Origin of the sequence: Kitasatospora sp. NPDC001309 (assembly GCF_042896295.1) — a bacterium.
GTDB lineage: Bacteria > Actinomycetota > Actinomycetes > Streptomycetales > Streptomycetaceae > Kitasatospora.
In genome coordinates, this window is the sequence record NZ_JBIAXC010000028.1 from 53,770 (window position 1) to 107,633 (window position 53,864).

65 protein-coding genes, 1 tRNA gene and 3 pseudogenes (2 of these 69 only partly in view) are annotated in these 53,864 nt (G+C 61.5%); 39 read left to right on the forward strand and 30 right to left on the reverse strand.

Annotation, left to right across the window (positions count from 1 at the left end; all coding sequences use genetic code 11):
- On the reverse strand, positions 1–2,333 hold the 5' portion of the coding sequence (locus ACFY2K_RS26065) for an HAD-IC family P-type ATPase (protein ID WP_380526268.1). Its footprint begins 127 nt before the window's first position; the window shows 2,333 of its 2,460 coding nt (coding positions 1–2,333); its start codon is at positions 2,331–2,333; the stop codon falls past the left edge of the window.
- A 52-nt stretch (positions 2,334–2,385) separates the two neighbouring features.
- Positions 2,386–2,709, reverse strand: a complete 324-nt coding sequence (locus ACFY2K_RS26070) for a DUF2530 domain-containing protein (protein WP_375888574.1) — start codon at positions 2,707–2,709, stop codon at positions 2,386–2,388.
- A gap of 204 nt (positions 2,710–2,913) precedes the next feature.
- Between ACFY2K_RS26070 and ACFY2K_RS26075 the strand changes: the two are divergent.
- From ACFY2K_RS26075 to ACFY2K_RS26115, 9 genes and pseudogenes are all read left to right on the forward strand, one after another.
- Positions 2,914–3,087, forward strand: a pseudogene (locus ACFY2K_RS26075) (NCS2 family permease); the annotation flags it as partial.
- A gap of 382 nt (positions 3,088–3,469) precedes the next feature.
- Entirely contained in the window at positions 3,470–3,709 is a 240-nt protein-coding gene (locus ACFY2K_RS26080) for a helix-turn-helix domain-containing protein (protein ID WP_387714369.1), read from the forward strand.
- Positions 3,710–3,711: 2 nt separating this feature from the next.
- A complete protein-coding gene (locus ACFY2K_RS26085) occupies positions 3,712–4,095 on the forward strand; it encodes a hypothetical protein (RefSeq protein WP_387714372.1) in 384 nt (127 codons plus the stop codon).
- A gap of 4 nt (positions 4,096–4,099) precedes the next feature.
- Entirely contained in the window at positions 4,100–4,276 is a 177-nt protein-coding gene (locus ACFY2K_RS26090; RefSeq protein WP_387714375.1) for a hypothetical protein, read from the forward strand.
- Between the two features lie 111 nt (positions 4,277–4,387).
- Positions 4,388–4,582, forward strand: a complete 195-nt coding sequence (locus ACFY2K_RS26095) for a hypothetical protein (RefSeq protein WP_387714378.1) — start codon at positions 4,388–4,390, stop codon at positions 4,580–4,582.
- A gap of 4 nt (positions 4,583–4,586) precedes the next feature.
- Positions 4,587–4,835, forward strand: coding sequence for a hypothetical protein (locus ACFY2K_RS26100; protein WP_387714381.1), 249 nt, complete (start codon positions 4,587–4,589; stop codon positions 4,833–4,835).
- Between the two features lie 350 nt (positions 4,836–5,185).
- Positions 5,186–5,608 carry a hypothetical protein gene (locus ACFY2K_RS26105; protein ID WP_387714384.1) on the forward strand — a complete coding sequence of 141 codons (423 nt, stop codon included), beginning with the start codon at positions 5,186–5,188 and terminating at the stop codon, positions 5,606–5,608.
- A gap of 212 nt (positions 5,609–5,820) precedes the next feature.
- Entirely contained in the window at positions 5,821–6,135 is a 315-nt protein-coding gene (locus ACFY2K_RS26110; protein ID WP_387714561.1) for a hypothetical protein, read from the forward strand.
- Positions 6,069–6,884: a RecB family exonuclease gene (locus ACFY2K_RS26115; protein WP_387714387.1), complete on the forward strand. Its 816-nt coding sequence runs from the start codon at positions 6,069–6,071 to the stop codon at positions 6,882–6,884. Before ACFY2K_RS26110 ends, ACFY2K_RS26115 begins: the two co-directional genes overlap by 67 nt.
- 108 nt (positions 6,885–6,992) lie before the next feature.
- Here ACFY2K_RS26115 and ACFY2K_RS26120 read toward each other — a convergent pair whose 3' ends face one another.
- A complete protein-coding gene (locus tag ACFY2K_RS26120) occupies positions 6,993–7,253 on the reverse strand; it encodes a hypothetical protein (RefSeq protein ID WP_387714390.1) in 261 nt (86 codons plus the stop codon).
- A 156-nt stretch (positions 7,254–7,409) separates the two neighbouring features.
- Here ACFY2K_RS26120 and ACFY2K_RS26125 point away from each other — a divergent pair, with 156 nt between their 5' ends.
- The 10 genes and pseudogenes from ACFY2K_RS26125 to ACFY2K_RS26170 all read left to right on the forward strand — a co-directional run bounded on the left by ACFY2K_RS26125 (position 7,410) and on the right by ACFY2K_RS26170 (position 12,286).
- Positions 7,410–8,171: a DnaB-like helicase C-terminal domain-containing protein gene (locus ACFY2K_RS26125; protein WP_387714552.1), complete on the forward strand. Its 762-nt coding sequence runs from the start codon at positions 7,410–7,412 to the stop codon at positions 8,169–8,171.
- Entirely contained in the window at positions 8,164–8,367 is a 204-nt protein-coding gene (locus tag ACFY2K_RS26130; RefSeq protein WP_387714392.1) for a hypothetical protein, read from the forward strand. The genes ACFY2K_RS26125 and ACFY2K_RS26130 overlap by 8 nt, the downstream gene beginning before the upstream one ends.
- A gap of 50 nt (positions 8,368–8,417) precedes the next feature.
- Entirely contained in the window at positions 8,418–8,735 is a 318-nt protein-coding gene (locus ACFY2K_RS26135) for a hypothetical protein (RefSeq protein WP_387714394.1), read from the forward strand.
- Entirely contained in the window at positions 8,710–8,886 is a 177-nt protein-coding gene (locus ACFY2K_RS26140; RefSeq protein WP_387714397.1) for a hypothetical protein, read from the forward strand. The genes ACFY2K_RS26135 and ACFY2K_RS26140 overlap by 26 nt, the downstream gene beginning before the upstream one ends.
- Before the next feature lie 194 nt (positions 8,887–9,080).
- Positions 9,081–9,305 (forward strand): annotated as a pseudogene (locus tag ACFY2K_RS26145) (CHC2 zinc finger domain-containing protein); the annotation flags it as partial.
- Between the two features lie 19 nt (positions 9,306–9,324).
- Positions 9,325–10,014, forward strand: coding sequence for a hypothetical protein (locus ACFY2K_RS26150; protein ID WP_387714564.1), 690 nt, complete (start codon positions 9,325–9,327; stop codon positions 10,012–10,014).
- Positions 10,015–10,204: 190 nt separating this feature from the next.
- The gene (locus tag ACFY2K_RS26155) at positions 10,205–10,381 is read left to right on the forward strand and encodes a hypothetical protein (RefSeq protein ID WP_387714400.1); all 177 of its coding nucleotides are present in this window, start codon (positions 10,205–10,207) and stop codon (positions 10,379–10,381) included.
- A gap of 186 nt (positions 10,382–10,567) precedes the next feature.
- The gene (locus ACFY2K_RS26160; protein ID WP_387714403.1) at positions 10,568–11,377 is read left to right on the forward strand and encodes a metallophosphoesterase; all 810 of its coding nucleotides are present in this window, start codon (positions 10,568–10,570) and stop codon (positions 11,375–11,377) included.
- The gene (locus ACFY2K_RS26165) at positions 11,374–12,045 is read left to right on the forward strand and encodes a hypothetical protein (RefSeq protein ID WP_387714406.1); all 672 of its coding nucleotides are present in this window, start codon (positions 11,374–11,376) and stop codon (positions 12,043–12,045) included. Before ACFY2K_RS26160 ends, ACFY2K_RS26165 begins: the two co-directional genes overlap by 4 nt.
- A gap of 4 nt (positions 12,046–12,049) precedes the next feature.
- Positions 12,050–12,286, forward strand: a complete 237-nt coding sequence (locus ACFY2K_RS26170; protein ID WP_387714408.1) for a hypothetical protein — start codon at positions 12,050–12,052, stop codon at positions 12,284–12,286.
- Between the two features lie 201 nt (positions 12,287–12,487).
- Here ACFY2K_RS26170 and ACFY2K_RS26175 read toward each other — a convergent pair whose 3' ends face one another.
- From ACFY2K_RS26175 to ACFY2K_RS26185, 3 genes are all read right to left on the reverse strand, one after another.
- On the reverse strand, positions 12,488–12,817 hold the full coding sequence (locus ACFY2K_RS26175) for a hypothetical protein (protein WP_387714411.1): 330 nt from the start codon (positions 12,815–12,817) through the stop codon (positions 12,488–12,490).
- 130 nt (positions 12,818–12,947) lie between these two features.
- Positions 12,948–13,202, reverse strand: coding sequence for a hypothetical protein (locus tag ACFY2K_RS26180; protein ID WP_387714414.1), 255 nt, complete (start codon positions 13,200–13,202; stop codon positions 12,948–12,950).
- Positions 13,203–13,304: 102 nt separating this feature from the next.
- Positions 13,305–13,664 (reverse strand): hypothetical protein, encoded by a 360-nt coding sequence (locus ACFY2K_RS26185; RefSeq protein ID WP_387714417.1) that lies wholly within the window; start codon positions 13,662–13,664, stop codon positions 13,305–13,307.
- A 230-nt stretch (positions 13,665–13,894) separates the two neighbouring features.
- Here ACFY2K_RS26185 and ACFY2K_RS26190 point away from each other — a divergent pair, with 230 nt between their 5' ends.
- The 3 genes from ACFY2K_RS26190 to ACFY2K_RS26200 all read left to right on the forward strand — a co-directional run bounded on the left by ACFY2K_RS26190 (position 13,895) and on the right by ACFY2K_RS26200 (position 17,005).
- The gene (locus ACFY2K_RS26190) at positions 13,895–15,202 is read left to right on the forward strand and encodes a DUF3987 domain-containing protein (RefSeq protein WP_387714420.1); all 1,308 of its coding nucleotides are present in this window, start codon (positions 13,895–13,897) and stop codon (positions 15,200–15,202) included.
- 412 nt (positions 15,203–15,614) lie between these two features.
- Entirely contained in the window at positions 15,615–16,496 is an 882-nt protein-coding gene (locus ACFY2K_RS26195) for a hypothetical protein (RefSeq protein ID WP_387714423.1), read from the forward strand.
- Between the two features lie 110 nt (positions 16,497–16,606).
- Positions 16,607–17,005, forward strand: a complete 399-nt coding sequence (locus ACFY2K_RS26200) for an Lsr2 family protein (protein WP_387714426.1) — start codon at positions 16,607–16,609, stop codon at positions 17,003–17,005.
- A gap of 53 nt (positions 17,006–17,058) precedes the next feature.
- Here ACFY2K_RS26200 and ACFY2K_RS26205 read toward each other — a convergent pair whose 3' ends face one another.
- The 16 genes from ACFY2K_RS26205 to ACFY2K_RS26280 all read right to left on the reverse strand — a co-directional run bounded on the left by ACFY2K_RS26205 (position 17,059) and on the right by ACFY2K_RS26280 (position 33,414).
- Positions 17,059–17,280 carry a hypothetical protein gene (locus tag ACFY2K_RS26205; RefSeq protein ID WP_387714429.1) on the reverse strand — a complete coding sequence of 74 codons (222 nt, stop codon included), beginning with the start codon at positions 17,278–17,280 and terminating at the stop codon, positions 17,059–17,061.
- 247 nt (positions 17,281–17,527) lie between these two features.
- Entirely contained in the window at positions 17,528–18,253 is a 726-nt protein-coding gene (locus ACFY2K_RS26210; protein ID WP_387714431.1) for a peptidoglycan-binding protein, read from the reverse strand.
- Positions 18,254–18,339: 86 nt separating this feature from the next.
- The gene (locus tag ACFY2K_RS26215) at positions 18,340–18,717 is read right to left on the reverse strand and encodes a hypothetical protein (protein ID WP_387714434.1); all 378 of its coding nucleotides are present in this window, start codon (positions 18,715–18,717) and stop codon (positions 18,340–18,342) included.
- A 14-nt stretch (positions 18,718–18,731) separates the two neighbouring features.
- Positions 18,732–21,851: a hypothetical protein gene (locus tag ACFY2K_RS26220; protein ID WP_387714437.1), complete on the reverse strand. Its 3,120-nt coding sequence runs from the start codon at positions 21,849–21,851 to the stop codon at positions 18,732–18,734.
- Between the two features lie 102 nt (positions 21,852–21,953).
- Complete coding sequence (locus ACFY2K_RS26225) at positions 21,954–24,122, reverse strand: phage tail tape measure protein (RefSeq protein ID WP_387714440.1); 2,169 nt, start codon at positions 24,120–24,122, stop codon at positions 21,954–21,956.
- Positions 24,123–24,346: 224 nt separating this feature from the next.
- Positions 24,347–24,649: a hypothetical protein gene (locus ACFY2K_RS26230; protein WP_387714443.1), complete on the reverse strand. Its 303-nt coding sequence runs from the start codon at positions 24,647–24,649 to the stop codon at positions 24,347–24,349.
- Entirely contained in the window at positions 24,649–25,110 is a 462-nt protein-coding gene (locus ACFY2K_RS26235) for a hypothetical protein (RefSeq protein WP_387714446.1), read from the reverse strand. The genes ACFY2K_RS26230 and ACFY2K_RS26235 overlap by 1 nt, the downstream gene beginning before the upstream one ends.
- Complete coding sequence (locus tag ACFY2K_RS26240) at positions 25,110–26,096, reverse strand: phage tail tube protein (protein WP_387714449.1); 987 nt, start codon at positions 26,094–26,096, stop codon at positions 25,110–25,112. Before ACFY2K_RS26240 ends, ACFY2K_RS26235 begins: the two co-directional genes overlap by 1 nt.
- Positions 26,097–26,720: 624 nt before the next feature.
- Entirely contained in the window at positions 26,721–27,410 is a 690-nt protein-coding gene (locus tag ACFY2K_RS26245) for a hypothetical protein (RefSeq protein ID WP_387714452.1), read from the reverse strand.
- Between the two features lie 299 nt (positions 27,411–27,709).
- The gene (locus ACFY2K_RS26250; protein ID WP_387714455.1) at positions 27,710–28,972 is read right to left on the reverse strand and encodes a phage major capsid protein; all 1,263 of its coding nucleotides are present in this window, start codon (positions 28,970–28,972) and stop codon (positions 27,710–27,712) included.
- Entirely contained in the window at positions 28,941–29,567 is a 627-nt protein-coding gene (locus ACFY2K_RS26255; RefSeq protein ID WP_387714458.1) for an HK97 family phage prohead protease, read from the reverse strand. Before ACFY2K_RS26255 ends, ACFY2K_RS26250 begins: the two co-directional genes overlap by 32 nt.
- The gene (locus ACFY2K_RS26260; protein WP_387714461.1) at positions 29,524–30,771 is read right to left on the reverse strand and encodes a phage portal protein; all 1,248 of its coding nucleotides are present in this window, start codon (positions 30,769–30,771) and stop codon (positions 29,524–29,526) included. The genes ACFY2K_RS26255 and ACFY2K_RS26260 overlap by 44 nt, the downstream gene beginning before the upstream one ends.
- A gap of 47 nt (positions 30,772–30,818) precedes the next feature.
- Positions 30,819–30,944 (reverse strand): hypothetical protein, encoded by a 126-nt coding sequence (locus ACFY2K_RS26265; RefSeq protein WP_387714464.1) that lies wholly within the window; start codon positions 30,942–30,944, stop codon positions 30,819–30,821.
- 58 nt (positions 30,945–31,002) lie between these two features.
- Positions 31,003–32,658, reverse strand: coding sequence for a terminase large subunit (locus tag ACFY2K_RS26270; RefSeq protein ID WP_387714467.1), 1,656 nt, complete (start codon positions 32,656–32,658; stop codon positions 31,003–31,005).
- A 279-nt stretch (positions 32,659–32,937) separates the two neighbouring features.
- Positions 32,938–33,012 (reverse strand) — tRNA-Leu (locus ACFY2K_RS26275).
- Complete coding sequence (locus ACFY2K_RS26280; protein ID WP_387714469.1) at positions 33,013–33,414, reverse strand: hypothetical protein; 402 nt, start codon at positions 33,412–33,414, stop codon at positions 33,013–33,015.
- Positions 33,415–33,614: 200 nt separating this feature from the next.
- Here ACFY2K_RS26280 and ACFY2K_RS26285 point away from each other — a divergent pair, with 200 nt between their 5' ends.
- The gene (locus ACFY2K_RS26285; protein WP_387714472.1) at positions 33,615–33,860 is read left to right on the forward strand and encodes a hypothetical protein; all 246 of its coding nucleotides are present in this window, start codon (positions 33,615–33,617) and stop codon (positions 33,858–33,860) included.
- A gap of 95 nt (positions 33,861–33,955) precedes the next feature.
- Here the strand turns inward: ACFY2K_RS26285 and ACFY2K_RS26290 are convergent, their stop codons facing one another.
- Entirely contained in the window at positions 33,956–34,468 is a 513-nt protein-coding gene (locus ACFY2K_RS26290; protein ID WP_387714474.1) for a hypothetical protein, read from the reverse strand.
- Between the two features lie 203 nt (positions 34,469–34,671).
- Here ACFY2K_RS26290 and ACFY2K_RS26295 point away from each other — a divergent pair, with 203 nt between their 5' ends.
- On the forward strand, positions 34,672–35,550 hold the full coding sequence (locus ACFY2K_RS26295) for a helix-turn-helix domain-containing protein (protein WP_387714477.1): 879 nt from the start codon (positions 34,672–34,674) through the stop codon (positions 35,548–35,550).
- Between the two features lie 10 nt (positions 35,551–35,560).
- Positions 35,561–35,779, forward strand: a complete 219-nt coding sequence (locus ACFY2K_RS26300) for a DUF397 domain-containing protein (RefSeq protein ID WP_387714480.1) — start codon at positions 35,561–35,563, stop codon at positions 35,777–35,779.
- A 102-nt stretch (positions 35,780–35,881) separates the two neighbouring features.
- Here the strand turns inward: ACFY2K_RS26300 and ACFY2K_RS26305 are convergent, their stop codons facing one another.
- From ACFY2K_RS26305 to ACFY2K_RS26320, 4 genes are all read right to left on the reverse strand, one after another.
- Positions 35,882–36,364, reverse strand: a complete 483-nt coding sequence (locus tag ACFY2K_RS26305) for a phage terminase small subunit P27 family (protein WP_387714483.1) — start codon at positions 36,362–36,364, stop codon at positions 35,882–35,884.
- A 312-nt stretch (positions 36,365–36,676) separates the two neighbouring features.
- Positions 36,677–37,000: an HNH endonuclease gene (locus ACFY2K_RS26310; RefSeq protein WP_387714555.1), complete on the reverse strand. Its 324-nt coding sequence runs from the start codon at positions 36,998–37,000 to the stop codon at positions 36,677–36,679.
- Between the two features lie 297 nt (positions 37,001–37,297).
- The gene (locus ACFY2K_RS26315) at positions 37,298–37,633 is read right to left on the reverse strand and encodes a hypothetical protein (protein ID WP_387714486.1); all 336 of its coding nucleotides are present in this window, start codon (positions 37,631–37,633) and stop codon (positions 37,298–37,300) included.
- Between the two features lie 149 nt (positions 37,634–37,782).
- Positions 37,783–38,043: a hypothetical protein gene (locus ACFY2K_RS26320; protein ID WP_387714489.1), complete on the reverse strand. Its 261-nt coding sequence runs from the start codon at positions 38,041–38,043 to the stop codon at positions 37,783–37,785.
- A 482-nt stretch (positions 38,044–38,525) separates the two neighbouring features.
- On the opposite strand from ACFY2K_RS26320, the gene ACFY2K_RS26325 reads away from it, so the two are divergent.
- The 10 genes and pseudogenes from ACFY2K_RS26325 to ACFY2K_RS26370 form a co-directional block, all read left to right on the forward strand.
- Positions 38,526–38,717: a hypothetical protein gene (locus ACFY2K_RS26325; RefSeq protein ID WP_387714492.1), complete on the forward strand. Its 192-nt coding sequence runs from the start codon at positions 38,526–38,528 to the stop codon at positions 38,715–38,717.
- A 788-nt stretch (positions 38,718–39,505) separates the two neighbouring features.
- Positions 39,506–39,835 (forward strand): hypothetical protein, encoded by a 330-nt coding sequence (locus tag ACFY2K_RS26330; RefSeq protein ID WP_387714495.1) that lies wholly within the window; start codon positions 39,506–39,508, stop codon positions 39,833–39,835.
- Between the two features lie 15 nt (positions 39,836–39,850).
- Positions 39,851–40,021 (forward strand): hypothetical protein, encoded by a 171-nt coding sequence (locus tag ACFY2K_RS26335; RefSeq protein WP_387714497.1) that lies wholly within the window; start codon positions 39,851–39,853, stop codon positions 40,019–40,021.
- Positions 40,022–40,131: 110 nt separating this feature from the next.
- Positions 40,132–40,491 (forward strand): hypothetical protein, encoded by a 360-nt coding sequence (locus tag ACFY2K_RS26340; RefSeq protein ID WP_387714499.1) that lies wholly within the window; start codon positions 40,132–40,134, stop codon positions 40,489–40,491.
- Between the two features lie 649 nt (positions 40,492–41,140).
- Positions 41,141–41,398, forward strand: a complete 258-nt coding sequence (locus tag ACFY2K_RS26345) for a hypothetical protein (RefSeq protein WP_387714502.1) — start codon at positions 41,141–41,143, stop codon at positions 41,396–41,398.
- 82 nt (positions 41,399–41,480) lie between these two features.
- Positions 41,481–41,747 carry a hypothetical protein gene (locus tag ACFY2K_RS26350; protein ID WP_387714504.1) on the forward strand — a complete coding sequence of 89 codons (267 nt, stop codon included), beginning with the start codon at positions 41,481–41,483 and terminating at the stop codon, positions 41,745–41,747.
- Positions 41,748–42,107 carry a hypothetical protein gene (locus tag ACFY2K_RS26355; protein ID WP_387714507.1) on the forward strand — a complete coding sequence of 120 codons (360 nt, stop codon included), beginning with the start codon at positions 41,748–41,750 and terminating at the stop codon, positions 42,105–42,107.
- 738 nt (positions 42,108–42,845) lie between these two features.
- Positions 42,846–43,073, forward strand: coding sequence for a hypothetical protein (locus ACFY2K_RS26360; RefSeq protein ID WP_387714510.1), 228 nt, complete (start codon positions 42,846–42,848; stop codon positions 43,071–43,073).
- Positions 43,074–43,856: 783 nt separating this feature from the next.
- Positions 43,857–45,848 (forward strand): recombinase family protein, encoded by a 1,992-nt coding sequence (locus ACFY2K_RS26365; protein WP_387714558.1) that lies wholly within the window; start codon positions 43,857–43,859, stop codon positions 45,846–45,848.
- A pseudogene (locus ACFY2K_RS26370) lies at positions 45,809–47,101 on the forward strand (NCS2 family permease); the annotation flags it as partial. The gene ACFY2K_RS26365 and the pseudogene ACFY2K_RS26370, both read left to right, overlap by 40 nt.
- A gap of 58 nt (positions 47,102–47,159) precedes the next feature.
- On the opposite strand, the gene ACFY2K_RS26375 reads toward ACFY2K_RS26370, so the two are convergent.
- The gene (locus tag ACFY2K_RS26375; RefSeq protein WP_387714513.1) at positions 47,160–47,609 is read right to left on the reverse strand and encodes a VOC family protein; all 450 of its coding nucleotides are present in this window, start codon (positions 47,607–47,609) and stop codon (positions 47,160–47,162) included.
- A 131-nt stretch (positions 47,610–47,740) separates the two neighbouring features.
- Between ACFY2K_RS26375 and ACFY2K_RS26380 the strand changes: the two genes are divergently transcribed.
- Entirely contained in the window at positions 47,741–48,664 is a 924-nt protein-coding gene (locus ACFY2K_RS26380; RefSeq protein ID WP_375888566.1) for a DUF4231 domain-containing protein, read from the forward strand.
- Between the two features lie 194 nt (positions 48,665–48,858).
- A complete protein-coding gene (locus tag ACFY2K_RS26385) occupies positions 48,859–50,568 on the forward strand; it encodes a hydrogenase maturation protein (RefSeq protein WP_380526262.1) in 1,710 nt (569 codons plus the stop codon).
- A gap of 148 nt (positions 50,569–50,716) precedes the next feature.
- Here the strand turns inward: ACFY2K_RS26385 and ACFY2K_RS26390 are convergent, their stop codons facing one another.
- Both ACFY2K_RS26390 and ACFY2K_RS26395 read right to left on the reverse strand, forming a co-directional pair.
- A complete protein-coding gene (locus ACFY2K_RS26390) occupies positions 50,717–51,547 on the reverse strand; it encodes an MHYT domain-containing protein (protein ID WP_380533109.1) in 831 nt (276 codons plus the stop codon).
- 293 nt (positions 51,548–51,840) lie between these two features.
- Positions 51,841–52,308: a VOC family protein gene (locus ACFY2K_RS26395; RefSeq protein WP_375888559.1), complete on the reverse strand. Its 468-nt coding sequence runs from the start codon at positions 52,306–52,308 to the stop codon at positions 51,841–51,843.
- 122 nt (positions 52,309–52,430) lie between these two features.
- Between ACFY2K_RS26395 and ACFY2K_RS26400 the strand changes: the two genes are divergently transcribed.
- Together ACFY2K_RS26400 and ACFY2K_RS26405 are read left to right on the forward strand one after the other, a co-directional pair.
- Positions 52,431–52,865, forward strand: a complete 435-nt coding sequence (locus ACFY2K_RS26400; protein ID WP_375888556.1) for a MarR family winged helix-turn-helix transcriptional regulator — start codon at positions 52,431–52,433, stop codon at positions 52,863–52,865.
- 364 nt (positions 52,866–53,229) lie between these two features.
- Positions 53,230–53,864, forward strand: partial view of an MFS transporter gene (locus ACFY2K_RS26405; protein WP_380638951.1) — the beginning only. The gene runs 655 nt beyond the window's last position; only the first 635 of its 1,290 coding nucleotides appear in the window; it begins with the start codon at positions 53,230–53,232; its stop codon lies off the right edge, out of view.

The window sequence follows — 53,864 nt, forward strand, 5'->3', positions numbered from 1 at the left end:
AGGAACGGCACCAGCAGCACCAGCGCGAAGGCGAGGCCCATGGTGCCGATCAGCAGCAGGCGCCACCAGTTGTACGGGCGGGCGACGATGGCGAGCACCCAGATGGCGATCAGGAAGAGCGTCAGGGTGGCCACGCTGGTGTCGGCCCTGAGGTCGGTGGCGTGGTCGGAGCGGGCCAGCGCGTAGGCGACGAAGGTGCCGGTGCCGGCGATCGCGCCGCCCGGGATCGCCAGCCGCAGCACCCGCTTCACGAAGCCGGTGCGGGCCCGCTCGTTGTTGGGGGCGAGGGCGAGGAAGAAGGCCGGCACGCCGATGGTGAGGGTGGACAGCACGGTGGAGTGCCGGGGCAGGAACGGGTACGGCGAGTGGGTGAAGATCACCAGCAGCGCCAGCAGCACCGAGTAGACCGTCTTCACCAGGAACAGGCCCGCGACCCGCTCGATGTTGCCGATCACCCGGCGGCCCTCGGCGACCACCGAGGGCAGGGTCGCGAAGGAGTCGTTCAGCAGCACGATCTGGGCGACCGCCTTGGTGGCGTCCGAGCCGGTGCCCATCGCCACGCCGATGTCGGCGTCCTTGAGCGCCAGCACGTCGTTGACGCCGTCGCCGGTCATCGCCACGGTGTGGCCGCGGGACTGCAGCGCCCCGACCAGCTCGCGCTTCTGCTGCGGGGTGACCCGGCCGAAGACGCTGGTCCGGTCGGCGGTCTCGGCGAGCTGCTCCGGGTCCTTCGGCAGGGTGCGGGCGTCCACTGGGCGGTCCGCGCCGGGCAGCCCGAGGTGGCCGGCCACCGCGCCGACCGAGACCGCCGCGTCGCCGGAGATCACCTTGGCCCGGACGTTCTGGCCCTCGAAGTAGCGCAGGGTCTCGGCGGCGTCCGCGCGCAGCCGCTGCTGGAGCACCACCAGGGCCAGCGGGGTGAGCCCGGCGGCCGGGTCGGGGGAGTCCAGCGGGACGGGCGTGCGGCCCAGCAGCAGCACCCGCAGGCCCTTGGCGCCCAGCTCGTCCACCTCGGCGAGCGCCGGGTGCCCGGCGGGCAGCAGCACGTCCGGGGCGCCGAGCAGCCAGCTGGCCTCGCCGCCCTGGGGCTCCAGCAGCTGCACGCCGCTCCACTTGCGGGCCGAGGAGAAGGGCATCGCCTCGATCACCCGCCAGCCGTGGCCGCCCGGGCCGGCGCCGTCGCCGCGCCCGTACGCGTCGATCACGGCCTGCATGGACGGGTTGGGGCGCGCGTCGGCCCCGGCCATCACGGCGAGCGCGTGCTGGACGGTGTCCCGCTCGGGCGGGGCGGAGCCGCCGTCGGCGATCAGCCGCAGGTCGACGACGTCCATGCCGCCCTCGGTGAGGGTGCCGGTCTTGTCCAGGCAGACGGTGTCCACCCGGGCCAGGCCCTCGATCGCCGGGAGCTCCTGGACCAGGCACTGCTGGCGGCCCAGCCGGATCACGCCGATCGCGAAGGCCACCGAGGTCAGCAGCACCAGGCCCTCGGGGACCATCGGCACGATGCCCGCCACCATCCGGCGCACCGCCTCGCGCCAGTCGCGGCCCTCCACGGCCAGCTGGCTGATGATCAGACCGATCGCGGTGGGGATCAGCAGGTAGGTGATGAACCGCAGGATGCTGTTGATGCCGCTGCGCAGCTCCGACTTCACCAGGGTGAACTTGCTGGCCTCCTCGGCCAGCTGGGCCGCGTAGGCCTCCCGGCCGACCCTGGTGGCGGTGAACGCGCCCGCGCCGGCCACCACGAAGCTGCCGGACATCACCTGGTCGCCGGGCTGCTTGAGGACGGGGTCGGGCTCGCCGGTGAGCAGCGACTCGTCGATCTCCAGGCCGTCCGCCTCGGTCACCTCGCCGTCGACGATCACCTTGTCGCCGATGCCGAGCAGCACGGTGTCGTCCAGGACGATCCCGGAGACGGTGATCTGCTGGACGGCGCCGTCCCGGCGGACCTGCGGTCTGGCCTCGCCGATCAGGGCCAGGCTGTCCAGGGTCTTCTTGGCGCGCAGCTCCTGGAAGATGCCGATCGCCGTGTTGGCGACGATGACCAGCCCGAACAGGCCGTCCTGGATCGGTCCGACGACCAGGATGATCCCGAACATGATGCCGATGATGGCGTTGAAGCGGGTGAAGACGTTGGCCCGGACGATCTCCTCGGTCGACCGGCTGGACCGTACCGGGACGTCGTTGACCTGCCCTTTCGCCACCCGTTCGGCCACCTCGGCGGCCGTCAGGCCGCCGCGCCGGCCGGGCAGCAGCCCGAGCGGGTGCGCTCCGTCGGGATGGTCTCCGCCGGTCGGCTGCTGCTCTTCCGCGGGCTGGGCAGGCTGCGTCATGGCACCGACTCTACGGGCGCCTTATGTCCGGTGCGTGCTACTAAAGGACTATTCAGTCCGACTGGGTGGCAGGGCCGGTGCCGTCCCCGGTGCTGCCACCGGCGCCGCCGTCCGCCTGCGGTGCGGCGGCCTCGGCGGCGCGGCTGCGGGCGATCGCGTCCCGGCGGGCGCGGCAGTACCAGAGGCCGATCAGGCCGAGCAGGCCGCCGGAGAGGCAGATCCACGGCCAGGTGCCGTGGCCGTGGTCGGAGAGGGTGCCCTGGAAGGGGAGCAGGGCGACGAAGGCGACGAACCACAGCACCGTGCCCGCGCCGACGATGGCGACGTCATTGGCCTCCAGCGGAGGGGGCGAGGGGTGCAGCGGCGTCTTGGGCATGGGGCCTAGCGTACGGTGCGCGGGGGCTCCCGGGGCGGTGGGGGCTCCGAGGGGTGCGGCGGGGCGCCAGGTCGGCCAGGGGCGGGCTCTACGCGCGAAGATAGCGCGTGTGCGACCGGGAAACCATACTTGAGGGTCCACGCCCGGCCGCCGTCGCCACGGGCGTTCCCCCCCCTCCTCAGCTCCCCCACAGAGGACGCACGCATGCCTGTGGTCCAGCCGACCACCGAGTCGCCCGAACCCGCGGAACCCGCGCCCCCCACCAGCGCCCTGGACCGCTACTTCAAGATCAGCGAGCGCGGCTCCAGCCTGCCGCGCGAGATCCGCGGCGGTGTCGCCACCTTCTTCACCATGGCGTACATCCTGGTGCTGAACCCGACAGCTCACTAGCAGCGGGCAGCGTGGATTTAGCTTCCACCTGCACCTTTGCCCGGCCTGAGTAGCCAGAGGGCAGCAACCCACGGCAGATGACGGGCCCCAGAGGCCCCCAGCAGCCCCCAGAAGGCCCCCGCCAGCCAGGCGGGGGCCTTCGTGCTTCCCGGCCGCCACGGCGGCCCCAGGGGGCGCACGGGGGCGCATGCGGGGCCAACTCGCCTGGCCCGCGCGCCACATGACCGGAAATGATCGCGGTGCACCGTTGCACTAGACCAGGTGGCGGCGTACCTTCATTTCACGCACCGCAGTTATTCCATGACTCCTAGAAGTCATGCGTTCGGGTGCTCTTTCGACATGCCTTCATATTCTGCACTGGGGTGGGGACTTGCCTAAGACGCTCAAAAAGGGCTCGCGGACGCCGTTGCCGCTTGAGGAGGTGAAGCGGCTTTACGAGGAGGGCGGCAAGGATGGAAAGGGGCTTTCCGTGCGGGGCATTGCCGAGCACTTCGGGTGCAGCTACGGAAAGGCGCACACGTCCATCGGTGAATCCGGGGCCAAGTTCCGGAAGCGGGGCGGCAGCATGACGGCTGGCAAGAGCAAGAAGAAGGCTAAGGCCAGGGCCTAGAAATGCCCGGCCCTTTCGACATTACCAAGCGGGATGTTCTGGCGCTTATCAGAGAGGGCCAAAGCATCCCGAAGGTTGCAGCGCATTACCAGGTTGACGCGGCGGAGATTAGAAACCGCCTGCGCCATTGGGGATACAAGGTTACCGACCTGCGACCCCCGAAGAATGCCCGCAAGTCTGAGAAGAAGCGGGCTGACAGTAAGGCCCCGGTCTGGCCTAAGTCGCGGATTCCCGGCCTTGTGGCCAATCCCAAGCCGCGCACAAAGCGGGAACGGCTCAAGGATGAATTGCACGGGATGACGCTTCAACAGGTGGCTTTTCATATCGGGGGGACTGTTGAGCAAGCGCGCGATCTCATCAAAAAACTCAGCACCGAAGGGGAGTAGTCGCATGGCCGACCTTACGACGGGAATGAATTCCAAGACCACGCACAAGACGGACGTTAAGGCGACCGCCGACCAGAACAACCAGGCGGCGCAGAAGAGCGACCTTTTGCAGCGCTTCTACGAGAAGACGCACCCCGTTAGCGAGGACGCCGGAACGGGCGGGGAAGCGCCCCAGGGCTAAGCGCCCACCATTCTCCGCCCTGGCAGGTTGACGGGAATCGCCCGCCAGGGCGGACACCACGCACCGCCCATCAACTCACCCGCCAGTTAGCGGGGGAAAGAGGTACGTGCAATGAGTGAGTACGGCGAGTACAAAGACGCGGCCAAGAAGCAGAAGGACGCCCAGGGCAAGCACAGCAAGCCGGGCGGCCCGTCCGGCGACGGCGAGAACACCGGATGTATGGTTCCGGCCGCCGGGGCGGCCGTGGCTATCGGTATGGTGGTCCTGGCGGCCCGCATGGCGGTCGCCAGGGTGCACAGGAGGTAGATCCGTGGAACTGCCCAAGCTCAAGGCGGAATTGACCGGATTGGACCCCGAGGAGTTCGAGCGGAGGTTGGCCCGACTCAAGGGGCCCGACTTCGGCCAGGTGGTAGCCGAGGAGGAATACGTCAGTTACCGCAAGGCCGCTCTACGGCGGGAACTTGGCTACCCCGAGCCCAAGCCCGTGAAGTACGCCGTTCCCATCCTCCTGGCCGTCCTCCTGGGCCTGGTGTGCCTTATCGCCCTTGCCGGGCACTGACCTTCCGGCGATACGATCATGAAGCCCGGCCCCCGAGCAGTGGGGGCCGGGCTTCTGTCATGCCACCCCGCCACTCGGCAGGCAAGCCCCCCCGCCACCTGGCGGGGCACTGGTCGGCCACATGGCGGCCGACCGTTGGCCCGAGCAGCCCTGATCGGGTAGCGTCCTGCCGAGCCCCTTACAGCGCCACTCAGGCCCCGTCACGCACGCGGGGCCTTCGCCATGTCCGGCGGGCCCGACCGATTGCGCTTGCAAACCTTGGGGGAGGTTTGCTAAGGTCGAACCACGAACCAGACGTGAGGAGGGGCGCGCTGAATTCATGTCCCCGATTAGACCGACAGGACCCCTAGATGGATATCAAGCGCCCTACGCACGCCGATCCCGTAATTGACGCAACGCTGGCAGCCATCTACGACGACGAAACCGGCAAAAAGATTCGCACGTACGAGGAAGCTGCGCTCTTCCTCGGGGTGAAGAAGGGAACTATTGCCGCACGGCTTCACCGCGCCAATGTTGGCGTTAGGGGAGGGGCCGACTACGGCAAGTACTTGCCCGCGAATCTAAAGAAGGAGCACGCGGACGAAAAGGAAAATGTCCGCCTTCGCGCTTTGGCTGAAGAGGAATACGGCGTAGAGCTAACTGCTCCCAGGGCCGCCGCCCTGGATGCCTTTAAGCGGAAGAGCGAAAAGCTCATCTGCTGTTACGACGAGGATTACGGCTACTACTGGCGCGCGCGGAAGGCAGGCGAAACGGGGTGGATTGAACAAGATTGACGCTTAGACGAGGACCTGCCAAGGGGTCGGCCGCCACGGGGGCGGGCGGCCCCTATTTGTTCCCTATGTCCGTTTCGGCGACTGTTGCAGGATCAAGACGGTAGGACACGCATTAACATGCTTGACCTGCACGTTTAGATCACATTAAGGTCAGATAGTCCCGCCTTGAACTACCTGGCGGGGGGTCAATGACGCTTGGGAGTTAGGGCAAGGTGCGAACCACGACCGGTTTTGACGACAACACGACAACTCGATACCCGGACGGCCTTCGCCCGCTGATGGTGGACACGGTGCGCGGTATCGAATGGGGGCAGATAGGCCCCAGCCCGCTTCGGGTTTACGTCATCCTTACGGGCGACCATGATTTCTACGCCGGTCAGGAAGTCGTGAAAGAGCTTGACGGATATTTCGGGGAGCCGGTAGCAATGGACGTTCTCTCAGGTGACCGCCTTTACTACGAGTGGACATACGAGAGGATGGAGGTAGGAGCGTCATCGGGCAAGGACATAGAAGCGTCTCCCAGCTAACGAGCTATTCGCAATGCTCGGAGCGCTATAGGCTAGAAAGGCTTGATAAGGTACCGCAGACCCCGGCAGGATGGACCCTGCAAGGGCTGGCGGTTCATGAAACCATTGAGGCGTGGGAGCGATCCGGCCGAGAGTGGGCGGCCGGTGAGCTAACCGCTATCTATCGTGAATCCTGGCAAAAACACCTTGACAGGATGAAAGCCCAGGAGCCAGATATAGACCGCTGGCTTACGGGAACCCCGAAACTAAAGGGGAGCGCCGACGTTGAGCGGCGGCACGATAAGGGCCTAATACAGGTTGCCGACTACATAGAGGACGCGCTAGCGTCGGAATGGTCGATCTGGGAAACTCCGGATTATGACCTTGCGATAGAGCTTCCTTTCAGGATAGACCTTAATGGCGTTGAAGTCGTCGGATACATTGACCAGGTAAGGGAGTGGCCGGATGGCAGTCTAGAAATCGTGGACCTAAAGACAGGTTCCAAGACGCCGGAATGGGATGTGCAGCTAGGTGTTTACCGACTAGCCGTCCTTGAAGGATACGCAGTAGCAGACCCGATTACCGGGTCTTTTTTTATGCTCAAAAACGGCAAGTATGCCCAGGCTAAGAACCTGGATAGTTATACACGCCCACGCCTGGAAGCGTGGTTTGCCGCATTGAGCCGAGGGATTGAGGCTAACGCCTTCCTTCCTAACCCCGGCGGGCACTGTCGAATGTGCTCGGTTTGGAAGTACTGTTCCGCAACGTAAGGAGAGTTCTTGACTGAATACCAGTCCGGTGTTAGCGCCACCGTAAAGGCGCATGGCGGATATGACGCACCGTGGATTGTCTTTCACGGTACCGACGCTGAGCATGTCTCAGCCCTTATCAGCGAGGCACAGCGGGTCAACCTGGTGGACCAGGTGGCGGAGGTTAGCCAGCAGTTCGCTACGGCGGCACCGCCCAAGCAGGCCGTACAGCAGCAGCCCGCGCAGCAGGCCCCACAGGGCGGCTACGGCCCGCAGCAGGGCCAGGGAGCACCCCAGGGCGGCTACAACCGCCAGGGCCCGCCACAGGGCGGCCAGGGAGGCTACCAGGGCGGGCAGCAGGGCCCGGCCCTCGCTACCCACTGCCGACATGGCGAGAAGCTTCCCGTTTCCGGCATTAGCCAGAAGACCGGTAAGCCGTGGGCTGGTTTCGATTGCCCCCAGAACTACAAGACCGGGGAATGTGCGCGTTTCGCTAAGGCGGAGTGATAGGGGCCGTTAGTGCTTACCCTTGTTCGGGCTCGCCAAATGGGCGGGCTGGCGGGGGAGCCGCTTCCGGCGGCTTTCCCGCAACTTGAACGGGCAGGGTGTCACATTAGGCGCGGTCAGCTAACGCTAATCGCGGCTGGTCCCGGCGTGGGCAAGAGTGCCGTTGTTACCACTATCGCCACTCGTGCAGAGGTTCCAACGCTCTACTTCTCTGCGGACAGTGACGCCTTTACCCAGTACACGCGCCTTGCCGCGATGATTACCGATACCCCGCTATGGGCAGTTGAAAAAGACATGGACGCTGGCAAGAGCGTTCATTACGATACACAGATAGAAAAGCTTGACTATCTGCGTTGGAACTTTGACGCAACCCCGAGCATTGACACGCTGGACCTGGATATCCAAGCTTTCGGATACACCTATGGGTGTTGGCCGCAGCTAATCGTTATTGACAACATCAAGAACGTTTGGACAGAATCCGGCGACGACAACGGCAAGTATTCAGAGATCATTGATTACTTGCACGAGCTTGGACGAAAGACCGGTGCGGCCGTTGTCGCCCTTCACCATCTGACGGGCGAGTACGACGACGGCATTAAGCCCGCGCCAATGTCGGCCCTTCTCGGTAAGATTTCGAAGATCCCCGAGCTGATTCTAACCCTTCATAAAGAAGGGTCTAGCGACTTCGAAAACCTGACGATTAACGTAAGCATCGTCAAGAATCGCGGCGGTAAAGCCGACCCTTCCGGAAACTGGTTCATTCCGCTTAACGCGGACATGGAAAGGATGAAAATTGTCTGACTACCTGTACGGCCCGGACGAGACCATTCGAATCAACGGCAAGGAGGTTCCGCGCTTCATCATCCACGAGGACGGTTCCCAGACGTGGAACCTGGATGCGGAGACGGCCGGGGCTATCAATCGTGCCGTTGAGGCACAGATTGTTCGCTTCCTGGGCAACATCGTGGATGGCCTGGCTCGGCTGGGGGGTCGCTAATCAACGGGCGGGCCTCAAAGCAAAAGGGCTACACGGGGGAGGTGGAGGCGGTGGAAACCGCCTCCCCTTACTTCCCGGAGGTTGCCCGCTATGGCGGCATTAATGGCGCTAACGATCTGGGGGACCTTGACGGAATCCCCGATTGGGCAATCCAGGTAAAGAACGTTTCCGTTCCGAACCTGGGGAAGTTCGTTGCGGACGCGGTAACGCAGGCAGGCCGGGCCGGTAAGAAGTACGCCGGAGTCATGCTAAAGCTACGCGGAAAGCACATGCGCAAGGGCCTATTCATTATGCCCAACGAACAGGCAATGCGGATTATGAAGAGACTGGAGGATTGCGAGCATGGCGCGTGTCGTAAGGAAGATTGAGATTCAGAAGACCAGCTATGGAAACGGCGACGAAACGCCGCTAACGGTGCTGGAAAGGTTCGTTGAGGAGGTTCGGGAAAACGTCGGTATGGGCGTAGACCCCATCATCACCGTTCACGGCACTATCTCTTTCGAGTACACGGAGGACTGAGCAATTCCCCGATACAACGGCAACACTAACAAGCGGGTTAAGCGCCAGCGAAAGGCTTTCGGCTACGGAAGCGAGGAGGACGCCTACGAGGCGTGGGAGCGGTACGCACGCGCCATGCTCCAGGGCGAGGCCGACGACGGCCCGGCCAACTGGACCACGGAGACGCACGCAAAGCCCGTGTAAGGCGGTGAGGGGTGGAACCGGCCGACAAGCCCCCCATTGGGGAAGTCCTGGCCCACTATGGGGCCGAAGTGGAGGACGCCGGGCGAAAGTGGCTTTCCGTCCGGTGTCCCTTTCATGAAGACCGCTCCTCTTCGGCTTCCGTCAACTTTGAGGCGAACACTTTCAAGTGCCATACGTGCGACTTTGGGGGAGATAGCTTTGCCCTAGTCATGTGGCAGGAGGGAATACGCGATTTCGGCAGTGCCATCGGATTCTGTGAAAGAATTCTTGGAGACAGCTACAGCGCAGTACGCAAAGGCGCTAAGGGGGCACGTCGGCGCAGAAGCGTTCTTGGCGAAGAGGTTTGGGCCCCGAGCGCAGGACAGCGCAATATCCTTTCGGCTGGGCGTCGTAGACGACCCGTTGCCGGGTCATGAGATGTACCGGGGGATGCTGGCCATCCCTTACGAAACGCCCTATGGCGTAGTCGGCATCAAGTTTCGGTGCCTCCAGGATCACGACTGCAAAGCGGTTCACAAGAACCGCTATCTAAACCCGGCGGGCTTCGAGCATCGGATTTACAACACACCCGCGCTCTTTAGCCCGCTTCCCTATCTCGCTATCAGCGAGGGTGAGATAGACGGCATTACCTCTCAACTGGCAAGGATTCCAACCATCGGGGCCCCAGGGGCTACGAGCTGGAAACCCGCCTTTACTCGCATGATCCGGGGGTATGACGTCGTGTTTATTTATGCGGACAACGATGATGGGGGAGTTGGGCTAGAGAAGTTCGCCAACCCGCTTGCCGAGAAGATTAGCGGAGCCCGCATCATCCTAATGCCGGAAGGTCACGACGTTAACTCGTACGTACAGGAAAACGGCTACGACGCTCTAAGGGAGCTGGTGGGAATCAATGAAGACGGCACTTTGGGAACCGGATCATCCACGGGAAAGCTTCTCGTGTGACGAGTCAGATACCGACATTCTGACTGTAGCGGCTTCGGACTATGACCCCGAGGCCCTTTACATCACAGCAACGGAGCACAACGACGCCGGGGTGATGACGCATCACGTCGGGTTCTTCATGAACCCCGGAAAGGCGCTCCGGCTGGCGGAGCGAATCAAGGCAGAAGCCACCGCAAAGGGAGCTAAGTAGATGGCCTACCGTGACGGCGAAACCGTAACCATTGGCGCGCATCAGGTCTATTTCTATAAGTCCGATGCCGGTCACTTCATGGCGGAAATTCGCCAGGGAAGCGAAGAGATCGACGCCGACCACATCACCAGCTATGAGGCCGCCGCACTGGTCGGCCTTCTGGGCGACGACGCATGAGCCTTAACGTCTGGATTGCGCGCGTGCGCAGCGAGGGGAAGCCTAAGCGGCTATGTGGTGCTCGGGTCTACGACACGCGGAAAGAGATGCGCGCAAGCGTGGTGCAGCTTTACGCCCGGTACGGGCGAGAGAACGTCACCGTTTGGCAGATAGAAGACAATCAGGCAGTGGAGGACGAATTTCCCCTTGAAGACGATTAGCGATAGTTCATACAGTGTCCTTCTGATCCCAGACACGCACGTACCCGAGCACCACACGGGCGCAGTCAATAACATTGCCTCTCTGATCCGTGAAGGCGATTTTGCGGGCATTGTGCATACCGGCGACTTCCTCAACCTGGATGCTCCTTCCCGATGGTCCAAGGGGACCATTAACGAGTTTGCCGGTAACGTGCACCAGGAACGCGAGGCCGGTAAGCGCGTGCTGGATCTGTGGCTTTCCAACTTCCATGGATACAAGGGCATGCACATTGGCAACCATGACCGAAGGATCTCCGACTATCTAAAGAAATATGCGCCCGCCGTGGCGGACATGCCGGAATGGCGCTATGACCGGCTTCTAGACCTGGACTCATTCGGCGTGGAGGTTCGGCAGCCAATTCACCCCGTGGCCCCAGGGTGGGTAACCACCCATGGAGACAACCGAGAGATCACGCTTTCAAGCGAGGCCGGTAAGACCGCCTATAACGCGGCCGTCAAGTACGACAAGAACACGGCATGCGGGCATACGCACCGCGCGGGGATTGTACAGACCTCTCACGGCTACAACGGCCGGATGCGCGCAAAGATCGGCATGGAGCTTGGCCACATTAGCGACCTGCGGAAGGTTAGCTATCTGGGCACTGGTTACGCTAACTGGCAAATGGCCTTTGGCGTTCTCAAGGTCCACGGCCGCCGGGTTAACCCGGAACTCCACCTCATCGCCCCTGATGGAAGTTTCGCCTATGACGGGATGGTTTTCTCTGGCGGAAAGATTCGAAAGGCCAATAGCAAGTGACCGACACCCTTACCGCTTTTGATCCGGTGGACTATCTTCCCCTCGCCAAGTCGGTTTCGCGCTCCTATGCGCGCGACTGGCCCGGCATTGATGCCGACGACCTTTTCGGCCATCTGTCCCTAAAGCTGGTGGAGCGGCGTTTCTACTTCGAGAAGTCGGAGCACCGAAACGCGACCGTATCGGCCCTCCTGCGAAAGGAGGCCGCCCGGTACTGCGGAAAGGAGCGTGGAAAGGCGCTTTACGGCACGGCTGATTACCTCTACTCAAATAGTGAGGTAGAGCAGATCCTAGAGAACGTCTTTCAGCCCGCCGACGAGTGGGGGCAGCAGTCCCGTAACGGGGCTGTCCTGGCGGACTGGTCTCATGGCGTCGAGCGGGGCCGGGACGGTACCGGCTACGTGGATGCCGTCATTGATGCCCGAGGGGCATTCAAGGGGCTCACGGAAGCCCAGGCGGACACGCTCCGGGCCGATTGGGTGTACGGCCCCTCAGAGGCCGCGCAGCGGGCCGGTAAGAGCCTTGCCGCCTGGTCCATGGCGCACAGCCGGGCGGTTACCCGGCTAAGGGATCTCATGAACGGTAGCCGGATGAAGCGCACAGCCGACCACGACGGCCCCGGAAGCCGAAAGGCAGTTAGCAACTCTCAAGCCCGATACACCACGGAGTAAGCAGATGAACGAAGAGAAGCCGAGCGTTGGCGCTCGCATTATTACAGTCCTTAGCATTCTGGCGCTTATTGGGGCCATCACGGTTCTAATTGGCATCCTGTCCATGGAAGTTGTATTCATTGCGGCAGTCTTCCAGGTGGACACTGTAACGGCCATTCAGCTAGCGATCCTGGCCGCCCTTCTCGTGGCAACGGCAGCTATTGTCCATGCCCACCGGCACAAGGACGACGAGGAGGAGTAATGGCAATCGTGGAGAAGGTAACGACCTACTACCAGTGTGACATTTGCGGCACTTCCTATAGTGACCCATTGGAAACGTGCATGTGGGCAGCCGACGCAAAGCACACTGCCCAGGAGCCCCTACCGTCTGATGGGACGGACATTCCATCCCCGCCACCTACGAACTGAAAGGCCCCCGGCTAATGCCGGGGGCCTTTTGCCGTCAGTCGTCGGTTTCTTCGTCAGGATTGATGAGCCTATCCATATCCTTTCGGACCTTTTCGGCTTCATCGGCAGTCTGGAAGAAGATTAGCCCCGCCTGGCGGTATCCCTCATTTGATACCCGGCCGGTCTCTTCTCCGTCGAGAAAGGCCGCACCAGCCTCCGCACCGGCCTTCTGCATGTACTCGCGGTAAGAGCTAAGGGCTTGCAGGATAAGCGCGTCACTCCGCTTGACGATATCGGCTAGCTCCAGGTCGCGCGCAATTTGCTCCCGAATATCCTCCGGGCACTCCGAGCCCAACCGATCGGCAATCTCACGAAAACGGCCCATTCGACGGCATCCCCACTGGATTCAATGAAGCCCCGGCCCCTCCGGGGTGACGAAAGAACAATAGCAAGCCGAAGCCACTTTAGGCAAGCCCTAAAGCACGAAAGCGCCCCAGCCTAAGCCGGGGCGCTAATCACGCTTCCTTTGAGCGATCAGTAAGGTAGATCCCATATGTTCCATAGCCTATGTGCTTGTAGCTGACACCAAAGCGCTTAGCCCATCCAGCCCTGACAATGAGCTTGGCCCACATGCGCCAAAGCTCCTTGGCCCTATCCTCATCAGAGGCGGTATCGACGCATTCAACGCGCTTCGACGGGCGAACCATGAGCCCGGCAGTCGTGGCAGCCCTGGAGGGCGCTTCACGCATGAGAGAGGCGGTGTTGGCCATGTATCAATCCTCGCCTGTGCTGTCCGGCCTCGCCCGTAGGCGGGGCCGGTGGTGGTGCAATAAGACGGACCCTAAGCGGGAGCTGGAGCAGCCGCAACAGGATTAGTTAGCCTTGGGTACGAGCCCGATGTTTCGCAGCAGCTCAATCACCTTGGGGTGAATGTCTGCCGTACTCTCGCCATCCGGCCCAAGCCCAAGAACCAGCAGGGGGCCATGAATTGGCCCACGGCCGAGCAGTCTTGACATTAGGACCGAAGCCCGCGCATTCACCGAACTGGCATCGGGGGCAATGCCGTCCAGTTGAAAGAAGGCGACACTACCGACCTCTCCGGGCAGAGGCATGACGGTGATTAGGCTGATCCATCCGCCCATGGCTTCCGCGCATGAGCGCAGGTCTTCGTCATAGCTAGTGCCGTCGCCAAGCTCTACCCAATGAGGCAGAGCCTCCGTTTCGGTGGGCACAAGGATTCCCCGCATGCTGCCCCAATCCTCAAGGCCCGGCCCTCCGCCGGGCAAGATCGACAGTAGCAAACCTCATCCCAGGTTTGCAAGGGGGGTGCGGTCGAACTGGCGTACGAAACCGCCCTGACCAGCAGGGATGCCGTGGGTTGCTCCATGGACTTGACACTAGGAAAGAACTAACGAAAGAATGAAGCCACGTTCGTTCGTTCCTTCTTTCTTAGTGGGGGGCCATGAGCCAGCTCGACACCATCCCGCGTCCGGCCGACACCGTTTACCACGGTCTCTTGGGGCGCATCGTTAAGACGGTAGACCCCGGCACGGAAGCGGACCCCGTGGGCGTTCTGGGATCGCTCATCGTGGGCGTGTCGGCCTACCTGGGCCCCGCTGTCCGAGTGCGCATTAGCGCGCTCGATGATCACCCCATCCTTTGCTGGTCGCTTTTGATTGGGCGGACCAGTAAGGGGCGAAAGGGTTCCGCCACTTCGGCGGCAAAGCGCGTGCTGGCGCTACTGGATAAGGACTTCTTTGGAGCCAACACGGTATCCGGCCTCTCCTCCGGCGAAGGTCTGATCCACGAAGTTAAGGACCCCGACCCCTCCGAGCTGGAAGAGATGATGGAGGTTGGTATTAATCCGGGGGACATTGGGGATCAAAGGCGACTCGTTATCGAGTCGGAATACGGCATGACCATGCTTCGCTCTTCGGGAATGTCCTCCCTTTCCACCATCCTCCGCCAGGCGTGGGATGGGGACGACCTTAAGACCCGAACGCGGCGTAACTCCATGACGGCCACCAGGCCGCATATTGCCCTTCTGGGGCACATTAGCCCGAAGGAGTTCCGGGCCCGTCTCTCGGAAAGGGAGCTTGCGGGCGGAACCTATAACCGACTCCTGATGCTTCACGTTCACCAGTCGAAGACGCTGCCGGATGGCGGCATGGTGGACCTGGACAGGGTGGCCGGTCAGGCGGCAAAACTCCGGGCCAACATTGAGCGGGCCCGCGATCTGGAATTGGTCGTAGTGCGCAACGAGGCGGCAAACAAGTATTGGGCGGAATCGCTCTACCCTGAGATTGCCAACGATGACTCCCAGAATGAGGTTCTGGAACAGTTCTCGGCTCGCCGTGCCCCGTATACTCTCCGCCTCGCGGCCCTTTATGCCGTGGCTGATGGACGAAGTGAAATTGACGTGCCGGACCTCCAGGCCGCTAACGCCCTGTATGAATACTGCCTTGACAGTATCGAATACACGATCGCTAACGCGGCTCCGGCTGCTATTGCCGGAAACGGCAAGGTCAGCGGCGAAATGGCTAATCGTCATTACGAGAGCCTTCGAAAGGCGCTCCTGGCCGCCGGGGATGAAGGTCTCAAGAAGAAGGACATTTGGGACCTGGTAGGCAAGAACTTCAATAAGGACCAAGTGGACGAGATGTTGGTCACCCTCGGGGTTGCGTCCAGGCCGGGCGCTCGAAGCGCCAACGGCGGACGCCCCCCAATGGTCTACTACATCCCCAGCGAGGATGGCGACGGGTTCGTGTAAGCCGCCCGCTAGCATGGAAGGCCCCGGCGATTGCCGGGGCCTTTGTGCTACCAGAGAGAGGAGGGCGGGAAGTGATTAGAAGGTGCCAGAAGGCCAGGAAGAGCGGAAGAGGGGAGCTTGGCGAGTTCCGCTGTGACAATGACGCGGCATGGCGTATAAAGCTGACAGGGGCCAGCGAAGCGGACTTCGTCTATGCGTGCCCGCTTCATCTACACCAGGCCGCCATAGACCTTAGCAAGTCCGGCGGGGCCGTATTGGATCTTGAAAGGTATCCGCCCCCAATGGTTGCAAACCCCGCGTGAGGTTTGCTAAGGTGTACCCATCGCAAGCGACGAAGAGCTAAGAGCCTGGCAGAGTCCGGGGGAGCGGCGAGACTGGCGATAGCAGAGCACTACCAGCGAAGGGTGTTCGAATGGAAGAATGGAACTTCTTCCTTGGTGGAGACTATGAGCAGAGCTGGAAAGCCCTTCTCATCTCCCCCACTGGAGAGCTGCATAGCCGGGAAGTTGAAGACGGCTGCGAATGGCTGAATGGCGTTGCGCGGAACATGACGACCTGGAAGGCCAGTGGGGTAAAGGGGTGGCTTCCCTCGGGTGAATACCAGGAGCCGGTTTCGGTTTGCCACTCCTGTTCCTTGCACGTTAACGCAGCGGTCGGGCAGTTCTTTGACGAATACGGTCCGCAAAAGTGGCTTGACGAACTGGGGGAAGTAAAGCTAAAGTCCTCCAAAGAGGACGAAGGGGAAGAGCAGTTCACAGAGCCCCCTTACGGTCACGTTAGTACGAAAAGCGACATGGAAGCGGGAGTGGGCGTGACTCTGATTACCAGCCCCGACCGAAGCAAGGTCCACGTTAAGGAAAACGAGGACGGTTGCACTTCGGTTCGGACGGCGGCCAAGCGGGGATTCAAAAACTGGCCGGTTCTCACGGCCGAAGAAGCCGAAGACATGTCGGCCTGCGGTAACTGCGAAAGCCTGGTTAACGCGGAGATCGACGGCACCAATCCCAACCCGGACGAGAAGGCGGACAACGTGAGCGACAAGAACGAGACGCTGGAAGACCAGGAGACCCCGGAGACCCCGGAGGAGGACCAGGACGACCAGGAGCAGGACGACGACGAGCTGAGCCCGGAGGACAAGGCCGTCAGCGCCTACAACCTGCCCGGCGACCCGCACGACGCCTTGGACAACTGGACGAAGATGCTTCGCGCGGTTGAGAAGGGCGACAACGAAAAGGCCATCGACTTTTGGGAAGAGCGAGTGGACGGCCTTAAGAAGATCCTGGGTCTCGCGTAATCAAAAGCGTTGCGCTAACCGATCCGGTTAGCTAAAGTACAAAAGACGAAAGCGGGAAGGGCCCATCCGGGCCCCTCCCAATCAAAAGAGCCAAAGGGAAGGGCCCTGAAATGGCACGGCAGACCATCCAGCTCATTAAGATCATCGACGACGTTACCGGGGAGGAGCTGGACGAAAGCCAGCTTGACACGGTGACATTCGCTATCGACGGTATCGCCTGGCAGCTGGACACCAACGAGGAAGAGGGGCAGAAGATCCGGGAGTTCCTGGCCCGCTACGTCTCGGTTGCCACCCGAGTAGGCGCGCCGCCTGCTGCCCCTGACCGTCCCGGCCGGGCCGCCCCCTCCCCCTCCCGCCAGCGGCGTACGAGCGGTGAGCACCCCTTGCAGAAGGTTCGGACCTGGGCCCAGGAGAACGGCTACGAGGTGGGCGACGTGGGCCGGGTGCCCCTCACCATCAAGGAGTCTTACGCCAAGAATTTCGGGATCAGCGTTAGCGAGATCGGCTAACACCCCCGAAAGCAAAGAAAGGCCCCGCCCGAAAGGGCGGGGCCTTCTGGCTATTACTCGCTATCCGGAACCGGAGTGTAAAGGGCCTCGCGCACCGCCTCATCGTGCGTTGCGGTCGGCACGGTCACGGCGTCCACGGAGAGGCCCAGGAGGGCCGCCACAGCGGCCAGCACGAGGCCAACCGGCAGGGACGGCAGGTAGTGAGCGCCAAGCGCCAGTAGGGCCGCCGCAACGGCGTAGAGACGCGCGGCGTTACGGGTGACGAAAGAGAACAAGAGCTTTCCTTTCAATAGGGGTGATTGTTAATGCTTAATGACGATCGGTGCTTTCAGTGCAACCGGCATCCTCGCTGGCTGGTTAAGTGCGAGGGTTACGAATCGGGCCGGTCATGCATGGAGCACGTGGCGGAGCTAATGCTTAGCGTGGCCAGGCGAAGCCTGGTCATTGAGCTAGAAGTGACATACATTCCGATTCCGCTTGATGACGAGGAATAGAAAGGGCCCCTATGGGGGCCCTTTTCGTTTAGCCGTTGAAAGCCTCGCGCCAAGTGAGCGGGCCAACAATTCCATCAGCCTCCAGGCCGTGACGCGCCTGGAACTGCCGGACAATGGAATCCGTCTGCGGGCCAAAGACGCCATCGACGCCAATAGCCCAGGTGCGGGCTCGTAGGCGAGCCTGGATAGTCCTAACGTCATCACCCCGCATGTAGGGGCTGGTTAGCTTTAGATAGCGGCCGGGAAAGGCCGGGCCCGCAGGGGTCGGGTTAGGCTGCGGAGCGGGGGTGTCGGACGGATAGGACGGGTAGCCGTATCCAAGAACCTGCCGAACCTTTCGCGGACGAGTCCGCTGATAGCAACCATCCCCATTGCCCTGGGAACCGGCATTACCGGAAGAGGTGTTACCCTCATAGGTGGTAATGGTGCTATCGGTAAAGGAAACGACAATGCCCACGTGATCCGCGACGTAATCACCATCCCAGTCATAGAAGACGATAGCGCCAACCTTCGGATACTCGGACCACTGGCCGCGAGCCTTAAACCAATTCACGTGAGACGGGCAATACTCAAACTTGCCAATCACGTCCGCATTGCCGGACATTGCGGCACAATAGCTAATCCACTGATCACACCACGGCTCGTTATTGTCGCCATACCACTTTCCGAAAACGGTGTCGTTGTTGGGCCCCTCCTTGTAGCCCTGGTTAACCCACTTTGCGCACTCGGCAAACATAGCCGTAAGGCCAGCCATAGTTACTTCCTTCTTTCGTTAGTTCTTTCTTAGGGAATGGAAAAGCCCCCGGCGGCGTACGCCAGGGGCAAAGCGCTAGAAGGCCCCTAGGAGGGGCCGTTGTCGTTGGTTGCGGCCTCCTGGGCCGCCCTGGTCTCCACGGGCCGCACGGGGCCGCGCAGGGCCCGCAGGGCGGCCAGTACTTCGGCATGCTGATCCGTGACGAGAGTCGATAGAGCCCGCATCGCGCGTTCGCCGGTAACAAGGCCGCGCAATAGGGCGTTTTCGTTCTCTAGGCGCTCAACGCGGGCCGTAAGGTCGCTAATGACTCCTTCGAGCCTTTCGGCTCTGGCCTTTTCTGCTTCGGCGTTATCGCGCCAAAGGCGGGCGCTTTCATTGTCCGCCTCTGATCGAAAGCGAATGAAGGCCGCACCGAGACCGGCGGCCAGGCCCAGGAGGCTAATAGCTATGCTCCAGTAGTCCAATCGTCGCCTTCCTTTTAGTCAGCCCCGCCAATTGCGGAGACCCGCAAGGAGGATCGCCAGTTAACTATTCCGCCTTCCACCTTTACCGAGTGGTCTATGCCCTCTACTCGGTAATTGTTTCGATAGATGTACCCGCGACCGAAGTAGGCGTTATCTTCCTCAACGGTCAATTTGCCCATTAGGTCAAGTCGCAGAATCTTCGCGGCAACGCTGTCATCCGTAGAAAGGTCCCATTCCAAAGCGCTAATCCTTGGCTCTGGATTGGACCAGCGGGCCACAAAGTCCCGGGAATACTGCTTAACGTAGTCATCCTGGGTTACCTTGACTTCACGGTTGTACGTCCGGCGGCCATAGACAGTGACCGATGAAGGATCGGCGGCAGTGTTGCTAATGCCACCCTTCCGGGAGATGGTCACCACGTTGTAAACGTGGGACATGTCTAGATCAACGCCGTAGCCCGGCTCCGGGCCTTCGCCCTGATCCGCGTAGAACGTCGCCTCATTGCCAGGGATCGCAGTACCCGAGCTTTTCAGGTTGTCCAGGGCGGCCTTTACGATGAAACCTATTCGGCCTTCGCGGGTCATGAAGAATGCCGATTGCAAATCGGCTGCCGAATCCTGGATCTGGCCAAGTGCGTTCGTGTTGCTGAAATCGTACTTGGGGAAAGCAGCGGGGGCAGTCGGATAGCCCCACTTCCAACCCGTCCACGAGTAGCGCGTGTGAACCAGCTCGCAGAGGGAGGAGAGTCGATAAGACCCATTCCCCAGGCTTCCGCCCGCGCCGCAAATGTAGCGGCTTGCCGAATCACCCTCGCCAGTATTGTAAATGGTGAGCGAGGATAGCTGACCAACGTATTGGGACTGGTAGGTAATTCCGTCACCATAGACGCCGCCAAGTGTGCTCACGGTTTGCCATGGCCCGGCTACCACCGTGCTTGTGTAGCTCTGATAGTAAAGGCCAGCATCAATACTTAGCGATACCGAACGCTTCCCGGATGACTCCGGCCCGACGGTCACGGAAAAGAGGTGCCTTTGGTTGACTAGAGTATCCTTTGGCATCATTAGATACTTAAGGCCCTCGGTACCAGTATTAACGAACATCATGTCGTTTGTGGCGCTAAAGGCGGCTCCGGCAAGGAATGAGGTATTTCCGAGGGAAACGGCGCAATAGTGATTGACTCCGGAGGCGGGCCGCGTGACAGCTCCAGGGGTAAAGAAGGTCCAGAAGTCAACCCCGAAACCCTTATCAATGGGCCCAAATAGGCCCTTATTGGTTGTTCCTAGGGCACTGATTGCCGGGTCGGAAATATTGATGATCGTTCCGCTATTGGCGGCCGGGGCCTTGAAGTCAAAGCAGGTTCCGCCCTGGGTTCCCTCTATGAAGCCGGGGGAGCCATATACAATCGTCCGTGCCGTTCCTGCGGTAATGAGAGTACCCGGCGGGCTCACGAATCCCGACGCCTCGCCAATCGTTCCCACGGAACCGGCGGGATCGTCAAGGGGGAAATGTGCAAGAACGTTCTTTAGCTTATTGACTGTCGCCTGATACGGCGTTGCCAATGTGGTTTCGGAGAAGACCCTAAGATCATCCGAGCATTCCATGGTTACGTTAGCCGAACCAAAGCTAAAGCTATTCTCACCGTGGATCTTGTCAATGAAGCCAGAGAATACGGGTTCGGAACCGTCGCCATAGGCATAGTCCACAGCCTTATAGTTGCCGTCCGTACGGGACACCTGGAGGGCAAATACATCAAAGCCCCAGTCAGATGCATAGGCGGAACGGTCGGTGCCATCAAGGCACTTAAACGCCAGCTTGATTTCCGATCCCGGCTTGAAGCCCCATGGGCACGTTCCGGTGAAACTGAATCGCTGCCATGACTGCCCCAGGTTAAGGGTCTGAGTCCCCATGCCCCAACTGTCATCGGCAAAAGCCGCTGCCAGTGTCATGGGTGCATTGAAGACGCTAGCGCCAGCTCCAGGCATAAGCCTAATCCAGCCGGAAAACTGGTAGTTGGCAAAAGGAACGGGCGCGGTCTGCATTCGGATCGAGTTTGAGTATAGGGTCAGCTTTCCATTGTAAGTGGTAAGCGAGTCGGCAATACTCTTTCGATACACGAAGCGAATATAGCTATCCCCCAGATTGGCTACCGGAACGCTGGAATCCTTAATAAAGCCGAGTCCCCAATACCGCGTTGGGGTGGAGCCGTTGACTGGCGAATCCCACTTTTCCGCAGGGGGAATCTTACCATTGGAGCCAGTAGCAACCTGGTATGCCTCACCATTAAAGCCGCCAACATACGTACCGGACATGTCCGGAGATGCAGCCCAGCGGGGCGCAATATTGTTTCCGATGACCGAATTCACGCGCACGCGCTTATTTGGCCTAACGTAGGAGTAGTTCCGTCCACTAAGGTCATACGGACTCATGTAGGGGTTAACCTGCTTCGCAAAGGCGGCAGTTACCAGAAATGCAGTCGGAGCAGTAGTGTTGGCTCGAAGGGTAATACGGACCTGGCAGGAGGTAGCGCCAGGCGGAACAATCCCCTTGAAATAGAGCTGTGTATCTGTGCCGGTTCCGTCCAGAGTGGTAACCGTAATCGGGCTAACGTTGTGCGCGTAATAGTTTCCCCAGCCATCCGACCCCTTGAAGACGACGAAAAGGCCAAGCGTAACGTTGGGCTGGGCAGATGAAGCCCGGCGCACGTCATAACCGATTTGCAGTTCCCTGCCCTCTGTTACCGGAACTTCGGGGAACGTTAGAAGGTCCTTCCAGGCCCCAAGGATCGGCACAGCAATGCGGGCGCACCCCGTGTATGTGTCGGCACTGGTGGACAGGCTTAGCGTCGAATTACCTGCTGAAACAGTGAGCATCGACAGGGGGAAGTATGAGGCTCCAGGGACGCTGTAAGGGGAGCCCAGGGATTGCTTAGGGTAGAGGTTTCCGGGGTCAAAATAAACCTTGTTGATGATAACGGGGCTAAAGCGGTCGTCCGCGTTATCCAGGGTCAGGGAAGCGGTTCCGGTCTCGAAGTTGTCCAACTCAAAGGATCGGCCTCGCTTTGTTTCGAAACCAGCAACCCATGGGGTAATACTCTGCCATGCCGGAGTGTCGTTAATCTCGGACTCGAAAGCCACTTCCGCTTCAAAGGCTAGCCGACTGGTGATGGTTAGTTCCTTCCTTCGTTCGTTCTTTCTTAGAGATGAAGAAGCCCCGGCCATTCGGCCGGGGCCTTGAACCTAGAAGCCAGTACGGCCGCCGTTGCGCTTGCCAATTCGAATGATCTCGTCTCGCACGCTCGAAGCAATGGAGCGGGCTAGGTCACGTTCGGCAGTAACCGAGCCTTGAACCGTCACATTGACAATCACCTGAGACCCCGAGGAGTCCCCAGGCGTTGCGCGCTGGGAACCGAGAAGGGGCGTTACCCGAGCGCCCGCCGGAAGCTGTAGAAGCTCCGGGCCTGCGTCACCAACAATGGCCGCACCACCAGCAGTAACGTTACCGCCCAAAGCCAGATAGGGAATGTTGGGCGTGCTGATGGTGTATGACGGAATGTCCATACCGAAAACGCTTCCGCCGCCTACCGTAAAGCTTAGATTATTCCAGGCTCGAATAATCCGGTTAACGGCACCCTTGAAGGTGTCGTAGATTCCATCCCACATTCCGCCGAAGTTGAAAGATAGGTTATTGGAGAACCAGTTCTTTACATTCTGCCATCCGCTCTTAATCCAATTGACGGCATCGTTGAATCCGCTAACCATATTGTCAATGGGGCCCTTGAAAGCGCCGTAGACCATTTCAAAGCAGCCCTTTACGATGCCAACCAGAGCGCCAACAATTCCGGAGGCTATATCCTTAATGCCCTGCCACATCTTCCCCCAGTTGCCAGTTAGGAGACCGATAGCAAATTCCCATATGCCCTTTAGTACATCAAGGAATCCGCCAATGACGCCCATTACTTGCGTAACCATTCCCGAGGCTACTCGAAGGATATTGTCGCCCCAATTGGACCAGATGTAATCAAGCACCTTAACCACGGTTTCGACTACGGTCTGTATGTATTGGAAGCCAACAGCGATAGTTTCCTTTAGCTTCGTTACCACGGGCTCTATTCGCGGCCACATGGATTCGAACCAGGGGATTACCTGATCTCGGACAATCGTAACGACCTTGTCAAAAGCGCCGTGAATGGTATCCGTCGTAGACGAGATCGTGTCTCGAATAGTGTTCATCGTGCCGGACTTCTGCTCTACGTCAGAAAACATCCCGCCAAAGACGCCCTTAATCCAGTCAATAGCAGGCCCGAGGATCGTGCTTAGCACGTTGGCAAAGCGCTCGACAATCGGAAGCACATAGTTGCCGATTAGGTTAACGAAGCCCTCTTCCAGGGTTCGCTTAAAGGTCTCGATTCGAGTTGAAGCGTTATCCCTAAGCGTGCTACCCATCTTGTCGGCAGCCCCGCCGACTTCGCCAAGAGCGGCAACGGCGTTAGCGGGGTCCATTGCATAAAGGGCGTCGCCCAAGTCCTCTGCCTGCGTGCCGAAAAGCATTACCGCAGCCTGGGAGCGGGCCACGGGATCGGGCATGGCCTTTAGCTTCTGGAGCGTTTCCGAAAGAGCGGCATTAGCCGTGGCACCACCGGAGCCGATACGCTTAGCCATGTCCTCCGCATTGAGGCCGATAGCCTCAAAGCCTTGAGCCGTGGTTTCCGAACCGTCAACCGCTCTAATAGAGAATTCCTTTAGAGCATCTGCCGCGAGATCACTATCACGCGCACCGGCCTTAATGGCTTGACTGATTAGCCCCATTGCCTGGGGTCCGTCAACGCCTAGCTTTCGAAATTGGGTGCCATACTCATTGAAAGTATCCAAAAGGTCGCCGCCCTTGTCGGCTCCCGTCTGCATTCCCTTAGTGATTACGTCGAAAGCCTCATCGGCGGACGAAACAAGGCCGGTTCGCATCATCTGGGAAACCGCCTTAGTGACGCCCCCTAGATCCTGATCAAAGACCTTCGAAACGTCTTGGGCCTTCGTGGCAATCTTCTGGAGCTGATCATTAGAGGCGTCGGGCGGTAGGATGCCGTCCTGCATAACGCTCTTGATTGCGTCCGTGGCTTCCTGGAAATTCTCGGATACGCCAGAGGCATAAAGCTTTCCGGCCACATCACCGGCGTTCTTCGCCACAGGGCCAGTTAGGCCCAATTGGGCCTGTAGCTTGCTTACGGTCTTTTGCTGGTCCAAAGCCTGCGAGATGCCGTCCATGAGGACGGCCCCGGCTGCCACGGCAAGGCCAGCCAGCCCGGCCTTTAGGGCGGCCCCCTTGGACATGAGCCCATCGACCAGGCCGCCACCGCCGCCCGCTCCGGCCTGATGCCCTGCTTCGGCGAATTGCTCGCCTGCCTGGTCCATGGAGGAGCCCAGTTGCCGGAGGGCATCCATAGCCCCGGATGGGTCTCCGTCAATAATGATGCTTAGCCGTGTCTCACTACCACTACCCGGCGGCATGAATCACCCCCCTATGTTCTCCCTCATGAATTCAAAGAAGACGCCGTAAACGTCTAGTGGCAAGTCCATAAGCTCAGAAAACGTCATGCCGTAAAAATGGCAGAACGCTGCATAGTTCCTAAGCTCTGTCAGTCTTTTGGGTCGGCCTCCGCCTGCACCACCTCAAGCTCTGCGGCCGGAACGTTAAGCGCGTCGTCAAAGCTGAAATCCGGATCAGTCTTCCGGCGAATAAGCCAAACGAGGGCTACCAGGTGAAGGGGGTCTAGGCGGGTCTCTCGAACCGGTCGGCCCTTCTCGTCCTTTACGGGCGTACCGTCGTCATCCTTGACCGGCACCGCCTTAAAAGCTTCCTGCACGGTTACGCCGGTCTTGTCCTTAAACTGGACCATATCCCCCAGGGTCAGGCACTTAGGGTCAAAAGCGAGCTTCATTAGTTATCCTCCGGGAAAGCGTTGCGAATGGCGCGGGCCAGGGCCGCGCGATAGATCATGAGAATGTCGCCGGTTTCAACATCGCGGCGGGCCTTGAAAAGGAAATAGCCGTCACGGCGAAACGGCTTGAACTGGTGATACCGGTATGAGCCGAACTCTCCACCCATCGCATAGGGATAGGCGGTTCCGCCGTACATGACCCGAGCGCGGCCCCTAACCCGCTCCATGCGGAGCGAGCGGGCCGATTTCGGGGCGACACCGCCGACGCCAGCGGCGCGAATGTGGGCACGCGCTATGACGGCTTCACCGATCTCGTAATCGGTCTGTGCGATAATGCGAGCCATGTTGTCACTGGTGGCAGTTAGGTTCTTTCGAACCTCTTCAAAGCCTTGGACCTCAAAGCTGGTGAAATCCTTCTTTGACGAACGAGTGCGCTTCTTGGCGCTCTTCTTGCGCGGCATTAAACCGCCGTGTCAAGACTCTTGTAAGTAACGCTAATAGCGTCGTTGCCTACGTTGTTAAGCGCCAGGCCCGAGATGGAAAGCTCCGGAATCTTGCCCGCCTCAATATTGGGCGCGGCAGAGTCAAACCGGGCATTAGGCATTGTTACGGTAATAACCGGGACAATAAGCGGCTTAGAAGGATCGGGGGCAACCCCCTGCCAAGTAAGCACGATGTTTCCAAGAGTGCCGGAAGCCAAGGCGGCAGAAGCCTTATTGTAGGCCGTCATACCATCAAAGTCCCCCTTTAGGGAGAACTGAATCTTTCGCGGTGACTGCTCGCGCGGCTCACGACGCCCAAGACCAATAGCCCAGCGATCATCCTTGAGCCCGTTGTCCGTCTTAACGGAAACCTCGGAGACGGCAAAAGCCGTGGAGTCAAGAGTCACAGTCCCGCCGACAAAGGTAAAGAGCTTTGCGTTAGTCGGATATGTCGGGGTTGCCGGGGAACCGGTGCGAATGGCTTCCTTGGCGAATACGAGATCCAGGTTAAGGGACAGAACTCCGTCAACCTGATTGGAAAGCTCCCAGGAAGAAACCTTTCCACCCGGATAGGAGAACTGAGCAAGTCCGCCGGAGGCGTCTGCCCGGCCCACCTCTGCGGTAAAGCTCTTACCGGCCAGGTCTGCAATCGTCGCCGTAAAGAGGGTGTATCCGTCGGTATCCTTAGTGCCAACGTTCACATTTCCAAGCATGTGCTTTAGCCAAAAGGCAAAGCCCCTGTCCAAAACCTCAAGCTCTAGGGAACCGTCAGCCCCCTTGGGGTTAGGTGCGAAACGGTCAGCGCGCATAACGCGCTGCCCCATCTGCATAGCATTGGACTCGACACGCTCATACTTGCCGGAAACGCTTTCCTTGCTCAGCTCATAGAATCGGGAAACCGGAACAGTAGTGCCGTAGGTAACTTCATCGACGGTGCCGATATAGGAATCAAAGACAGAAGCCATTAGCCCTCGCTTTCTGTAGTAGTTCGGGCCTTAGCCCAGTCCTCACGGGCCACCAGGCCCGCGCCAATGTCGTCCGGCACGTCCACCGGCTCCCCGGCCTCCGCCGTAAGGCCCAGCGACGGCACGTCCACGGCCCCGTGGGGGCCGGTATAGATGACCCGCAACTAGGGCCCCTCCTTTGTGTGTTGAGCCCCCTGGGGGGCGTTTAGCGGCCCTCGCGGGCCGTGACCGATATGGAGCCCTCCCACTGGGCTTCCGCCCCCTCTGGCGTCGGCCAGGAGATGAGGCGTTCCGGCCGGAGAAGTGAGCTGACGGCCAGGCCCCCTAGGGACGGATCGGAGGCAATGGCAGCCCGACAGGACTCGACTGCCGTTAGGGCTGCCGTTTCCACTTCTTCCGCCTGGCCGCCCGGCCGGAGAACGGAGACGATTAGGTGAACCGAATAGACGGTTTCCGATTGGCGGTTTGTAGTCCAGTGACCATCTGCCCAATCAATCTTTCCGACCATCACCCAAAGGCGGGGCGGATTCTTTGGCATTGACCATGTGACTTGAAACTTAGAAAGGCCGGGGGCCACTTTGAATCGGTCAACGATGGCTCGCTTTACTGCGAGCGTGTTAGCCGTCAAATGGCCCACCTTTCCAGCTTGTAGCGGTTTAGAATTGCGTCCACCTCCGGTAGGCCGGTCTCAAAGCCAGCCCTACCGGCGGTAGCAAGCTGGTAGGTTCCCATATCGCTGATCTGAAATGAGACGGCGCGATCGGGAATAGCCGTATTGGCTGAGACCAGTAGATCCCTGATTCGCAGAAGCGCCGCCCGCCTCACGTCGGCCGGAGGGGGATAGATTCCAAACTCAAAGTAGGTTGACCCGTCAGGGCTAACCGTCTGGCGGCTAATGTCATTCTCTCGCTCCTGCGGATCTATCCCCGCCGAAAGAATGCGAGCACGCATCACAAAGGATCGTTCGGTAATGCGCTCGAACTCCTCTTCCACCACATCGCGGGCAGCAGCTATCAGAGCAGAGGGGTACCTGATGGAGTCGGCTAGAACATCATCGAAAGCCCGAACATCCTTGACAGAGACAATCGGGGATTCGGTTACTTCAAAGAAGAGACGCCGATAGCCGGTGTCATGAATCCAATAGGCGACGTATTCGCCAAGCGCTCCAGGGGTCCACCTGCATACCCAAGCGGGGGCCTCATAAGTGGCCGCCTGATCCAGGAGCGGCGCGGGATCGGTTGGCCCGGCCTGGCGTCCGGAGTAGATCCGGAGGCGAACGTTAGTGGCAGAAGAGGAATCCTCTTCGTCCCCCATGTCTACCGATAGCGTCGCCCGCGTGCCAAGCCGTAGGCGCAACGTTAGTTCCTTCTTTCGTTAGTTCTTTCTTAGGGGTTCTTTCGTGGGCGGCCGGGCCCCCGGCGAACCGGGGCCGCCGGTTCCGGCTTCATGTCCCCCGCCGTAAACGGCGCATCAGCCGGGATAGCGTTCCCTAGCTCGATGTGCCGTTCGGCCAAGTCGTCGGACAGATCCAGGACGGCCCCAGGGCCGGGGTTGAGGTGGCCACCCACGAATCCGGTTAGCTGGCCAGTAAGAGAGACCTTCAAAAGGCCCCCTTAGCTTGCGGCCGAGCGAAGCGCGGAAACCGCCTCCAGGTCCATTAGGTCACCATCGCCACGATAAGTGATCTTCCAGCTAACCATGTCGGAATCCCAGGCGTATTCATCGGAACGAGCAACCGCGAGGCCCTTTGCCTGGCGAAGCTTGAACTTGGAGAAGTCGCCATACCAGAGAAGGTCAGTGTTGGCAGTTCCGGCCTTTGCGGTAACGGTAGCGTCAACCGCATACGGCTTTCCAAGCAGGGTATCCGGAACACCGACAAGATAGGACGGGTTCCAAATAGGATTGCCCATAGTGTCCTTAATCTTTCGGAGTTCCGCTAGCTGGAGATCGCCAAAGAGCCAAGAGGCATTCTTGCGATAACCAGTCCGTAGCTTGTGCTGGACGTCAATAAGGTTGTCATAGCTGACCGCGCCAAGGCCGGTGCCCTGGACAACCTTCTTACCGGCAGGAACGGCAAGCTGGAGCTTTGCGAGCATATCGGCCGCAAGCCGGTCGGCAACGGCCTCGCCCGCATCGTTAGCAACAATACCGGCAATGTCCACTTCGGAATCTGTCATAAGCTCAATGCTGAGCTGAGTACCAACACCGTACTTCTTTACGGTCAGATCCTTAGTGGTGAAACCGGCCTTAGTAAACGGGATCTTGTCACCCTCAGCCAGGACCGCAACATCAGCCGGAACCGGACGCGCGTTCTTGACCGGGTATCGAATGGTCTCGCCGTGGCTGGTGGTGAAAGTGTCAACGAGAGAAAGGAAAGGACTCCGCTCACGCATCGACTCTAGAACCTGGGCGATAAACTGCACGCTGGTCGTGTTACCGGCAAACGCAGGGTCGGCCACCTTACCGGCCTGAGCCTGGACGTTAGCACCAGCGGCGCGAGTCTCCGGGACAATCAGAACGTCTCGCATCTCGCCGTTGGCCACGGCAACAAGAATGGACCGAACGTCATCGGGCGCATTCTCCGGGGATTCCGGGGTTCGGCCAGCCGGGCCGAAAAGCGCGTCAAGCTTGCCGCTCTGGTTGCGGGCCTCCGCCTCCAGTTCCGCCTTAGCGGTATAGTCGCGGATCTCTTCGGACTTCTCGGTAATGGCAGTGTCCAGGCGCTCCAGGCGCTCCCGCTTCTCTGCGGCGGTCATCTTCGCGTCATCGTTGACGCTCTTGTACTCCTCAAAAAGACGCGCCCGGTAGTCGATAGCGGTACGCGCGAGATCAATAAAAGACAAATTAGTCCCCAATCGTGAGTGCGATAATGGCAAGCCGGGTAGAGTCAATCTCTGCCTCAAGCTCATAAGCCCGAAGGCTCTTGGCAACCGGCTCGCGCTCTGCGCGTGCCTTAGCTAGGGACCGCTGGGCAATCCCTGAGTTGGTGTCGAGATAGGCCGGATACGTAACCGGCGAAACGTCATAAAGCGTAAGATCCATGAGCTTGCGAAGGTCGCGGCCGTCGCCGTCATAAGACCAGTCATCCTGAATCGTGCGAAAGCCGAAACTGGACTGTGAGATATCCCCACGCCGTAGAGACTCGGCAAGGTCGCGCCCGGCCGACGTATTCGGTAGGTCCACCTCATAGCGCAGGCCGATAGAATCCTGTTCAAGGCGAAGCGTTCCCGCCGTGGTGCGGCCGAGAACCATATTCGGATCGTGGTTAAAGAGGGCCCTTACGTCGTGGGCTTCATCCAGTGCGCGAGTAAAAGCGCCCGGCTGGATGGTTTCGACCCATCCGCCTAGATCCTGAGACCTAGTATTAAACTTTGCCGCATAGCCGATAAGGACGCTTCCGCCGGTTTCTGTAGCGCGAAGCTCAAAATCACTTACCGCTGTTCGGGTCTCCCGTAGGTTCTGCAATGTCACCCCCAGTGTTGTTGTTCGGGTCTGCCTGACCCGTAAAGGGGGCCAGTTGCGCCGGAACCTCCGGCGGCTTTAGGGATTCGGCCGTAACCGGTGTCAGGTTCGCTGGTCGGTAATACTGGGCTCCAAGTCCATCCGGCATCGGTTCCCAGTCCTCAAGTTCCGCAATGCGGTCTGAGTTGAGGAAGCCGTTTTGGATGCCGATTGCATAAGCCTGGTAACGCTCTGCCGTCTTGGCCCTAAGTCGCGCATCAAGGTTGAACTTGACATAGCGATTACCGGGAAGAAGGAAGGTGGATATTGCCTGCTCTAGGCGGACAAGCCACGGGCTTAGCGTCTGGTCAATGAACCAGCGGTTTTGCTCCTCAACGCCACTACCCCAGGAGCTAGTTACAGTGGGGTCAACCTGATTGGCGGGGACTCGATAGATTAGGGCAATCTCGACCTTCTGAAAGCGTCGAGTATCCAAGAATTGCGATTGCTCCGGTGTGATAGTGACGCTTTGCCACGTAGCACCGCCGGTTAGGATTCCCAGAGAATGCGAGTTGTTAATTCCGGTGTGCTGCTTCTTGAACATGTCCCGCAGCATTAGGGCTTGATCCTTAGTAGGATTCCCTGGATGCTGAATGATGCCGGTCATTGCCGTACCCTGTCCAAAGAACCTTGCGCCGAACTCCTCTGCGACAAGGCCAAGGCCGACCGCTTGGCGCGCATTCTCCAATGGGCTTAGGCCGCGAAGGCGACCGGGCATCGTGAAAGCCGGAATCCAAAGAAGCTCGCTACGGTCGAAGATTTCGCCGTTAACTTGAAAGCGAAGATCCATACCGTTGTTTTGTTCCATGATATGGACAATACGAGGGTCAACAGGATAAAGAGCGCGAATCCCGGCGGTAACCGGATCTCGCTCCGTATAGATGAAAGCGTTTCCGTCAATCAGAAGACTCGTCATGATTCGATGCCAGAAATCAAACCGCGTCATGAACGGGTTTGGCGCATCAAGCCACGGCGGGTTATTAACCTTGCGGTGTTCCTTTCCGGCGATGTAAGTATCAATCGGAAGAAGTGAGACGGAATCGGCAATGAGGGATACGCAGTAGAGAACGGCGGGCAGCAGAAGGGCCGTCCTTGTGGACACGTCCCGGCCGCCATAGGTCTTGGAGCCCGTAGAAGCCCAGAATGCGGGCTCTTCCCACGTTGGGGTTTCCACGAGGGGGACGGATCGGCGCTCACGCCGGAAGAGGCTTCCTAGGCCCATCAGCGGCCCCTCTCGCTGGCGATCCCGGCCGCCAGGGCGAGGAGTCCGGCCAGGGCCAGCCCGGCCGTCCTGGAGGCCGACCAGGCCGCCAGTGTCAGCAGCCCCCCGCCCGTAGCCTGAAACACCGCATAAAGCCGAACGCGGGCCAGTGCGTTACGTAGGGTCTGAATAGTCGGCCTCCTTTCAGGTAAACGAAATAAACTCCACCTCCGGCGGGTCTTCCGCTGGGACAAGGGAAACGGCAAGCGCATTAAGGCTTGCCGCGATGCCATCAATCTTGTCTGCCTCGCGCGTGCGCTTAGGCTTCATTAGGCCATCAGCCTTGTATTCGATCTCAACGTTATTGGCCATCCAGGCGAGAACGGGATTAGCGCCATGCCGAAACGTTCTCTCGGATATCAAGCCTTCGAGCATCTTGCAGGGCTCATTAAGCCTTGTAGCCGACTGGGGCACCTTGACGACACTTAGGCCGCCATCTTCCAGGCGTTGCACGATTTGAAGCGCATTCCACGGGTCATAGCCGAGATGCTGAATATTGAAGGTCTCAGCATCGGCGGTAATGTCTGCATAGACGCGCTCATAATCGACGGTCTCACCATCAGTGATGGTTAGATATCCAAGCTTCTCCCAGGATAGGAACTCCTCCCTTTGCTCCTGCCTCCGCTCAATAGCAGCGCGAGGAACCCAAAAGCGAGGAAGGACAGTAAAGCCGGGGGCGGTCGGATCATCGGCCGTGCCCGGGAAGAGCAGCACCCACGCGGTAAAGTCGCTCGTTGAAGCCAAGTCCAGGCCAGCGAAGCAGGCCCGGCCCGTCAGGGCCGACCGGCTAACCGGCTTGTCGGCATTAGCAGCCCAGGAGTCCATAGAGATCCATCGGGTAGCCTGTGCTACCCACTGGTTTAGACGGAAGACGCGAAAGGCGTTTTCCGCACTGGGCTTCTCCTTTGCATCCCGGAACTCATCCCTTAGCGTGTTGATGTTAAGGAAGTCGCCCAATGCTGGATTTGCCCAATACCAGCCCGTAGGCTTAATGCCGTTAGCGGGATCGCCTGGCGATCCTTCATCCGTCCAATCCGCTTCCTTTGGCAGGTTGCGGAGATAGACAAAGCGCGAAGGGTCTAGATTCTGGTCACGCTCCACGCGCTCTGAAAAGTCGTGCTCTTCCAGGGCAAAGCGGGCCGACGTGTAAGCGGCAGTAGTAATGCAAAGCATCAATGGTTGCGTACGGGTACCAAAGGACTGACGCATAGCGTCAAAAAGGTGACGATCCTTCTGCGTTAGCACCTCATCCATTAGAACCATGGATGCGTTAACGCCAAGAGCGCCCGCAGCGTCACCCGGAAGAACCGCGTAAACGCTATTGCTCTTGCGATCAACGATTCGCTTCCGCGAGTCGATGATTTCCAGGCGCTTTGAAAGTACTGGGCTAAGCTCCACCATTCGTTTGGCCGTATTAAAGACTAGGGCGGCCTGGTCCTTGTCCGCCGCTACCGAATAGACTTCGGCGGACTCTTCATCATCGCCGACCAGGCCGAGAAGCGCGATAGCCGAAGCTATCTCACTCTTTCCGTTCTTTCGGCCAAGCTCAATCCATCCCATGCGGTATTGACGAGTCCACTCGTTGAACTGGTCGTCATAGCGCAGGGTGCCAAAGAGGGGCCTAAAGATTCCTTCCTTCTGCCACTCGGACAGATAGAAAGGGTGGCCCGCCGTACGGCCCTTAGTATGAACTAGAAGCTTTTCAACAAACGCAATTGCCCGCTCTGCGCGGGCTCCGTCGTAACGCCACCATAGAGGGTCGGGGTTTGCTGGCGCATGAGGCGCAATCGGATATGGCAAACCTTCCCCTCTCTTTAGTTGTGGCGGGCATGCAAAAGGCCCCCGAAGGGGCCGTGTCTATCAAGGTGGAGTGCAAATCTTGCAGTACATGAAGTGTCTTGTTAAGGCACGGGCACGCCGGTCTTTGTCTAACAGTGCAAAGCCCTGCGCGAGTTTGAAAGACGAAACGCTCTGGTCGGCGGCACCAGGGTTAGTAATAGTCCACCGGGCTAGAACCTGATAGTACTTGGAGCACCGAAACGGCTTCTTGTCGCCCACACTGCCTCTTCATTACTAATGTACCCGAAGCCGGATTCGAACCGGCAACCTCCGGCGTCTAAAGCCGTCGCCTCTTGCCAATTGGGCTATTCGGGCCTAAAGCTCTCCATAGTGAAAGATCCATTCAACCGACACGCGACGCTTCCAGCAAAGGGCCTTTTCCATGCAGGTAACGTAAACGTCGAACCTGCCGGAACGAACCCGACTGGGGCGAAGTTCAATAGCTGCCGAATCCGTGCCCAAGTGAATCCGGCACTCTTCGCACTGAAATAGCGGCGCATCAAAAGCAGCCTTACGGAAATGCGGCTCGGGAACCTCAAACTCCGGCCACTCATCCGGGTTGGCCATCCGAAGAAAGCAGGCGGCCACGTCGCGGCAAACGCGACGCTGGTACATAGTTCCCCGGGTCCCTCCACCATAGACGCGGGTTTCAAGCTGAAAGGAATACATGAGCGTGATGCAACGGCCGCAAGGGAAGAGGCCATCCATTACAGTCATTTCGTTTCACCTTCTGTCGGACTAACGCCGGAGCCCTGTCCTTCCCCGGCCAGGGCTCCGGCGGAGACTCAACCCGCGAGGGGGGTAAAGCGGGGAATCTCGCTTCCCTTGCGCACCCACGCTTGAGCGCCGGGCCAGGGAAGTATTACGGGATCGGGCTCCGCAAACATGGGAGCCTTACATCCGTCGTGCGGGATTGTGTGCACTATGTCAATCGTAAAGACCATTTCGGCTTCATTGCCTTCGGAGCCGACCGCAAACTCAAGGTTCCGCCGATCCAGGCAAAGCGCGACCTGTGCAGCGTGAAAGCCGTCCCTATCAAGAAAAAGGTCACCATTCCCGGAGTAGCAAAGGCGCACAGCGCGATTGAAAGCGCGCAAAGCCAGCGAAGAGCGGGGAAAGAATTCACCCGGCCCTGCGAGAACAAAGGCCCTCGCGTCGTGTAATGGGCGTAGCTTCGCGGTGCCGCTAATGCACCGAAGCACATAGCGCGGCGGAAGGAGGAAGCCGTCATTGCGAATGATCGTGCCTCTACGCATCTCTATTCCTTAACGTCCCACTCGTGCCAAAAGCACTTACTGTCAAACCTGACGTATGCACCCTGCCGGTCAGCAAGGAGACCGCAAAGAGCAATGCCCCGTCCGGATTCGGCCACCTCACTAGTAACTAGGACCCTTTCCCCTTGCTCGTTAACCGTGGTCTCGTGGGTGCGGTAGTAGGGAACGTAGTTACCCACATCCCAAACTTCATGACGCAAGAGCTTCTTAACCGTGTCATAGATGATGACAACATGGCCCAGGGGATCTTTTATAAAGGGATCTTCCCCGTTGCGAATTGCCGAAAGATGCTGGGCATACTTAACCGCGTTGCCTACCAGCTCAGACGTGATAAGCCTAACGTCTTCCGAGTAACCCCAAAGGTCAAGCTCATCGCAGGTATTAGCGGCCCACGTTCGCAGGTCCTTAACGTCCAGGGGGTTTCGCCTGAATTCGCGCACGCGCCGACGAACCTTCATGAAGTCCGGAACGTTAGTGGTGCTGTCGATTGCGGGCATGGCTAACCCCCTCTGCGAACAGGCATGGTTAAGCACACAGGGGGACGGAGCGTCGCCACCTGATCTCTGTGCGTTGGTGCATCGTTGCACCGATACCGGCCCTGGTGCAACGGTGCACCCAAGATTCGTCAAGATGGGTTGATCTCACGTTGTGAGCTGACAGCCGGACCAGGCATCCTGTACTAGGAAGCCAGGGAGGCGAGTTGGCAGAGCGAGAGAACCCAACGGCACGTCAGGCCGAGCTAGGCGGCCTGATCCGCTCCATGCGGGAAGCGGCGAAGATGTCGGCGGCCGACCTGGCCGCCAGGCTCAAGAAGAGCAAGGCGACGCTAAGCCGCATGGAGCGAGGCAAGATCGGGCTTAGTGAAGCCCTCTTGATCGCCACCATGGATCACCTGGGGGTGGAAGATCCGCAGCTTCGTACCGATGCACTCCAGCTGCGGGCGGAGGCAGAGGGAGGCGGGCAGGGCTGGGAAGGTGAGCCGGAGTTCCGCGCAGCCCTCAAGCCGGGCTTTGCAACCCAGATCGGCAACGAGCGAGAAGCTTCGGTTATGCGTTCGCTTGATTTGCTTTGGCCTCCAGGGCTAACGCAGAGCCCAGAGATTGCCGAACTCATGGCGCGAAAGTTCCTTGAGAACTCGACTGAAAGCAACGTAAGGCCGCTCGTTGAGGCCAAGATGCGGCGGCAGGAGAGTCTGACGCGGGACGTTGCCCCGCTAACGCTATGGGCTGTGATCCCGGAATCTGTTCTACAGCATTCAATTGGGGATAGTGAGATCCTGCGGGGTGCCGCGCTTTATATGGCGGACATGATGGAGAATTACCAGAACGTCAATGTTCACGTCATCCCCAACGACTCTGCGGGCATGGTGTTGCTCACCAACTCGTTCGCTATACTGAGCTTCCCGGAGAGTTGGCGGCCTGATGTGGTGTGCGTCCCAGGGCTAACCAGCACCCGATACCTTGAAGATCCCGCAGAGGCGCGAGCCTATAGGAACCTGCATGAGCGAATGATGATGCAATACTCGCTAAGGCGGGACCAGTCGCTATCTCTCATCAGGTCTTACGCAGCTAAACCGTAGAGGAATAAGCATGTACATCATTAACGATGCATCCACCCTCAATGTTGAGTGGACGAAGGGGCGGACCTCCGGGCCGGATGACAACTGCGGCCAGTTCGCCAAGGGGCCCGATAGCGGGGTCTACTTCTCCCACAGCAAGGCCCCTAACGGCCCGGCCTTCTACCTGAACGCTGGCGAGTGGGAAGCCATGAAGGCAGGATTCCGGGATGGCGACTTCGAGAACCTGTGAGCCCGAAGGCCCCTAGAGGCCCTGAGAGGCCCCCGGCTCCGGCCGGGGGCCTCTTGCTGTGCGCTGGGCAGAGAACTGGGCCAAGAGGCCCCCAGGGCGGGCCTACGAGGCCCCGCCAGTCAGGAGCGCGAGCACATCAGCGCCCGGCCCGCCCTGGTCCTCCGGCTGGACGGCCAGGCGGGCGCGGTCGGCCGGGCTCAAGCCCAGCTTTGCACCCCACTTAGCCATCTGATCCTGTGCGGCTATTTGAGCCTGCAAAGCCGGATTCTTAACCACGCTTCCCTGTCGCCCTTCGGCACTAAAGCCGTTAGCGCTAATGTCGCGCGTGGCGGCGACATAGAGTGAATAAGCCTGGCAATAGGCGGCGACCGCTACACGGTCCGCCTTAGTGATGATTCCCATTGAATCGAGAATAGGCGCAAGCCTATTCCATTCCTCTAGTGCGATATCGTCCAGCCAATCCGGCGCGGTTGGATAACCGCCAGAAACCGAAAGCTCAGAACCAATAGGACGACCGCCGGGGTTTCCATTAAGGAGCTTAACGGAAGCGGGCTTAGGAAGACGACCCGAATTAGTGCCTCCCATTAATCCACCTCCTTAAAGCGTTATGGGAATAGCGCCGCATAACTATTCACGTGAATAGTTATGCAATGAATGGGCATAAATGGATATGCATAGCTATGCTGTCCTAAATGTCCGAATTGCCCTTTTTTCCTTTTTTCGCAAAGGTTTGGGGGAACCTCCCAGGAGGGGGGTGCTAGGAGGGTTAAAAAAGTTTTATGCCCCCCTATGTACCTTAATGTCCGAATTGACCGGATCATATTTATGCATTGCATGGTTATGCACCATGCTGCATGAATGAATAGGTTTACATTCGGAATGCATAAAGGCGTTGGGTTAAGTCTTATTCCCTCGCCTGCTATTGCAGGCACGGCATAGGACCCTAATGTTAGACAGCTCATTACCCCCGCCCTTAGAGCGGGGCTTAATGTGATCCCCTGTTAGGGGATTATCCTTATTGCCCCGTGTCATACACCAAGAACAATAGGGCTGCCTTGCAATGGCAGCCTTTACATTGGCCACCCATGTTGCATCATACGCGCCCTTAACGCGCGTATTCTTGCTCTTGTATATGCGCGCCTTACGGGGCGCGCTAATAGGGGAACACGCCTCACATAGCGTGTTCCCTAGATTAATCAAGCGGTGACACCGCTTGCACATTGCTTTAGGCAATGGGCCTCCTTTCGCATTCGGCCCATTGCTAACGGGCGTGCTATAGGGCACGCCCTATAAGTGAGGGCCGCTTTAGGGCGGCCCTTATTTGTTCTCTCATATATAGAAGTCGTGTTACGGGCCGGATAGTTAACACCCCGCTCGTGTGACGTGCGCCACACAGCCGGGCGCAGCCGGAACGGCCCCAGGGCCCCTAGGACAGCCTGTCGGCCCAGCAGGCAGGCGCAGCCCCCAAACGCGAGAAGCGGCCCCCGTAGGGGCCGCTCCAGGGCTTGCTAGGCGGTGTCAGTCGTCGTCGCCCAACGACGCGGCCGGTTCGGCCGACTCCGGCCACTCCTCCGGCGTGTAGGCCCCGTAGAGGCCGTAGACCAGCTCAGCCGACCAAACGCAGTCCTCGCCGACCCAGGCCCGCGCCTCGTACGTGTCCCCTTCGCCGATGTTGTGAAAGGAGCCGTTGTCACGAAGCCAGCGGTAAGACTCGTCACGCAAACCGCTTTCAACCGACTTGGAGAGTTCACCCTTTCCGTTAAGCCGAAGATCACTCGGCTTGTAAGCGGAGTCGATTCCGCTTTGCACGTTGTAGTCTTCGTGGCAAATCTGGAGCGTAAGAGCGGTCGCCATGACTCCCTTTCCTCCGGGGATCGTCCCCGGTTCCTTATGGGTCCATCGTAGCAAACCCACTATCAGGTTTGCAAGGTTTGTTCGTTCCTTCGTTCATTCTTTCTTAGGGGGGAAGCGGGGGCCGTCGAACCGACCCCCGCCCCTACACCTTAGAAGTTCTCGAAGCCATCCGAAATGATGTCAACGCGGACCTTGTCGTTTCGGTGCTCAACCAGCACGCGCCAAACCAGGTCATTGCCCTGGTACAGCTCGATTTCGCCCCTGTCGCCCGGCTGGAACATGTTCCCCTTGTTGATGGCCGTCATGGCGTCGTGAGCGGCTACGCGGGTCGGCTTCTCGGCGTAGTGGAGGAGGTAGACCGTTCCCTCACCCTTCGGGAGGCGGTGGTTAGAGGCGACCACGTGGAACATGATTCCCTTCCCGGTTCGGGGCCCTTCCCCGTTCCTTATGGTTAGAGCTTAGCGCATTAGGGAGTGAAAGGGAAGCGAAAGGAAGGGGCCTCTTTCTATTGCAAACCTGGGGAGAGGTTTGCTAAGCTGTACTCATCAGCAAACGGAAGGGCCGTTTGCGGAGTGAGACCTTAAGGGGTTTCCATGGTGGCACCACGGTTCATAGCAGCGGTAGCGGATGTGCACATAGAGGGAAGGGTCTTCCGCGCAATCTTCCCCCTGTGGGCGCGGACTCGCGCGGGGGCGGTCGTCAAGATCCGCCGCGCCATGGCGGCCCGCCAGGGAACTACCGTGGCGGTCTCGCTCCGGGGCATTATGCCCATGGACAAGGTGGAGGCCGGGCGGTACGAGTTTGATGGGGGTTGGGCCTACGGCCCGTCGTTCATGCCCGTTTATACGGTCCTGGAGGACGGCCGAATCCTGGACAGGGTGGCGGCCTGATCATGACTCAGAAGCGCGCGAACATCATTGGCCTGATTCTGTCCCTGGTCCTGCTGGCTATCAGTGTCGGCCTGCTCACGGGATTCATCTTCGTCTATGACTGGGCGGAACAGTCAGGCATAGTGGTTGGCAATGCCGACTGCCAAGCCGGTATCGAATGGCGCGGCGAAATCGGCTACTTCATAGAGTGCTAGAAGTCAAGCCCTTTGCGGCCCCCGTTTCGGCGGGGGCCGCTTTGCGCCCTTTGACCCGTTCGTAACGTTCGCCCCTTTTGTCTCCTAATGTCCGTTTTGTTCGAGAGGCCAGTAACGCTATGTAATTTGGTGCCTTAGAGGGCCGCAAAGGGCCCTTGGCGGGCTTTGCCCCCTGGGGTCCTTGCTAAAGCTAAGCCGCTTTGGCGGGGCCCTTAAGCGGGCGCGTATGGCTTCGGTCTTTCGGGGCACGCGAAAGCCCCCGCCCGAAGGCGGGGGCCATTGGCGATCAGCAGTTGCGGAACTGGATTACATACCGCCCACCACGATGCCGAAAGGTGCTGAAACGGTTCCCCCGAAGCTCGTAGATAACCGGGGTGGACCAATGGGCCTGAGACTGGCGAATGATCCGGCTAAGGAGGTACCAGCCGGGGGAGCACTCGCAGAACGTTGTGTAGGAAAGCACCCTTCGGGGCGTTGTGCGGATTAGGTCAACCTCTCCCATGCACGCTTCGCTATGCAGTCCCCCTATCTGCTTCCGGTGGATGGCTTGACCGTTCGGAAGGTTGATAGTCATTTGCGACATTGGAGCCCCTTTTGAGCGCTAACGTTCGGGGGCCCTTCCCCCGATCGCTGGTACTACTGTAGCAAACCCGATCCAGGGTTTGCAATGCTTTCGGCTGGTCGAATCTTCTTTCGCCTATCGCTTCCTAAAGGGGTCTTCGGGGTGATAGAGTTCTTTCATCAGCCCGGCAAGGGGCCGGGTCGAATAGCCCGAAGGGGTTCAAGCAATGCCGGTGTACTTCCTGCCCGACGAAGAGACCATCACGGACAGCCAGGCCCGCAAGATTGCGGCCGACTGGCACAGCCCGGCCAGCACGGGCCTTACGGCCCTCTCCACCACGGGCGCTATCACGGAGGATGTGGGCGCGGAGATCGTGGCGGAGATCGACGGCCTTAACGCGGAGCTGCACCCGCGCGGCGTGTTCGATGCCCTGCCGTCTGCGATGCGTCAGAACGAGATCAACGACGGAATCAAGGCCCTTCGGGACCTGGAGGTGTACGTTACGGTTCACGGCCCGCGCGAGGCCGTTCCCGGCTGGTCGAACGTCAACTACTGAGAGGGAGGGCACGTTATGACCCTGGAAGAACTCCGTATCGCGTGTGTAGACCGCGACGGCACGATTCAGACCGCTGCCGGATTCGGCATCGAGCTTGACCCCGAAGACGTGATCATTGTCGGGGGCGCACCCACCATTGACGGCATGCCCGCTGCCGAATGGTTGGAAGCAATGGCCATGGACTGACTGAAAGGCCCCCGCGAAAGCGGGGGCCTTTTGCCTTGCAAACCCGCCATAGGGTTTGCTACTATTGACCTACCGGCAAACGGAAGGGCCGTTTGCGAAAGGGGCTTAGCGTGGCCTACTACCACGGCACGGCATCCGAGATCATTGACGGCGAAGTGTCGCCGCTGTACTCGGGAAGGAACTGGCGTTACATCTCCGGCGATTACGCCTATGCGACTAGCAGCGTCGAAAGGGCGTGGTTTTATGCGGAGAACGCTTGGCATATGGGCGGGGACTTTCCGCGCGTGTATGAGGTGGAGCCCTTGGGGAATGATTGCGAGATGGACCCCCAGGACGCGGCTAACGGGGTACGGTCGTCAACGGGCTTCCGAATTGTCTCGGGAGTGCCATGGTCCGAAGAGCGAGGCCCAAAGGCAAAGTGGGAGCGCCCGCCAGTCAGCATCCGTTTGATTGAGTTCATGGAAGACTAGTTGAAAGGCCCCCGCGAAAGCGGGGGCCTTTTGCTGCGCCCTATCGCTTGCAAACTCCACCCAGGGTTTGCTACTATTGGTCTATCAGCAAACGGAAGGGCCGTTTGCGGTGAGACCCCGAGGGGCTGCAATGTCGCGCAAGCGCGAATTCATCTTCGATTCCATGATCTACATTCCTGCCGGGGTCTTTCTCAGTCAGGCCATGTGGTATCAGGCGCAGTTTGTTTGGAACGGCCTAAAGGTGGTCGTTAGCTGGATTGCCTAACCTGGCCAGGGCCCGCCCCGAAGGGGGCGGGCTTTGCCATGCCGTCAATGTCCGTTTTGTTCGGAAGGGCGGTAACGCTTTGTAATTTAGCCCCTTTAAGACCCTGGAAGGGGCCATAGGCTGATTGGGGCCATAGGGCCTTTGCTAAAGGCTTCCGGGCATAGTGCACCCACTAAAGGGCCCTTTCCGGGCCGTGGGGGCGCTTGGGCCTCCCCGGAACTTGCCGCAGGGAGGCCCGGCCCAACACCGACACTACACGTGGTGGCCGTGGTTGCAAACCTGTTTTTGAGTTTGCTTCGGGGGTTGCAAACATCGGGCGGGGTTTGCTACTGTCGTCACATCAAGCCAGGCAAGGGGCCTGGCCCTGACGGCGGGAGCCGACACGTGGACGCGAAGAAGGCCGCTTACTTCTTGGAGCAAGCGCAGCACGAGCAGGACGGCAACCTTACGGAGAAGGGGGCCCGCATCTACAAGGAGGCCATCCAGGAGGCCGCCGACGCGGCCGGGGTGGACCCTGACGCCCTGGGGGCTTTCTTCGTGGTCTTCCATAAGGCCCACCAGGCGAAGCACGAAGCGGCCTTCCCGAAGTCTCCGGCCCTGCGGGAGATAGAGGAGCTGTTGAGCCCCACGCACCGCAGCTAAGCGCAGCCAGCACCGCCAGGAAAGGCCCCGATTACCGGGGCCTTTCTTGTTCCCAAAAACGATTTGCCGCACGGGGGAAACCATGATTGACCTGGAACGCGAAGTCAGCATCCGCAAGGCACACAGCATGCTGGAGCCTTACCGCTCTAACGCCTACCTTCACCGTAAGGCCGTTACCGCCGTTGCCGAAGTGGCCGCCAATGGCGGGGATATCGAAGGGGCCGCATTCCGCGCCGCCCTCTTCCTTTCCATGGAGGAAAGCACCCAAGGGGACGAATGGGCCACCAGGCAGCGTCTTACGGGAAAGCGCCCCGTGCGCCTCACCAACCGCGACAAGAGGGGAATCTAGTTGACGCTACGCCTTTACCCGAACATCTTTGAGAAGGCCGCCGACCTTATCGACGCAAACGGTCTAGCCAAGAAGGCGTATAAGGATGCGGAAGGATGCTTTTGCACCCTTGGCGCTCTTAATGCCGCCCTGGACAACGGCTTTACCGGTAGCGAAACCGGAGAGCCCGGAATTGCCCACGAAGGCATGAACGAATGGCTTAACTATGTTGGCCACCTTGCATCCGTCCTGCCGGACGGCTATACCGACGTTCCCGAATGGAACGACGAGCCGGAACGCACGAAGGAAGAGGTATCGGCTTTCCTCCGCAAGGCCGCCGCCGACCTGTGGGAGGAATACAGTTCCCACTACTACGCATGACGGCTTTACTGCCGTAGGCGATTCGGAAGAGATAGCAAGAGCACTTCACAATGCCCTAGTATTCCTTCCTGCCCGAGCAAGCCCGCCCTATGTGCGGGCAAGGTTCTTTTCAAATAAGGTTGAGTTCCTGGCAACCGACTGCTACACAATAGGCTCCGACTGGGCCGATTTGGAATCCGGCCCTAATGGGCCCGTCGAAGTTTGGATAACCCAGGATGCGGCTAAGCAGATCGAATCTACGGCACGCAAAGACGTTGTCCCGAAGAGTCGCGCGCCGATGGATGCCCCAGACGGTAAAGGCCGGGGCGCTTTCACCCTTCATCGCGGGGACGCTCTTCATTTCGCCCCCCAGCTTGAAGGAATGCCAACATCGGGCCGGGACTGCACAGGACGTGTCGGGGCTATTCCTTGTGCTGCCGGAATAGTAGAACCCGAAACGCTTTGGGAGGCATGCGACGACATGCTAATACCCCTGGAGGCCGGAGAAGGTGACCGGCCGCCGGATAAAGCAATGTTTGACCCGTCGCTACTCGGGCGGTTTAGTAAGGTCAAGACACCAGGAAAGCAGTTGGGGCATATGGATATGCTGTTCACCGATGCCTCTAACATCACCCTGGTAAAGATTGGAAGCCGCTTCCGGGGGGCCATTATGGCAATCAACAGGGAAACGGCATCAGCGCATCCTCAAATGGAACAGGATTCGCTTTGGTAGTCGAAACGACAAGAGGAGAAAACACTATGACCGTCAACATTTCCGCCGAGATCCGCGCCGCCGTTGAGGCCGCCCGCAACCCGCGAGGCCGCGCCCGCAAGCTGTCGGACGACCAGATCCGCATCATTCAGCAGCTCTCTGCCGAGAATGAGTCCAACGTGACCATTGGCAAGGTGTTCGAGATTTCCCCTGGCACCGTTGCCGAATACCTTAAGGTCGAGCTGGACGAGGCCCAGGAGAACGGCGCTGCCTAAGAAGTATGCGGGGCCGCATGAGCGGATTCTAGAACTGCTCTCTTCTCGGGAGTGGGTTTCGACAACCGAGATTTGTTCCGCCATCGGCGGTAGCAATAACGGCACCAGGCGGCTAAGGGAACTCCGCAAGGATTACGGCCTGGAGATCGAGACCCGCCCCAAGAAGGGGTGCCCCTTCAAGGACTGGGAATACCGGCTAAAGGACAGGCCCCAGAAGGCCGCCGAAATGGAGACCCTGTTTTGAACGGCTCCGGCCTGATGATGAGTAGTCGGAACTGGGGCAGCATCACGGGTATTTACCCGTGCTGCCCCGGCCACGACATGACCCGCAGCGCTAAGGACCGAAGGCGTTGGCGTCGGCAAATACGACGGAAGGAGGAGCGCGCTTGGCTCAAGCAGTGGCAGCGCGAGGAGGCCCGCTAGAGGCTCCCAGGGGGGAGCGGGGGCAGGAGTGCCCAGCCGTACAGTACATGAGTGAATCCCGGAGTCCAAATGTCGTGCTCCGGTGGCGAGTTGAGAAGTTCTCTGACCAGGCATACCGAACCATGCTGAGCCTTCTTTTCGCCCCTAGTCGCCAGTAGCCCTACGGGGAGGTACAGTTGACGCCACAACAGACCGTGAGTCCCCAAGGTGGTCAGACCTGGGGGCAGACGGAAACAGCCCCCAAGGTGGTCAGACCTCGGGGGCTGCGGGTGGCCCCGTGAGGGGCCGTGGCCGACTGTAGAGGAGTCGTCCGTGTCTTATATTGCCATGCCTGCAACCAGCTTGGCCACCCGTCCGCCTATGGCGCGGCCGGTGAGCGTCCTTCAAAGTGGCGCGATTGATGTTGCCCTTCGTGCGGGCTCCCCGTACCGCCTTCGTGCCGTGGACTACCTCCGAGTTAGTACGGAGGAGCAGGCTAAGGGCTACGGGATTCAATACCAGGGCAGGAAGACCACCACTCACATTGGCCGCAAAGGCTGGGACCATGTGGGCACCTATGTGGACGAGGGGATTAGCGGCAGTCTTGAAGCCGAAGACAGGCCCGACCTAAAGCGGCTCATGGAGGAAGCGGCAATGACGCCGCGCCCCTTTGATGTGGTAACGGTAAACGAGGGTCGCGCTATTGGTCGCACGGGCCGCGCCTTTTGGCGTTGGGTCTGGACTCTTGAAGACATGGGCATTTTTGTTGCCATTGTTGACGGAGACGTTGACAATACAACCCCCGAAGGCCGCCGCGAAATGCGCCGGTCGGCTGACTACTCCGAGACTGAGTGGGAGACCATTCGGAAGCGCACCCAGGGCGGCGCACAGGAGAAGGCCGAATTTGGAGGATGGACCGGCGGGCCTCCGCCGTTCGGTTGGGAGATTGAGGACCAGGGGAAGAAGGGCCTTTCAAGGCTGGTGGTGAACCCCAAGGAAGCGAAGATTATTTGGCGAGTCATTGAACTGCTTCGCTCTGGCCTTAAGTTCAAGAAGATCGTTGCGCGTGTAAATCTGGAGAAGCTGTTTACTCGCTCGGGGCGGCCCTGGTCCTACCAGAACCTCCGGGATCGCGTTTTCTCTGAGCCTGTGCTTTATGGCTATGTGACATTCCGGGATGTTAACAACTCCCGCACGAAGAAGAACCTTGACGGGACTCCGGTCTATGGTCCGTCCGTACGAATCCCCGTGCCTCACTTTCTTAGTGAGGATGAGATGGTCTACCTGCGGACCGTGAAGTCTGGCCGTGCGCGTGGAGAGAAGGCGGCTCGATTTGGCTACCCGCTGTCTGGCCGCCTGTATGGACTCTGCGGCAGTCACTACCACGGCCACAAGAACGACAAGGACGGCAAGTATCGTAATTACGAATGCAATGGACGAAAGGAGGCGTATCCCGGAGCGCCCGTATGCAGTGACAAGCACATTGATGCAACTGCCCTTGAGAAGCATGTATGGGAGCAGGTTTGCGCCTCCTTCGGAAGTGTTGACAGGCTAACCGAGCTTGCGGCGGATTGGGTTGGATCGGCGCAGGGTGACAAGAGTAGCCACATAGAGCGCATTGCCGACCTTGACAAGCAGATAGAGGATATGAACGCGGCAATCACGGCCGTAATCATTTCTTCGGCCAAGGCCAAGCAGTCGGCAGATGCAATCGCGGCGGCAACGGCAGCATTGAATGAGGAATTGGCGCAGTTGGAGGAGTTGCGCAATGAGGCCGCCGCATGGCTGGAGGAAAACAACCTTGCCGAAGAGCGTGCAAACTCGTTGTTGTCGCTGGCGCGTGATTCAAAGGATAGGCTCCCGAAGCTAGACGCAGATGGTCAGACAAGTTTCTACGGCCTTCTTGATATCAGGGTCTATCTTGAGGAGCAGCCCGAGGCCCGAAGGGGCGGGCTTAAGTGCGCAATTGGAGAGTGGTACCAGGAGCGAAAGCTACAGGTGCCAACCGGCATCACGGATGCAGAGTGGGCCATAGTGGAGCCCGTATTGCCTCGCCCTGGCGCGCGCGGTGATGTGCGGCGAAAGATGGTTGAAACTATCCTGGACAAGGCCGTGTCGGGGCGCTCCTGGCGAGAGGCAGCGGCGGCCCATGGGGCTGTTGCGAACACGGTGCAGGTTGCTTGGGCTCGGTGGTCCGCCGATGGCGTGTGGGCCCAGGTGGACGCGTTGCTCAGGGACGTGCCGCGCGTTCCGCCCCGGCTCGGCTCTACCCCGCTGCCAGCGATGCGGATTGAGGGGGTTGCAGATCCACGCCTGTTGGCACCTAGTGAAGAGTCCTCAACCCGATCATCCTGGCCAGCGCCACGGACATGACCGGGGCCCACCTGGACAGCGCCCAGCTGGTCACCGCCACCGCCCTCACCGCGGGTCTCACCACCCTGCTGATGGGCGTGATCGGCAACGTGCCGATCGGCCTGGCCGCCGGACTCGGCGTCAACACCATCGTGGCGCTCCAGCTCGCGCCCAGGATGACCTGGCCGGACGCCATGGGCATGGTGGTGCTGGCCGGCTTCGCGATCATGCTGCTGGTCGCCACCGGCCTGCGCGAGCGGGTCATGAACGCCGTGCCGCTCGGCCTGCGCAAGGCCATCGCGATCGGCATCGGCCTGTTCATCAGCCTGGTCGGCCTGGTCGACTCCGGCTTCGTCAGCCGCATCCCGGACGCCGCCCACACCACCGTCCCGCTGCAGCTCGGCGGCAACGGCCACCTGCTCGGCTTCCCCGTGCTGGTCTTCGTCTTCGGCCTGCTGCTGACCCTGGTCCTGGTCATCCGCAAGGTGCCCGGCGCCATCCTGATCAGCATCGCGGCCTCCACCGTGCTCGCCCTGGTGCTCGACAAGGTCGCCGACGTGCCGGCGCTCAAGTGGGGCCTCACCGTCCCCACCTGGCCCGGCAACCCGGTGGCCGCCCCCGACTTCGGGCTGGTGGGCAAGGTCAGCCTGTTCGGCGGGTTCGAGAAGGTCGGCGTGCTCACCGGCGTGCTGTTCGTCTTCACCGTGCTGATGTCCTGCTTCTTCGACGCGATGGGCACCATCCTCGGCGTCGCCGACGAGGCCCACCTGCTGGACGAGAAGGGCGACCTGCCGGGCATCAACAAGATCCTGATGGTCGACGGCATCGCCACCGCGGCCGGCGGCGCCACCTCCGCCTCCGCCAACACCTGCTTCGTCGAGTCCACGGCCGGCGTCGGCGAGGGCGCCCGCACCGGCTTCGCCTCGATCGTCACCGGCCTGCTCTTCGTGGTGGCGCTGTTCCTCACCCCGCTCGCCACCATGGTCCCCGCCCAGGCCGCCACCCCGGCCCTGGTCACGGTCGGCTTCCTGATCCTGGCCAACTCGATCAAGGAGATCGACTGGGCGGACTACACCATCGCGATCCCGGCCTTCCTGACCATCGTGATGATGCCGTTCACCTACTCCATCACCAACGGCATCGGCTTCGGCTTCATCGCCTTCTGCATGCTGCGCCTGGCCGCCGGCCGCGGCCGCAGCGTCCCGGTGCCGCTCTACGCGGTGGCGGCGGTCTTCGCCTTCTACTACCTGATGCCGGCCTTCGGCCTGCTCTGACGGCCGCCCGGCCCGTAGGGCCCTCCCCGCCACGTGCGGGGAGGGCCCTACGGCTTTCTCAGTGCACGCAGAACTCGTTGCCCTCCGGATCGTGCATGACCGTCCAGGCGCCGCCGGGCTCGGCGACCTCGTGCAGGACGGTGGCGCCGAGGGCTTCGAGGCGGGTGACGGTGGCCGCGCGTTCGCCCGGGCCGGGGTGGACGTCGAGGTGGAGGCGGTTCTTCCCCTCCTTGGGCTCCGGGACGGCCTGGAACAGGATCCGGCGGCCGAGGCCGGTGTCCGAGGCGGGGTCGTACGGGTCGTCCGGGTGGCGGACGGCGGCGAGGGTGCGCCAGGCGGGGCGGCCGTCGGCCTCGGTGAGGGCGTCCGGGGTGATCGCGCCGGTGTCCAGCAGGCGGGCGATCAGGGCGGTGTGGTCCTCGACGGTGTAGTCGAGGGCGGCGCCCCAGAAGGCGGCCTGGCGGTGCGGGTCGGTGCAGTCGATGACGAGCTTCCAGTGCAGCGGCATGTAACCGGTTCTACCGGTTACATGCCGGGGGTGGCAATCACCGGCGGTCGGAAGGTGTCAAAAAGGCGACCGTGTAGGGCAGTTGGCGGCGGGAATACTGGCTGGACGGAGACGGGGAGGGGACTCGACCGATGGTGCAACAGGATCCGCCCGGGGGCGTCGAGGCGCGACTGCTGCCGGAACTGTTCTGGCGGGCGGACAAGGCCTCGCTGGACGGACAGCGCGAGACGCTCCGCTGGCACCGTGGACTGATCGCCATGCTGGTGGTCGCCGCGCTGATCGGCTCGCTCCCGGGCCCGGACCACAAGGGCGACGGCGATATCAAGCCACTGTTCTCGGTGGCCGCCTTCCTGATCGCCGGCTACTTCTGGTCCCGGCTGCGCCGCGGCAACCCGCAGGGCCGGTGGTACGAGGCGCGGGCGGCGGCCGAGTCGGTCAAGACGCTCGCCTGGAAGTACAGCGTGCGGGCCCGGCCGTTCGGCGGCGAGGCCGACTCGCCGGACGCCGACCGCGGCTACCTGCTCCAGGTCGAGGACGTGCTGCGGGCCTTCGAGGACCCGGAGATCGTGCCGCCCGGCAGCGTCCCGGAGATCACCGAGGAGATGCGCCGCTCCCGGGCCGGCAGCCTCACCGCCCGGCGCACCCTCTACCTGCGCACCCGGGTCGAGAGCCAGCGGACCTGGTACCGCTCCCGGGCCGAGTCCTGCGAGTCCCAGGCGGTCTCCTGGGGGCTCGGCATCGCGACGCTGATCATCATCGGTGCCGCCGCGGCGATCGCCCAGGCCACCGGCGCCCTGGAAGTGCACATCTTCGGGGCCAGCTCGGCCGCGGCCGCCGCGATCATCGCCTGGACCCAGCTCAAGCAGCTGCGCCCGCTGGCCGCCGCCTACCAACTGGCCGCGCGCGAGCTGGAGAACGTCGGCAACCAGCTCTCCGACCTCGACCTCAAGACGCCGGACGCCGAGGAGCGCTGGGCCCGGCTGGCCGCCGAGGCCGAGGACGCCGTCTCCCGCGAGCACACCACCTGGCGGGCCCGCCGGGCCTTCCCCCGGTAGCTCCGGCCGGACGGCGCGCCAGTCCAACTCCGGGGAGGGGCTGGGGAGATCCGGCGAAGCGGGGCCACGCCGGGGGCACAGGTGTGCGGGGAGGGTGAGAGTGGGGCGCCGAGGCACGGAACGTGACCATTGCGTGTCCATGCCGTGGTTTCATCGCCTCCGCGCGACCCGCAGTCCCTGCCCGGAGGCCCCCTGTGCGCATTCTCCTGATCGCCACCGCGTTCAACAGCCTGACCCAGCGCGTCCACACCGAGCTGCGCGAGCGCGGCCACCAGGTCGCCGTCCAACTCGCCCTCGGCGACGAGCAGATGCGAGAGGCGGTGGCCCGGGTCGACCCGGAGCTGATCGTCTGCCCGATGCTCACCAAGGCCGTCCCGGCGGACATCTGGTCCACCCGGACGGTCCTGATCGTGCACCCGGGCCCGAAGGGCGACCGCGGCCCCTCCTCGCTCGACTGGGCGATCACCGAGTCCGCCCGGCACTGGGGCGTCACCGTGCTGCAGGCCGTCGAGGAGATGGACGCCGGCGACATCTGGGCCTGCGTCGAGTTCCCCGTCCCCGACCGCGGCAAGAGCGAGCTGTACCGGGGCGAGGTCGCGGACGCCGCCGTCGAGGCCGTCCTGCTGGCCGTCCAGCGGTACGAGGGCGGGCTGTTCACCCCCGAACCGCTCGACTACGCTCGCCCCGACGTACGCGGCGAACTGCGGCCCCTCCTGCGCCAGGAGGCGCGCCGGATCGACTGGCAGCAGGACGACACCGCCACCGTGCTGCGCAAGCTGCGCGCCGCCGACTCCCAGCCCGGCGTGCTGGACGAGCTGTACGGGCGGGAGTTCTTCCTGCACGGCGGCCACCCCGAGGACGAACTGCGCGGCCCCGAGCCCGGCGCCGTGCTCGCCACCCGGGACGGCGCGATCTGCCGGGCCACCGTGGACGGCGCGGTCTGGATCCCCCAGCTGCGCCCGCGCCGCACCCCGGGCGGGCCGGTCACCTTCAAGCTGCCCGCCGCCACGGTGCTCGCCGACGAGCTGCACCGGGTCCGCGAGGTGCCGGTGACCCCGGAGCAGGCCGCCCGCCGGGACACCTGGTCGGAGCTGCGCTACCACGAGGACGGCGAGGTCGGCTTCCTCGAATTCGCCTACGCCGGCGGGGCGATGGGCACCGAGCAGTGCCGCCGGCTGCTGGCCGCCTACCGCGCGGCCGCCGACCGGCCCACCTCGGTGCTGGTGCTGGGCGCGCCCCGGGACTTCTACTCCAACGGGATCCACCTCAACGTCATCGAGGGCTCGGCCTTCCCGGCGCTGGAGTCCTGGGAGAACATCAACGCGATGGACGACCTGGTCGAGGCGGTCCTGACCACCGACGACAAGCTGACCGTCGCCGCGCTGGCCGGCAACGCGGCGGCCGGCGGACTGATGCTGGCCCTGGCCGCCGACGAGGTGTGGTGCCGGGAGTCGGCGGTGCTCAACCCGCACTACCGGCTGATGGGCCTGTACGGCTCCGAGTACTGGACGTACACCCTGCCCGCCCGGGTCGGCGCCGAGCAGGCCGAGCGGCTCACCACCGAGGCGCTGCCGGTCGGGGCCGCGCACGCCCGCCGGATCGGCCTGGTGGACCGCACGGCCGGCGGGGACGCGGCGGAGTTCCGCCGCTGGACGGCCCGGGAGGCCGCCCGGCTGGCCGGCTCGCCGGAGCTCACCGGGCGGCTGGTGGACAAGAAGCGCCGCCGCGCCGAGGACGAGGAGGCGAAGCCGCTGGCCGCGTACCGGGCGGAGGAACTGCGCCGGATGCACGGCAACTTCTACCGGGCGGGCGAGCCGTACCACGCGCTGCGGCGGGACTTCGTGCGCAAGGCCTGCCCGGCGGCCACGCCGGAGCACCTGACGGGGCTGCTCGGTCGGCCCTGAACCCCGGTGCGGCGGTGGGGCGGTGGCCGCCGGCGCGGCGGTGAGGCGGTGACGCCCGGCCGGGGTGGGGGACCCGGCCGGACGTCCGTCGTGGGGCCGCCCGCGACTCGGCGCGGCGGCCCGGCTCGGCGCCGGGCGGCGGTGCCGCTCAGCGGCGGCTGCCGGCGGTGCGGCTCAGCGGCTGCCGCTGCGGCGGGACGCGGGGCGTCCGCGGGGGCAGCGGGGCGGCCGGGCCGACCAGCAGCGGCTGGGTGCTGGGCTTGCTCGGGGAGACGGCGAAGGCCAGCGAGCCGAAGAACACGTAGCAGCCGAGCCCGACCCCGAGCGGGAAGATGAACTGCAGTGCCATCACCCCGCCCTGGGTCGAGTGCGAGGCGTCGAGGCGGACCGAGAGCGCCGCCATGCCGGTGTAGTGCATCGCGCAGACCGCCACGCCCATCACCGGCGCCGCCGCCAGCACCGCGAGGGTGCCGCGGATGTTCAGCGCGGCCCAGAGCGCGGCCGTGGCGGCGAACACCGCGATGCCGATCGAGAGCCCGACGGTGACGTGGTCGTAGCCGAGCCGGCCGGGCAGCACCATCGCGGCCATGCCCAGGTAGTGCATCGCGGCGACCCCGAGCCCGGTGGTCAGTCCGCCGACCAGCAGGGACAGCACGGGGTGGCCCCGCCAGTACCCGACGGTGAACAGCCCGATGCCGACCACCGCGACCGCGACCAGCAGGCTGAGCACGGTGAGCCCCGGCTGGTAGGTGATCTCGGCGCCGGTGACGGAGAAGCCGAGCATCGCGATGAAGTGCATGGACCAGATGCCGGCGCCGAGCGAGGTCGAGGCGAAGAGCAGCCAGACGGCGCGGCTGCGGCCCGTCGAGACCAGTGCCCAGCGGGCGCTGCGCAGGGCGACGAAGGCACCGAGGCAGGCGACGAAGTACGAGACCGCCGGTGTCACCCAGCCGTGGTCGGCATGATGGATCTCACCCAATTGAGCTCCCTGGACGAGGGGTTGAGGGCGCCAGGGTTCGGGCGGAGGCGGCCGACGGGGGACCGGGAACGGGTGGGACGCGCGCGCAGACGGGCACGGAGGGGGCTCCGCCGAGGGGAGACCTGGCGTGGTGATGCCCCTGACAACCCGGGACAGTAACCACTGCCCGGTGGTCGCACAAGGTTCGCGCTTTTCGTGAAGTCCCAGGTCAGGAAGGACCTTTACGCGGTCTGCAAGATCTCGGCACCAAGCCCTGACACCGCCTGCGCACGGCCTCCGGGCGGCTTGGTGCGTTACTCCAGCGGGGCCAGCCCGAACGGGTGCCCGGCCGGGTCGATCAGCACCTTGAGCGTGCGGCCGTGCTGGTAGCTCGGCTCGGTCGCGCCGAGCGCGAGGGCCTTCGCGGTGGACTCCTCCAGGTCGTCCACGTAGAAGTCGAGGTGGAAGTGCTTGCTGCCGTCCGGCTCGGTCCACGGCTCCGGGCGGTAGCCCGTCACCCGGCCGAAGCCCAGCGGGCTGCCGCCCTCCGGGTTGTCCAGGATCGCGAAGCGCTCGTCCACGTGACGGGTCTCCCAGCCCAGCAGCTCGCCGTAGAACGAGGCCAGCGCGACCGGGTCGGCGCAGTCGATGGTGACCATGGCGAGCCGGGCGAAGCCGGAGTCGTCCGGCGCGGACTGCACGGACTGCGCCGATCGCTCGGACTGCGCCGGCCGCACGGACTGTGCGGATTGCGCGGGTTGCTCGGAGGCGAGGTCGGACATGTCTGGTCGGCCCTTCCGGGAGGCGGGAACGATCACCCCTCACCAATATGGCACCGGGCCGATCCTCCGGCGCGGTGGGAACCCGTTTTTCTTTAGCGAGAGTAATGACGTAAGCTAAAGAGATGCCCGAGATGTCCGAGCCGGACCTCGCAGCGATCTCACAGCTGCGGTCGTCCACGATGCGCCTCTCCCGACGACTCAAACACCAACGGGTGGAGGAGTCGCTGAGTCCCACCGAGATGGGAGTGCTGGGCACCCTCGCCCGGTGCGGGAAGGCGACGCCGGGTGAGCTCGCCCGGAAGGAGCACGTGCAGCCTCCTTCGATGACCAGGATCGTCGCGATGCTGGAGGAGAAGGGGCTGGTGCGGCGCGAGCCGCACCCCGAGGACCGCCGCCAGGTGGTCGTCAGCAGCACCGAGCAGGCCGAGACGATCCTCGCGGAGAGTCGTCGGCGCCGAAACGTCTGGCTCGCCGAGCTCGCCCAAGGGCTCGACGACGAGGAGTGGGCCGTCCTCAGGGAGGCCGCGCCCGTGCTCTACAAGCTCGCCCACCTGTAACTCGTACAGATCGAGGCACACCGACCCCGGCCGGCCGCCGGGAGGAGAAGGAGCCCGCATCACCGCAGGACCGACCACCGTTACCAGGAGCGCGACGGCCCCCGCCAGGGCCGTCGCGCCGCGAGGGGAGACCACCGTGACACCGCCGGCCGCAGCCAGCGCCGCCGCCCGTACCGACGACCCGACCAACGACCCCGCCGCGGACCGCACCGCGGCCGCCGACGCCCAGGCCCCCGCCCCCAGCGGGCTGCCCGGCAGCGGCGACGACGACCCCGACGAACGCACCGCGGCGCACCCCGCCGCTCAGCGCCGGACCCACCCGGCCGCATCTCCCACAGGAGCCCGCTTCACCAGGCCCGGGGGGATGTTCTCCTCCCTGCGCGTTCGCAACTACCGCTACTACTTCGCCGGCCAGGTGGTGTCCAACACCGGCACCTGGATGCAGCGGATCGCCCAGGACTGGCTGGTCCTGAGCCTCACCGGCAGCCCGCTCGCGGTCGGCATCACCACCGCCATGCAGTTCCTGCCGATGCTGCTGCTCGGCCTGTTCGGCGGCGTGCTCGCCGACCGGATGCCCAAGCGCCGGCTGCTGATCTGCACCCAGGGCGCGATGGGCCTGCTCGCCGCCGGCCTGGCCGTGCTGACCGTCGGCGGCGTGGTGACGCCGTACTACGTGTACGCCTTCGCCCTGCTGCTCGGCCTGGTCACCGTGGTCGACAACCCGACCCGGCAGGCCTTCGTGTCCGAGATGGTCGGCCCCAAGGACCTGGCCAACGCCGTCAGTCTGAACGCCGCCAACTTCCAGACCGCCCGGCTGGTCGGCCCCGCCGTCGCGGGCCTGCTGATCGCCGCGGTCGGCAGCGGCTGGGCGTTCGCCGTCAACGCGCTGTCCTTCGCCGCCGTGATCGGCGGACTGCTCGCGATGCGCGAGTCCGAACTGCGCCCGACCGAGCCGATCGCCCGCGAGAAGGGCCAGCTTCGCGAGGGCCTGCGCTACGT

What these genes read in the sequence shown, in the direction of transcription:
- ACFY2K_RS26140 (WP_387714397.1), top strand. Translation starts at nt 8,710, where the DNA reads ATGGCGCGTGTCGTAAGGAAGATTGAGATTCAGAAGACCAGCTATGGA.
- ACFY2K_RS26200 (WP_387714426.1), top strand. Translation starts at nt 16,607, where the DNA reads ATGGCACGGCAGACCATCCAGCTCATTAAGATCATCGACGACGTTACC.
- ACFY2K_RS26230 (WP_387714443.1), bottom strand. Translation starts at nt 24,649, where the DNA reads ATGAAGCTCGCTTTTGACCCTAAGTGCCTGACCCTGGGGGATATGGTC.
- ACFY2K_RS26290 (WP_387714474.1), bottom strand. Translation starts at nt 34,468, where the DNA reads ATGCCCGCAATCGACAGCACCACTAACGTTCCGGACTTCATGAAGGTT.
- ACFY2K_RS26375 (WP_387714513.1), bottom strand. Translation starts at nt 47,609, where the DNA reads ATGCCGCTGCACTGGAAGCTCGTCATCGACTGCACCGACCCGCACCGC.
- ACFY2K_RS26085 (WP_387714372.1), top strand. Translation starts at nt 3,712, where the DNA reads ATGCCCGGCCCTTTCGACATTACCAAGCGGGATGTTCTGGCGCTTATC.
- ACFY2K_RS26180 (WP_387714414.1), bottom strand. Translation starts at nt 13,202, where the DNA reads ATGGCCAACACCGCCTCTCTCATGCGTGAAGCGCCCTCCAGGGCTGCC.
- ACFY2K_RS26365 (WP_387714558.1), top strand. Translation starts at nt 43,857, where the DNA reads ATGGCGCGGCCGGTGAGCGTCCTTCAAAGTGGCGCGATTGATGTTGCC.
- ACFY2K_RS26320 (WP_387714489.1), bottom strand. Translation starts at nt 38,043, where the DNA reads ATGTTCCACGTGGTCGCCTCTAACCACCGCCTCCCGAAGGGTGAGGGA.
- ACFY2K_RS26330 (WP_387714495.1), top strand. Translation starts at nt 39,506, where the DNA reads ATGCCGGTGTACTTCCTGCCCGACGAAGAGACCATCACGGACAGCCAG.
- ACFY2K_RS26395 (WP_375888559.1), bottom strand. Translation starts at nt 52,308, where the DNA reads ATGTCCGACCTCGCCTCCGAGCAACCCGCGCAATCCGCACAGTCCGTG.
- ACFY2K_RS26305 (WP_387714483.1), bottom strand. Translation starts at nt 36,364, where the DNA reads ATGGGAGGCACTAATTCGGGTCGTCTTCCTAAGCCCGCTTCCGTTAAG.
- ACFY2K_RS26120 (WP_387714390.1), bottom strand. Translation starts at nt 7,253, where the DNA reads ATGTCGGCAGTGGGTAGCGAGGGCCGGGCCCTGCTGCCCGCCCTGGTA.
- ACFY2K_RS26155 (WP_387714400.1), top strand. Translation starts at nt 10,205, where the DNA reads ATGGCCTACCGTGACGGCGAAACCGTAACCATTGGCGCGCATCAGGTC.
- ACFY2K_RS26090 (WP_387714375.1), top strand. Translation starts at nt 4,100, where the DNA reads ATGGCCGACCTTACGACGGGAATGAATTCCAAGACCACGCACAAGACG.
- ACFY2K_RS26360 (WP_387714510.1), top strand. Translation starts at nt 42,846, where the DNA reads ATGACCGTCAACATTTCCGCCGAGATCCGCGCCGCCGTTGAGGCCGCC.
- ACFY2K_RS26170 (WP_387714408.1), top strand. Translation starts at nt 12,050, where the DNA reads ATGAACGAAGAGAAGCCGAGCGTTGGCGCTCGCATTATTACAGTCCTT.
- ACFY2K_RS26240 (WP_387714449.1), bottom strand. Translation starts at nt 26,096, where the DNA reads ATGGCTTCTGTCTTTGATTCCTATATCGGCACCGTCGATGAAGTTACC.
- ACFY2K_RS26325 (WP_387714492.1), top strand. Translation starts at nt 38,526, where the DNA reads ATGACTCAGAAGCGCGCGAACATCATTGGCCTGATTCTGTCCCTGGTC.
- ACFY2K_RS26095 (WP_387714378.1), top strand. Translation starts at nt 4,388, where the DNA reads ATGAGTGAGTACGGCGAGTACAAAGACGCGGCCAAGAAGCAGAAGGAC.
- ACFY2K_RS26380 (WP_375888566.1), top strand. Translation starts at nt 47,741, where the DNA reads ATGGTGCAACAGGATCCGCCCGGGGGCGTCGAGGCGCGACTGCTGCCG.
- ACFY2K_RS26125 (WP_387714552.1), top strand. Translation starts at nt 7,410, where the DNA reads ATGGGCGGGCTGGCGGGGGAGCCGCTTCCGGCGGCTTTCCCGCAACTT.
- ACFY2K_RS26175 (WP_387714411.1), bottom strand. Translation starts at nt 12,817, where the DNA reads ATGGGCCGTTTTCGTGAGATTGCCGATCGGTTGGGCTCGGAGTGCCCG.
- ACFY2K_RS26195 (WP_387714423.1), top strand. Translation starts at nt 15,615, where the DNA reads ATGGAAGAATGGAACTTCTTCCTTGGTGGAGACTATGAGCAGAGCTGG.
- ACFY2K_RS26310 (WP_387714555.1), bottom strand. Translation starts at nt 37,000, where the DNA reads ATGTGCAAGCGGTGTCACCGCTTGATTAATCTAGGGAACACGCTATGT.
- ACFY2K_RS26300 (WP_387714480.1), top strand. Translation starts at nt 35,561, where the DNA reads ATGTACATCATTAACGATGCATCCACCCTCAATGTTGAGTGGACGAAG.
- ACFY2K_RS26225 (WP_387714440.1), bottom strand. Translation starts at nt 24,122, where the DNA reads ATGGACCAGGCAGGCGAGCAATTCGCCGAAGCAGGGCATCAGGCCGGA.
- ACFY2K_RS26315 (WP_387714486.1), bottom strand. Translation starts at nt 37,633, where the DNA reads ATGGCGACCGCTCTTACGCTCCAGATTTGCCACGAAGACTACAACGTG.
- ACFY2K_RS26235 (WP_387714446.1), bottom strand. Translation starts at nt 25,110, where the DNA reads ATGCCGCGCAAGAAGAGCGCCAAGAAGCGCACTCGTTCGTCAAAGAAG.
- ACFY2K_RS26210 (WP_387714431.1), bottom strand. Translation starts at nt 18,253, where the DNA reads ATGGCTGGCCTTACGGCTATGTTTGCCGAGTGCGCAAAGTGGGTTAAC.
- ACFY2K_RS26400 (WP_375888556.1), top strand. Translation starts at nt 52,431, where the DNA reads ATGCCCGAGATGTCCGAGCCGGACCTCGCAGCGATCTCACAGCTGCGG.
- ACFY2K_RS26350 (WP_387714504.1), top strand. Translation starts at nt 41,481, where the DNA reads ATGATTGACCTGGAACGCGAAGTCAGCATCCGCAAGGCACACAGCATG.
- ACFY2K_RS26280 (WP_387714469.1), bottom strand. Translation starts at nt 33,414, where the DNA reads ATGACTGTAATGGATGGCCTCTTCCCTTGCGGCCGTTGCATCACGCTC.
- ACFY2K_RS26335 (WP_387714497.1), top strand. Translation starts at nt 39,851, where the DNA reads ATGACCCTGGAAGAACTCCGTATCGCGTGTGTAGACCGCGACGGCACG.
- ACFY2K_RS26105 (WP_387714384.1), top strand. Translation starts at nt 5,186, where the DNA reads ATGGATATCAAGCGCCCTACGCACGCCGATCCCGTAATTGACGCAACG.
- ACFY2K_RS26190 (WP_387714420.1), top strand. Translation starts at nt 13,895, where the DNA reads ATGAGCCAGCTCGACACCATCCCGCGTCCGGCCGACACCGTTTACCAC.
- ACFY2K_RS26245 (WP_387714452.1), bottom strand. Translation starts at nt 27,410, where the DNA reads ATGGGGGACGAAGAGGATTCCTCTTCTGCCACTAACGTTCGCCTCCGG.
- ACFY2K_RS26070 (WP_375888574.1), bottom strand. Translation starts at nt 2,709, where the DNA reads ATGCCCAAGACGCCGCTGCACCCCTCGCCCCCTCCGCTGGAGGCCAAT.